The following is a 57,018-nucleotide window of genomic DNA, read 5'->3' on the forward strand; positions in this document are numbered from 1 at the left end:
CAAAAAAGACCGCGAGCCAGTCAGCCAAAGCTGCGCTGCCGCTACCAAGGAAGACCAATGATCAACGTAGGACTTGTCGATGACCACGCCATCGTTCGCTCCGGCCTGAAGCAATTTCTCGCGGATTTCGTAGATATCCGCGTCGTGGGAGAAGCATCCAATGGCCGTGAAGCCATTGACCTGGTGCGCAATGAATCCGTGGACGTGCTGGTGATGGATCTGTCCATGCCCGGCCAAAGCGGTATCGACGCGCTGACCATGCTGCGCGCCAAGGAGCCCGACATGGGCATCCTGATCCTGAGCGGCTACCCGGCTGAGCACTATGCGATCAACCTGATCCGCCAAGGGGTCAACGGCTACCTGAACAAGGAGTGCGACCCGAGTGAGATTGTCGAGGCGATTCGCACCATCTCGCTGGGCAAGCGCTACCTGACCCCGATGGTTGCCAATCTGCTGGCCCAGCAACTGGGCCGCAAGGACGATGCCCCGCCGCATGAGCACCTGTCCGAGCGCGAGTTCCAGGTCTTCCTCAAACTCGCCCAGGGCGAGACCGCGAGCAATGTGGCCGAGCAGCTGTCGCTGAGCGTCAAGACCGTGAGTACCTATCGCACCCGCTTGATGGAGAAGATGACCCTGAACTCCAACAGCGATCTGACCTACTACGCGTTAAAGAATGGTTTGATCAGCTGATCGCCTGTCCTTCGCGCGTCACAGCCGCCTCTGCACGCCACCTTCGGGTGGCGTTGGCTTTTGTGGGCGCGTATGCAGCGCGGGTACATCGTCTGCGCAGTAGCGGCAAGGCGCCAGCGGGCAGCGCAGCCTGGTGTGGCGCGCCCACCCTCCCGAGCCAGCAGTGCGGCCTGCTGCCTTTTTTCACCAGGTCGCCGCATCACCGCCTTGTCGCCCGCGCTCCGGGACTTTTGGTCAGCGTGCGCTGATTGCGCCCTACACTGAGGGCCTGCTACTGGGCCATTGCGGCCTGGTGGCATGACTTGCCCGCTGCACGCCGCGTACCAGCATCTCCATGGCCAGCCTGCGCCCAGGCCGTTGTGGGCGGCTTTGCCCCTTATCGCCTATCGCCGGTTCGCGGATCGGCACGACTGCAAAGTTCTGGCCACCAACAGCTGAGTTGCAGCGGCCGCGTGGCTCACCTTCATCGGCAGGCAGCCAGGCGGCACCGTTCAGAACACAAGGAAATACACCATGGCCATCCATATTGAAACCCCCGTTATCGCATCGCGGGCACTGTCGTTGCGCACAGGCAAAGACGTGCGCCTGAAACTGGAGACCTTGCAGCCCAGCGGCTCGTTCAAGACGCGTGGCATCGGCCACGCCTGCGAGATCTACCGATCGCGCGGTGCCAAGCGCTTCATATCCTCATCGGGCGGCAATGCCGGGTATGCCGTGGCCTATGCCGGCCGCATGCTGCAGACCCCGGTGACCGTGGTGGTACCTGCCTCCACATCGCCGCGCGCCCAGGACCTGATCCGCTCCGAAGGGGCCGAGGTCATCGTGCACGGCGCATCGTGGATGGAGGCCCATGCCCATGCCCAGCAGCTGATGACGGCCAGCGATGCCTTTTTGCACCCCTTTGATGACCCCTTTCTCTGGACCGGCCACGCTACGATGATCGACGAGCTGGCACGGCAAGGCGAGCGCCCGGACCTGGTGATCTGTTCGGTGGGCGGCGGCGGACTGCTATGCGGTGTGGTGGAGGGACTGCAGCGCAATGGCTGGGGCGCCGTGCCAGTCCTTGCCGCCGAGACAGCAGGCGCTGAGTCATTGGCCAAGGCGATGGAAGCCGGCGCGCCCACCTTGCTGCCCGGCATCACCTCCATTGCCACCTCGCTGGGCGCACGCCAGGTCTGCGACCGCGCATTGGCGCTGACCCGGGAGCACCGCATCGAGAGCGTGGTCGTACCAGATGCTGCCGCCGTAGCCGCCTGCGAAGAGGTGCTGCTGGAGCACCGCATGCTGGTCGAGCCCGCCTGCGGCGCATCGGTGGCGGCGCTGCACAGCGCGTCGCCCCTGCTGCAGCAAGCCCAGTCCGTGGTGGTCATTCTCTGCGGCGGCGTCGGCATTACCGCGCGCCAGCTCGCCCAGTGGAGCGCCGAGTTTGCGAGCTGATAGGCGGTGACTGAGGCCATGCTTGCTGGGCGCGGCTGACAAGCCATGGGATCAGCAGATCCACCGCTGGGGAAGGTCTGCAAAACCACGGCATTCAGATCGACCTGTCAGCTCGATGCCGATTTGCCTGCCATGACGCAGCTTTGTCGCCAGATTTCAAACCGCATTGACGGCTTTTAACCCGTGTGGAGCACCTGCAGGCGCACCCATGCCGGCACCCCCTTCAACTTCCTTCGCACAAACCACAGATTGGCCAGCGCCAACATCGTCTGCAGCTTGTTGTCGTTCTTGGCGATGACTGGGTAGCGCAGCTTGTTGAATCCAAACTGCTGCTTGATCACACGGAACGGGTACCCCATTTTGGCTCACATGCTGGGTTTGGTTTGCTCGTATTTCTCTTTCAACAATACCAGCGGGGTGCTTACATCGAGCTTCTTACGCAGGCCTTTGCCCACGGCAATGTACCACCTCACTTGCCGACTGGAAGCTTGCAGAGTTTCCCTAGCGCGACAATATGCTTAGACTTAGTATTCAACACTTCATTTTTTTCCTGAATCCAACCAAAATAGCTACACCAAAGATGAACGAAAGTGTAAAAATCATCCAATGATTCAATGCAGGCACGCGTTTTATAATAGGTTGTGTATTAATTGAAGCCTCATAAGAAATGGCATTATTTGCTGATTCCGGATCTGGAGTTGCGCTGCCTGCAGTGATCGTTGCTGTCATAGAGCCCGTAGCAGGAGCTACAAAGCTCACGTTGCAAGAGATCGCGCTGGATGCAGGTAGTGGAGTAGCAGTGGGGACGGCGGGTGTACAGCTAGTCGTTGCACCTGCTGGAAGTCCGGAAATTCCACATGTTGCAGAGTCCGCTGCACTGGGTCCTGCATTCAGGCAAGCAATGGTGCCAGCAACTGTTTGCCCAGCAGTGACATTCGCAGGCAGCGAAGAACTTGCCTGCATATCGGCAGCGGGCATGATCACTGCGTTATAGGAGACTGCATTGTTGGCAGGAAGTGGATCTGCAGTTGCACTTCCCGCAGTGATCGTAGCTGTCATAGAGCCCGTAGCAGGAGCTACAAAGCTCACGTCGCAAGAGATTGCGCCGGATACAGTGAGTGGCGTCGCAGTGGGGACGGCGGGTGTACAGCTCGTCGTTGCACCTGCTGGAAGTCCGGAAATTCCACATGTTGCAGAGTCCGCTGCACTGGGTCCTGCATTCAGGCAAGCAATGGTGCCAGCAACTGTTTGCCCAGCAGTGACATTCGCAGGCAGCAAAGAACTTGCCTGCATATCGGCAGCGGGCGTGATCACTGCGTTATAGGAGACTGCATTGTTGGCAGGAAGTGGATCTGCAGTTGCACTGCCCGCAGTGATCGTTGCTGTCATAGAGCCCGTAGCAGGAGCTACAAAGCTCACGTCGCAAGAGATCGCGCCGGATACAGTGAGTGGCGTCGCCGTGGGGACGGCGGGTGTACAGCTCGTCGTTGCACCTGCTGGAAGCCCAGAAATATCACATGTTGCAGAGTCCGCTGCACTGGGTCCGGCATTCAGGCAAGCAATGGTGCCAGTAACTGTTTGCCCGGCAGTGACATTAGCAGGCAGCAAAGAACTTGCCTGCATATCGGCAGCGGGCGTGATCACTGCGTTATAGGAGACTGCATTATTTGAGGTAAGTGGATCTGCAGTTGCGCTGCCCGCAGTGATCGTTGCTGTTATAGAGCCCGTAGCAGGAGCTACAAAGCTCACGCCGCAAGAGATCGCGCCGGATACAGTGAGTGGCGTCGCCGTGGGGACGGCGGGTGTACAGCTCGTCGTTGCACCCGCTGGAAGCCCAGAAATATCACATGTTGCAGAGTCCGCTGCACTGGGTCCTGCATTCAGGCAAGCAATGGTGCCAGCAACTGTTTGCCCAGCAATGACATTCGCAGGCAGCGAAGAACTTGCTTGCATGTCGGCAGCGGGCGTGACTTCTAGATGATTCGATGTATTTGGAAGTGGGGGGTTAATAAATTCGTGCAGGCTTATATTATTCTCGTTATTCTGATAAATGCCAGCAGTAGAGGCCATCACGGGCACTGTTATTGTGCATGATGCCATCCCATTAGACAAGCTGCTGGTAATCGAAATGGAATTAGCTCCTATTGGCGCTAAAACATCTGTCGAAGCTGTGGGGCAGGTAGTGATCGGAACTCCTGAAACAGTGAGACCTGGGGAGAGTGTATCCGTGAAACCCCAACCTTCCTTTGCCAGCAAATCACTGGTATTCGTGATCGTGAAGACTATGTTGGTCGAATTACCCATCGCTACCAACGGCGGATCGAATGCATTGTCAAGTTGAGGAGTGGCATCCAAAATTTTTGGATTATCGAATGCGAAATCATTGCCATTTCCAGACCCCTGGGCATTACGAATAATATATCCAACTGATCTTCCAGCAAATTTAAATGCTGCGGGAGAATTTAAAATTCCGGCGACTGCAGTACCGACAAGATTACCTTCTAGTGCACTCACTGGCACTCTAGAACCATTAGCACAGACATCCACAGCATCAGGTGAAATATTCTCCTCTATACCATCCTGATCAACAAATGAAAAGCGCAATAATGGACGCCCTGATTGACAGTTGAGTGCAGCCGCATCTATTGAAGTCAATAGAAATCGTTTACTCGCAACCAAGGGGATATTACCTTCTGTTCTGAGAATTATTAAGTCAGAACCGGGATCTCCAGTCGTAAATGCAGTTACTGCATAATTGTTGCGAGAAGTTGTATTTATGTCTTGACCTCTCAAAATCCCTAGTGCTTGACTCAGCTGCTGTGAGAAGTTCCAACTGCCTTTGTGACCTGTACAGGCAGCTATTCCTACTGTTGAGTTAGGATTTTGATTGTATGCAGCCAAAATTCCATTGCACATTTTCGACGGACTTGTCCAAGGCGGGTCAGCCGTGTAAGCCTGGTTGACAGGATTCAAGCCTGTATAGCCAAGCAAATCAGTGACATCCGACGTTAGAGTCGGGGTTGGTAAATTTTGAAAATCCTCGCTCCATACCACTAACGGATCAGCTGGTACGCCTGGTGCGGCCACAGCGGGAAGATTACAAATACAGCCAATCGACATAAAAAGAGGTGAGATAATAAATTTAATGTGATTTTTCATCATTTAATCCTCTCATATTTTCAAAAAATATAAAGCTCATTTAGCGCAGCCTATAGAACGCCTGCTAAAGCCCAAAGAAATATTCCTGGTGGAAGATGGCATTTTTAAATGAAGTAATCATATGAATTCATAGGCATTTATCCTCGCTACCTCAAATTTGAAGTGCAACACCTGAGCCCCCGCCGACTTGCACAGATAACCTCACGACACACGCGCTTGCAGCCTGAATATCGGCTGACTGCGCCTTCCCTTTTGGCAGCCCTCATAGGTGTTGCGGCTGCCAAGTGCACAATGAGAGCTCCAGTGGCCGCCATCAGGAGAAAATACTTTCAACCCACAGCTATCTATACGGTCGTCTCTACACTGCTGGTTCATCAACACGAAAGGCTAAGAGCTGCCAGCAAATACAAAGAATTGTTGACTATCGCCAGCCAGTGCCAAAATGGGATTATCTGCCACTGCCTGTGTATGTGTGTTTAACTAACGGCTTGTTCTTTTTTAAAACGCGATCAAAATCAATACTCCACCCGATGCCCGCACCGGATGATTAGTCGCAGGCTGCAGGTTTCAGCGACTCAATAGAAGAACCGTCGGCAGTCCTTCTCACCTGAAGATCAAAACCATCATTTCTGGGACGATGGAGCTCCCCGTATTGGCGTTGCAGAAATCCATTAAATGGATCAATATTTCGACTGCCGTTTTTATCGATATAATCACGACTGAGATACAGATCTGGGATCTTCGAACGAATCAAGCATGACTTCTTGAGAAAAGCCGGTGTGGGCGTATGCCACTATCAATGCAAACACGCTATGGCGATATCATTTTCCAGCCATCAAATCTCTTTTTTATCTATCCGCAGTTACTTTAAGCATTGCGTACCACATCCTTTGCTCATGTGCGCAACGGCTGCAAGTGGTGGCGCCCCAAGCCCAATGGGTTGTTTGACGTACATTCTGGCGAGAACTTTTCAAGGTTTTTTATCAACCCTCTGACCAAAAATTTAAACCTATTTTTAACCAACGTCAAACACTCAATAATTATTAACTATGAGTATTAGCCGATTAAAAACTTAAATACCGACATTGAATTCTCAATATGGATTTGTAAACAATTAATCAGGTGATCGACTCAAATGAATTCTGAGATAAATTTATGCTGTTGCACAAATTCTCATTGCCCTGATGCATACTGAGTCGCAGTGGGCATATACGCGCAAGATCAGCTACATCTAGTAATAATTAAGAGCGACTTTAGAATTGAAGATTTACTGATTCCAGCATTTACTAACACCACGAACTAGCCAAAAATCGCGATAGATACTCTCAAAACATAACTGCCATCTGGCTTCAGTTAGCTGAATTTGCAACTTCCCTGCTCGCACGCTTAGGTCATAGATAGAACGTCATCCCTTGTTAGCGTGGTATGCGTATCAAGCGGTGACGAGTTTTGATCTCTTGCCGGTGTACGGATGGCTGAAACGCGCGCCTTTTTGCCATTCGCCTGCCTCAGGAATGCAATCCCATCGGCCCACCTATTCGGGCTAGCTGGTGCATCCCGGACGCTCATAGGGCCGCCTATTGAACCGTTCAGGATGCGTTGGATGCCACTGCTTCATGGCCTGCATGGGCCTTTTGCTTGGACTGCCCTTGGCCAGGTAGCCGAAATCAGCCTATCTATGGACTGCCCCGTGGCTATAGGCAGTCCAGGCGGGTACTAGCCCCGGTCGCTGGATGACTATGCGCGGTATTTCTCGGAGCGCTTTCCAGATATGGCCAGCCAAGCCCATTTCTTTGTGCAGCAGGCCAAAGAACCTGTTCTAAGCGCCCAACGCATCTGCGGCAGGGTTCGATGCGCGCTTGGGGGCCTTTGTGGTGTGGATGCAAGGCAATCCCCAGGCATCGGCGCCCCGTTGATGGGGCCTGCGGTGGGCGGCGTTTGCGCCCTGCGCAACCGTGGCGCAAGGCAGATGGCCGCTGGGCAGCACCTTCTGCAGCATTTCGCCCAATTGTAAATTTTGTCAGTAAATGTTCCTTTTGTTCTACAATCCATCGCTTCGAATCTCCCTCGCGCTGCACAGCAGCGTCCGCTGACGGCAAGCCCAACCCAGGCCATGGATCTCCTCAACCGCCCCCTGCTCTCTGCCAGCTGGGCGTATCCACGGATCTAAAGCCCGAACCACCGCGACTCGCCTTTTGATGTGCGAGGGAAATGAATCGTCCCGAAAAAAGACAAAGGCGATTCATATCGAAGATTTTGTTTTCTAAATTATTCACAAGGTCTATGACAAAAACTTCTGCGGCTTTGGCCCTTGCCTGCCTGGCTGGAATGAGCGCCTGGAATGCCCAGGCCAGTGAGCTGACGCTTTATATCTCTGAACCCGTCCGCAATGCGGCTCTCAACGCAGCGGTGCCCGAAGGCGCTCTGCCTTGGTCCGACGCTTACAAGCAGTCGTACACCATCGAAACATTCAACGGCGAGACCCTGGGCACTAAAACATCCGGCAACTGGGCTATCGGAACGTACCAGGTGGGCGCCGGCGGCAATACCAATGTGGCCGCTGCCAATGTGTATGGCGGCGCAGGCACCGGCACGGTAATGGGCAGTGGTGGTTCCAACTTTCTCAATGCAGGGACAACCGGCACACCGGTAGGCGTCACGGTGACCTTGACCAACCCTGCGCGCTATGTCGGCTTCTGGTGGTCCGCAGGCTCCAACGGCAACAACGTGGAGTTGCTCGATGAGAACGACAACGTGCTGACGGCGATGACCACCGACGATCTGATGGCGTTTTTGAATTCGCCCTCCAACCTCACGATGAAGGCCTTGGACCAGAACATCACCTACAGCAGAGCGCAATACAACGGCAATCCCTTTATCGAGGGGAACAACGCTGAGCCCTATGTGTATCTGAACTATGTGCTCAAGGACACTACCGCTTTCGGCTCCACCACCATCAAGAAGATACGCTTTTGGGGCGCCGGCTTTGAGCTGGACAACATCGCAGTGCGCGAAGAGAAGCTGCCAGGACTGCCTGCAGAAACGGAGCTGCCCCAAACCTGGGTGCCCACCAAGATCACCAATACTTTTGAGGATCCGCCGGCTACGGTCAACGATTCGGGTACTACGCGGATCAACACGCCCTCGGGCTCATTGGATCTGACGGACAACGATCCCCATGTGCCGGAGGGCAGCTCGGTCACCGCGCAGACCACGTCGGCCAACGGCGGAACGATTGCGGCCGATCCGGCAAATCCTGGGAAGTTTATTTACACGCCTGCCATTGGTTTCGTGGGCGTCGATACCTTTAGCTACGACGTTTGCTTGCCAGCGCCCAACCAGACCAAGTGCGCAACGGCTGAGGTCACGATGACGGTCACGGCACCCGATCTGGCCATCGACCTGTCCGGACTGCCGGCCACCGCGACGGTCGGCGTGCCTTACCAAGGGCAATTGCGCTGCAGCAACCTGGGCGATGCCGATGCATTGTCTGCGACGGCTTGCACCACCGGCCCGCTGCCAGATGGGCTCAGCATCCAGGCTTGCACGGTAAGCCCCGACAGCGCAGCCTGGACCGCAGGGAACCTCATCGCGCAAGGCGCGGTCGTCACTTGTGAGGTAGGCGGCACACCCGCCAATGTGAAGAAAACGACGACAACGACGGGCACCACCGGCACGACGGGAGACCGCGACCTGAGCAACAACACGGCGACCCAGGACATCACCGTCGTGGGCGCTGCGGATGTCGTGGTCGATCTGAGCGGATTGCCGTCGACGGGAACGGTCGGCACTCCCTACCAAGGCAGCTACAGCTGCAGCAACCGGGGCAGTGCAGACCAGGCGGGGGCCAACTGCGCCGTCTCCGGCCTGCCTGCCGGCATCACCCAAGGGCCTGGCGCTTGCACCATCGTCACGCCCGCTGCCCCGGCTGCCACCGGCTGGACATCGCCCTCCACCATCCCAGAAGGGGCTGTGGTCACCTGTGTGGTCGAGGGCAAGCCAACGGAAGTGGGATCGTCTGCCGTCAGCGCTTCGGGCGTTGACAGCAAGCTGAGCCACGAGATCACGATTCGCGCGGTCCCCGTGCCCACTGCGGTTCCGTCGCTGTCCACCTGGGCACTGCTGGTACTTGCCACAGGCCTGGCCATGCTCGGCATGGGGCGTGCACGCAAGCACAGTGCCTGATCGCTGATCGGCCTTCAAACCGGTGCCAGTCAGTGACATGCTGACTGGCATTTTTTTGGTCGTGTCGGTAGTGCTTGTCCAGACTTTCGTATGCGGAGTCACGCGGCGAAGAGGGGCTCGGTGGAGTGCGGTGATCCGCATAGGTTTATCTCGCGATTCATCCGCAGATTGAGCACTTGAACGTCAAGACGTGCGGCACACCGGTTGCTACTCCGGTTTATCTTCTGACGGCTGGCTTGGCACCGGTGCCCCCTGCGCCTGGAATGCCATGCGGTACTGCTTGGGCGACCTTTTCCAGAACTTCTTGAACTCGGTGGAAAAGTTGCCGGAGTTGGCATAGCCGACTTCGGTCGCAATGTCGGCGACCCCCAGTGAGCCGGTCTCCAGCATCATTGCGGCCCTGGACATTCGCTCTTTGCGAATATATTCAAAGACCGTCATGCCCACGGTGGCCTCAAATACCATATTTAGGCGGTGGGTGGACAAACCCAGGCTGGCAGCCACATTACCGCCTTTTAGCGTCGAGTCACTGAGGTGATGGATTATGAATTCGGTCGCTACCTGCTTGATGCTCATATTGGCCGACAGGATTCCCGAAGGTATATGCCATGCCCTCACCGCATCCGCTGTATGCTGCTCCAATCCGGTTCTTTTACGCGCCAGCGCAATGTGAATGCGAACCCTCTCCAGCACCTCATCCACATAATAGGGCTTCAATATATAGTCGACAGCTCCAGCACGAAGCCCAAGCAGCCGGTCTTCTTTATCAGACAGCGCAGAGATAAATAGGATGGGTATATAGCGGGTGGATGCATTCTCTTGGAGCAATCTGGCCACCTTGATATTACTGCGGTCAGGCAAGCGCACATCCATCAATACCAGATCAGGAGGCTTTAAAAGAATGCGGGTGTAGACCTGGCTCTCATTCTCAATGACGCTGACGGTGTAAGAGCGGCTGCGCAGTGCGGTGACCAGAAGACGAAGTTGCTGTAGATCGCGATCGACGATCATTACATGTGGGACTTTAATCTCACTATTAATCATATATTGCGCACAAATCCCTTTCCATATCGGACGCCAGGTTTCCGTGGATTTTTCTGCGCTTGCAAATGCACGGGGATCTTGAAAGCGGCCTGGCGTGGCCAGCCCAGCCAGCAGCGCGCACCTGCGCCAATGGCAGCAAGGGTGGGCGGCAAGCAAGGTGGCGTGGATGCAGAAATTTACGGCAAATATAGTACGAGAGACACTCCAAACATTCTCTTTTAAAAATTACAATCAGCGACTTGTAATAATGAAATATATAAATGAAAAATGATATTCATTTCTGCATTAAGCAAAGAAGTTTGGATTAAAACAAATATCAAAATTTGATTTACCTGTTACGCAACAATGATTTGAAACCACCAGGTTTACATGTTGTTTACAGTTGGGCCTTTACGGGTAGGAGGGCGCTCAAGATAAGGCGCGGGCAGCACCCTCGCCGAAACGGGATCTCCCTTAAACTCATCCGCTGTTGGGGGCAGGTTTGCGCCCCGGAAAGGCCATGCATGAAGCACGACGGGCATGCCGTCGTCGGATCTCCGATCACCGACGTCATCTTTGAAGAAAAGCGCGTTTTGCTGCTGCTCGATGACGGCCGCCAGCTGGCCGCTCCGCTGTCCTGGGTGGGGCCCAAGGTGCTTGCGATGAACGCGCAAGAGCGATCGCAATGGGTGGCTACCGCGGACGGGCGCGGCGTCAACTGGCCCAGCGCCGGTCAGACCTCGGCTGACGGCGCACTCAATGTCTGGACACTGGAGCAAGATGCGCTGTTTGAAGCGGCACTGGCAGAGCTCAAGGCGGCGGACTGGAAGATCGAACAACTAGGCAGCCGCAGCCGGGCGCTGGTCGCACTGTGGCGCCTGGTGGCCGATGGCTACAACGGCGGCCTGCTGCAGTTCTTGGGCAACTGGGGGATCGCTGAAATGGACGCGGCCCTGGCCGCTCTTGCTGACATAAAAGCCAGCGCCACACGCGACGTCGTCTGCGCGTTCTGGCGCCTCGTCGGCCCGATTGCCCGGTCCGATGCGGTCAACACCATCGATGATGTCTACAAGGCCATTGACGGCGAACGCTCCGAGCGCATCGAGGAGCTGGACGAAGCGTTCTGGGAGGCCGCAGAGGAGCTGGTCAAGCGCGTGCCGGAATACTTTGGGCCGGCGCCCTCTGCTCGCGCCGGCGCCGATCAAGAGGCAGGCGAGTAGTCAGTCCTTACTGACGACTCCACAAATGTACTCTACTTGTCGCTGTTTGCGCTCAGGTTGTCCAGCAGATCATCGAGCGACTTGAATTCGATGGTCTCCACACCATCGTTCTCGTCAATGGAGATGTCTTCCAGCAGCAGCTCCTCGCACAGCTGGGCCCGCACCCAGCACTGCGGAAACTGCTTGGGTGCGACAAATGACAGCAGCACGGCATCGGCAAAAACGGCCACCGAATGCAGGCGCAGGTCATTGCGCAGATCGGTGGGCTCTTGCACCTCATCGTCTTCAACGGCTTCTTCTACCTCCAGCGCAATGTCGTGGACCAGCGCCGTCCACTGATCGGCTGGCATCGCCAAAAAGCGCTGGGTATTGGCGATAAGGGCATCGACATCCATGTCCGGGTTGTCGGCCAGCTCCGGGTCGACATTGACATGGATATCGGCCCCTGCGGCATGGAACCGCACGCTGCCCACCACAAAGCCGTCGTCGGCTTGCACGTCGTTCAAAAGCTGGCTCGCGGCTATCGCGTCACGAAGATGGGCAATCTGTGTCATGGGGGCCGTCCTTGCGTTGAAGTGAATGGCCATCATAAGCGGCGGCCGGCCACGCATCTACCCTGCCCGCGAATGACTGTCATTCGCTCAACTGGCACAAATTCGATATTTCTTGTCCTGCTTGCGCGATTGCGCCAGCGCATCTTCCCGTAGGCTTGCCGCTTGCCTGATTTTTTTGCCTGCCCAGGTTTGCCCGCCCGACGCCATGACCGCTGATACCGCCACCCTCAACCCCTCGCCTGCACTGGCTGCAGCACCTGCAGATACTCAGCAGCACGGCTTTTTATTGCCGATTGTGGGCGGCGCCGCGCTCGCCCACCTGCTCAACGACATGATCCAGGCGATGCTGCCGTCGATCTTTCCGATGCTCAAGGCGAGCTTTTCGCTCAGCTTTGGGCAGATTGGCGTGATTGCGCTGGTCTACCAGGTCACCGCATCGCTGTTGCAGCCATGGATTGGCATGTACACCGACAAGCACCCCAAGCCCTACCTGCTGCCCTCCGGCATGGGCATGACCTTGATCGGCATTGGCCTGTTGGCCACCGCGCAGAGCTACGAGATGCTGCTGGTGGCCGCCGCCGTGGTGGGCGTGGGCTCGGCCACCTTCCATCCCGAGGCCTCGCGCATTGCGCGCCTGGCATCGGGCGGCCGCTTTGGCACGGCGCAGTCCAGCTTCCAGGTGGGCGGCAATACTGGCTCTGCCATTGGGCCGCTGCTGACGGCGGCCATCGTCATCCCCCATGGCCAGCCAGCGGTGGCCTGGTTCATGGTGGTCGCCCTGGTCGCCATCTTTGTGCTGTACCGCCTGACCATCTGGGTGCGCCACAACGGCAGCGCCAAGGCCCAGAGCCTGGCCAAGAACCATGCGGGTGAAGGCCTCAACCGCGTGGGCGTCATCCGCGCCGTCATGGTGATCTGCATTTTGATGTTCGCCAAGTTTGTCTATATCGCATCGTTCACGAACTACTTCACCTTCTACCTGATCGAGCGCTTTAACCTGAGCGTGCAAAGCAGCCAGCTGTTTCTCTTCATGTTCCTGGCCGCTGTGGCAGCGGGCACCTTTGCCGGCGGCCCGGTCGGTGACCGCATCGGCCGCAAGGCCGTTATCTGGATCTCGTTTTTGGGCGTGGCGCCGTTTGCGCTGGCTCTGCCCTATGTGGGCCTGGTGTGGACCGCCGTGCTCGCCATCGCCATCGGCCTGGTGATGTCGTCCGCCTTTGCCGCACTGGTGGTGTATGCGCAAGAGGCCGTGCCCGGCCGCGTGGGCCTGGTCTCGGGTTTGATGTTTGGATTGATGTTCGGCATCGGCGGCGTCGGTGCCGCGGGCCTGGGAGAGCTGGCCGATGTGCATGGCATCGTCTGGGTGTATGGCCTGACCTCGTTCCTGCCGCTGCTGGGGCTGGCGACCGCGTTCTTGCCGGATACGCGGAAGAAGCGCCCCTAAGAATGGGATGTGCACCCGGCATCGGGCGCAGAGGGCTGGTTGCCCCATCCCCCATCGCTGGCATCACTCCAAGGGGACGGCGCCCAGACCCATCAGGTTGCCGTGGCGGTCGCGGACCTGCAGCACGGTTCCACTTCGGTTGCCAGGCTCTTGAAAGAGATAACCGGTAGAAGTCACACCATCACGGATCCAGGTACAGGTGGCCCTGCGCGGAACGGCGGGATCAGCGCGGGTGCATCGAATGGCGCCATCGTCACTCACCGCTTCTAGACCCTCCACACGCGACAAAGTCACGGCGACCGTGTCTTGCGGGGCAATCAAGGTGGAGAATTTGAGCCACCATTGCCCCAGCAAGCCTTGCGCGTCTGCGGCACCCGGCTCCAATGCCATCCGCACCATCTGCTTTTGAGGCTCGTTCGGCAGCGCTACCGTTCCGCGTACGCGACTGAGTGCCCTCGAGCTTGTACCGCCGTACAAGAACGCCAGCGACAAGTCTCCGGCAGCCTCCGCCAGTTCCGCACTTTGGAGTGGTCCCCCCAGTGCACGGCCTCCTTGGTAGCGATTCAGCGCTAACTGGGTCTGGGCTTTCTGGAAACTTCCGCTTCCCATGTGAAAGGTCGGCCGCCCGCTTGGCAGATAGTTAAATACCTGCGCCAAGGCCATGCCATTTTGAACATCGATGGCCATTCCACGCCCTGGCTTGAAGGTCCATTCATCCTCCACCAACCAAGTGCCACTGCTGGGGGTGATTGAAAGGTTGCAGTTGATTTGATCGCCAATGTACAGATCCAGCCAGAAGGCGCACCCAGTGATGGTGGAGCCGGAGCCCCCTCCTATAGCTGTACCCATGACTGGATAAGTAAGCACTGCTCCTTGTTCCAGTACGACAAGCTCAGCAACAAGATCCACATTCACAATACGCAGCGCAATGGACTGCACATAGGGCTCATTGCCATCGGCGGGCTGAGGTTCACTGTTGGTGCAACGGAAAATGTCTTGGTCTGCGGCCTTTGTGCAGATGAACGTATTCCATGGAACGCCATGAAAACCACGCATCCATACCCGCCACTGCAAATCTTGGGCCGGCTTGCCGATGTTGATATGGACTTGCCGGTGTGCAAGCGCATTGGAGTCCAGCGTCGTCCCAAGAAAACTCCGCGTTTCACCTGCGCTCCAATAGCGGGCCACATAGTCATCACTTCTCATCTCAAAGCGTTGAATCGCGCGCCCGGGCTCGCCAGGAAACTGCACCGTCCCCTGTAGCCCGTTGGCAAAACTCACCGTCACTTTCCCCGGCGATTCCAACGCGACCGCATCCCTTGCATCACTGCCAAAGCTGCGCCCCCCTTGGTACTGCATCAGCGGTGCAGTAACGGTGTCGCCATCCATCTGCCCGGTAGCCGTGTAGAAAGTGGCGTCGCCATTCGTCTCATAGCCAAATACCTGCATAAAGAAGGTATTGCCTTGCACATCAATCGCCAGGCCCCGGCCCGGTTTTCCATCCAATTCTTCGGTAATGGCCCAGGTGCCGGCCTGGGGGGTAAAACTGCGAGCAGCCCAACCCATGCTGCTTGCGAGCGCCAGCACGCTAGCAACAACGGTAGAACGGATACCCATGGCTTTATTCAAATTTATCTCCTGATATTCATATCAGTATATGGACCTTTCCTCGCCCCGTGCTTACAGCGGAACCTGAGTCTCCAGACGCAGGGCTCGCACCAAATTCAGCGGCGGGTGATCCCATAAATACAACAAAAAGTTGCAAACATGACATCTGATGAATACGATTGAGAATGATTCTTGTTCATTAAAGTCATAGCAACGTCATTCTCATGTCACATACAACCCAACTCAGACACCAACCCAACCTGATCGTCCTGGCCTTGATGGCCGCTGCCGCCAGCGCTGGGGCATCGGCCCAGCAGGCCCAGCCAGCGCAATCAGCAGCACCCGCGCAGGAGGCGGGCGCCAGCACAGAGGCCAGCGCACCCGTCAACCTGCCCCAGGTCACCGTGCGCGACCGCTATGAGCGTGAAGACCTCCCTGCGCTCGCGCCCGGGCGCAAGGCAGCCAAGGGGGCACGGCTGGGCATTCTGGGGGCGACCTCGATCATGGAGGCGCCCGTGCACGTCAATGCCTACACACGCGAGCTGGCCGAGGACTGGTCGGCGCTGTCGCTGCAGGATGTGCTGGAAAACGATGCGGCGGTGGTCTTTACCACCAACAAGGGCCATTTGCTGCAGAACTTCAACCTGCGCGGGCTCGATGTGACGGCGATGGACATAGCGACCAATGGCCTCTACGGCATTGCGCCGGCCAACTCGGTGCCGATCGAGATGTTCGAGCGGGTCGAGGTGATGCGCGGCCCCAATGTGCTGCTCTCGGGCATGCCGCCGCTCGCCAGCGTGGCCGGCTCGGTCAATATGGTGACCAAGCGCGCGCTGGCCCAGCCGATTGCCGACCTGACCGCCACCTATGTGTCGGACTCGTACTACCAGCTGCATGCCGACGTGGGCAAGCGCTTTGGGCCCGAGCAGCGCCTGGGCCTGCGCTTCAATGGCGTCTATGGATCGGGCGATATGGGCGCCGAGGACGAAAAGCAAAAGCGCAATGTGGGCGCGCTGGGCCTCGATTACCTGGGCGACAACTTCCGCCTCTACCTGGATCTGTACAACAGCGTCAACAAGATCGATGGCGGCAGCCCCGGCATGTTCAGCTTTTTGGGCAGCGCAGCCATCCCCGGTGTGGGCACCCTGCTCTCACCGCCAGATGGGGATGTGAACCTGTTCAAGGGTACGCATGGCAAGTACGACAACAGCGGCTTGCTGGCCCGGGCCGAGTTTGACTTCAGCAAAAACTGGCAGGGCTATGTGGCAGCGGGCGGGTCGGAGGCCGAAGGCCAGGGCCTGCTGTTTGGCACGCGCGCCATTGTGACCGGCGCAGACGGCACCACGCGCGGCGCGATCTACAACGTGCACACCAAGTCCGAGCGCCGCACGGCCGAGGCGGGCGTCATCGGCAAGTTCGACACCGGCAGCGTGCAGCACCGCCTGCAGCTGTCGTTCAACATCCTCAAGCACAAGGAAGGCACGGTCAACACGGCCTGCAACTACTGCTACACGACCAATATGTACCGGCCGACGGAGCCCGCCTTCCCCGCAGCACCCACCTTCAAGGACTACACGACGGAGAACGAATTCCGCTCGGTGGCGATTGCCAACACCATGGGCTTTTGGGATGAAAAGCTGTTGCTGACCCTGGGCCTGCGCCACCAGACGGTGAAGACCCCGCTGGTCAATGGCGTGGCCTCCAACTACAGCGAAAGCCGCACCTCGCCAATGGTTGCCGGCGTGCTACGCCCCTGGGGTGAGAACATCGCGCTGTTTGCCAACTACACCGAAGGCCTGGAGCCCGGCCGCACCGTGGGCACCGGCTTTGCCAACCAGGGCGACACGCTCGCGCCGATGCAGACCAAGCAAGGCGAAGTGGGTGTGAAACTGCAGGCCGGTCAGACCACGCACACCATCAGCGCCTTCCAGATCAAGAAGCCCTCCATCGTCACCAACAGCGCGAACTTCCAGGTGCTCGATGGCGAGCAGCGCCTGCGCGGGCTGGAGTGGAGCGCGTTTGGCAAGCTGAGCGAGAGCGCGGCGCTGCTGGGCGGTGTGGAGTACATCCAATCCAAGCAGACCAACACCGGCCTGGAGAACTATGGCGTGCCCAAGCTGCGCACCCGCATTGGCCTCGATTGGGACACCCCCGTGCAAGGCCTGTCGGTGGGCGGGCGCCTGTTCCATACCGGCTCGCAATGGGCGGACTCGGGCAACCGCCTGAAGGTGCCTTCGTGGAACCGCATCGACGCGATGGCCCGCTATGCCACCAAGTTCGGCGCTACGCCCGTGCGCTTTAACGCCAGCGTGGAGAACCTGACCAACAAGAACTACTGGATCGGCATGTTCAACGATGGCTTTGTGATGCCGGGCGCGCCGCGCACCTACCGCTTGTCGGCCACCGTGTCGTTCTGATCACCACAAAGGCTCTGGCCATTGCCAGAGCCCACAAACACCACAGCCCGCTGGCCATTGCATGCCAGCGGGCTGTGTTTTATCAGCGGTGTGGAGCGCTTTACTTCGTCAGGATCAGCTTGCCCAGCTTGGTGGCCTGCAAGGTGTAGACGGAGCCGTTATGGGCGATCTGCACGGTCTTGTGGCCGGCCAGCAGGCTGGCGCTGTCCACGCTGCGCACCTGCAGGTTGGCATCGTTCAGCGGCCGGGGCTGCAGCGCAATGGTGAGTGGCTCGCCAGCATGGGACTCGGCCTCGCAGGCAGCGGGCGTATCGGCTGCGTCCTGCGGCTGTGGCACAGCTGGGCGGCGGAGTTGCAAGGTACGGCGGGCGCTGGTCGCGGCATGCAAAGTGGTCATGGTGGCGCTCATGGCGGGTTGGTGGATGGTCAGGCAGATGCAGACAGCTGCACCCGAAGGAGGGAAGAAAAGCAGCAGAAGCACGCGGCACCGCTGCCCGTTGGCCCCCACAACGCCAGGGCGTTGGCAGCGCCGCAAACGGCGCGCATGGCGGGATGACGTTCATCACAAGAGGGGCAAATCACAGGAACCGAGTTTATCATTAAATGAGATTGATTATCATTTAAAGACCATGTTATTGAAGGAGTCTGATGCCCGTCCCGTCTACCTCGGCGAGCCCCGCCCGCCCATCCGATGCGGCCCCGTCCACGGCGCCCGTGCGCAGCTTCAGCATGCGGCCGCTGATGTTCGAGAACTTTGTCTGCACCTTGTCGATGATGTCCTTTGTGGCGCTGATCGGCCCCATCGCCAGGCTGCTGGGGCTGGCGCCCTGGCAGGCCGGCATGGCGGTGACCGTGGGGGGCCTGGCCTGGGTACTGCTGGCACGGCGCTGGGGGGCGGCCAGTGACCGCTGGGGCCGGCGCCCCATCCTGCTGCGGGGCCTGGGCGGCTTTGTGGTCTGCTATGCATTGCTGTGCAGCTTTATCGTGTTTGCCTTGCGCAGCCGGCCGCCCGTGTGGCTGGCCTTTGCCGGGCTGGTGCTGCTGCGCGGCATGGCCGGGGGCTTTTATGCCGCCGTGCCCGCCACCGGTGCAGCGCTAGTGGCCGACCATGTGCCCGGCCCGCAGCGTGCGGCGGCCATGGCCACCTTGGGCGCCGCCAGCGGCATCGGCATGGTGGCGGGCCCCGGCGTCACCGGCCTGTTGGTCGCGCACAGCCTGGAGCTGCCGCTGCTGATCACCGCCGTGCTGCCCGCCCTGGCCTTGTTGGTACTGTGGCGCTGGCTGCCGCGCAGCGAGCAGCACGCCAACCCGCCCACCGGCCCCCTCAAGATCAGCGACCCGCGCCTGCGCCGCCCGATGGCCGTGGCCTTTTGCGCGATGTTCAGCGTGACCATTGCCCAGGTAGTTGTGGGTTTTTTTGCGCTGGACCGGCTGCAGCTGGACGCCAGCGCCGCTGCCCGCGCCGCCGGCATAGCGCTGGCCGTTGTCGGTGTGGGCCTGATCCTCGCCCAGCTGGCCGTGCGCAAACTGGGCTGGACCCCGCAGCGCCTGATCCGCGCCGGCTGCGCCCTGTCTGCGCTGGGCTTTGCGTCGCTGCTGCTGGCCAGCACGCCCTGGGCGCTGTGGGCCGGCTACCTTTTAGGCGCCGCCGGCATGGGCTGGGTCTTCCCCTCCGTCATGGCACTGGCCGCCAATGCCGTGGGCGCGCATGAGCAAGGCGCCACTGCCGGTACCGTTGCCGCAGCCCATGGCCTGGGCATGATCCTGGGGCCCCTGGTGGGCACCCTGGTCTATGACCTGCACCCGGGCGCGCCTTATCTGCTGGTGGCGGTGCTGCTGGTGCTGGTCGCGCTGTGGCCTGCGCGTGCGCCGGTATCAGCGCTGGAGGTAAGGCGGGTGGGTTGAGATCCAGCTGTCTGACATTGAGAGGTTCATTTGCGCTGCCTGGCTGCGGCCAGCTTGGCCTCCAGGCGGGCAATCACGACCTGTGCAGGGATGCCAGCAGCAGCACTGTTGTGCCGCGTGGCGGCCAATCCCCGCTGCAGCAATCCCGCCTGTGCTTGCCGCTGCTGGATCTCGCGGCGGACAGCGGTCTCGACAAAAGACGCCAGGCTTTCGTTCTGCGCCAAGGCACGCGCCACCTCGTCCATGAAAGCGGGCTCGACGCAGATGGATGGGATGGTGGCAGTCTTCATAGGTAGATCCTGGAGTGCAAGTGAATGGATCCTCGGCCATTAAACCTCTGAGTGCGTATGGTTGGCAGGGGGCGACTACCGCCCGCCAAAGCTGGCTCAAATACCATCCCAATCCCACTGCACCGCCCCGCAGCACCAGCATGGACTACGATAGCGGCACTTTCAGCCGCCATCATCCCTGCCCGTGCAACCCACTGACCGACCGTCCAAGATCCAAGATGTAGCCCGCGCTGCGGGCGTGTCTGCGATGACGGTGTCGCGGGCCATCAACCACCCCGAACGGCTCAATCCCGAAACCTTGCAGCGCGTGCGCGATGCCATCGCCAGCATGCGCTATGTGCCCAATGCGCTGGCCAGTGGCCTGCGGCTGTCGCGGGCGCGGCTGGTGGCGGCCTTGCTGCCGACCTTGGTGGGGCCCGTGTTCCAAGAGCTGATCCAGTCGCTCGACCATGCGCTCAACCAGCACGGCTACCAGCTGATGATTGGCCGCACCGGCTATGACGCCGCGCAAGAGGCGGACTTGATCCGCGCCATCATCCAGCGCCGGCCCGATGGCATTGTGATGATCGGTATGGCCGCCTCCGAAGAAGGGCGGGCGCTGCTGCAGGCCTCGCGCATTCCGGTGGTCGAGACCTGGGACCTGAGCGACACGGCGATCGACATGCTGGTGGGCTTTTCGCACAGTGCCATTGGCCAGGCGGTAGCGGCGCATTTCATCGCCAAGGGCCACCGGCAACTGGGCATGGTCAGCGGCGATGATGCGCGTGCCCGGGTGCGCGTGGCGGCCTATGCACAAGCGGCGCAAGCGGCAGGCCTGCCCGAAGTGAAGGTGGCCTATACGCCCGCGCCCAGCACCTTGGGTGGCGGCCGGCGTGGCCTGGTGGAGATACTGGCCCAGCGGCCCGAGGTGACCGCCGTTTTCTGCAGCTCTGATACCTTGGCATTAGGTGCCTTGGTCGAGGCGCAGCACCAGGGCCTGCGCGTGCCCGAGGACCTGGCTGTTGTCGGTCTGGGCGACCAGGAGTTTGCCAAAGACACCGCCCCGCCCCTCACCACCGTGCGGCTGGATGGCACCCGCATTGGCCAGTTGGCCGCCGACATGATTGTGGCCCGCACCCTGGACCAGCCCGTCGATGCGCAGCGTGTCGATATCGGCTTTTCCATTACCCAGCGCAGCAGCGGCTAAACAGCGCTGTCTCGGTAGAAATTCACACCCCCGCCATCCTGGCAATGTCGGGTAATTACTGATTTCTCAGCCAAAGTTAACGTTAACAATACGACAAATTGCAATGTTAACGTTAACTATTCGAAGCGAAGCATCGCTCAGCCAGATTTCAGCAACGTCTTAAATGCAGGAGACAAGCATGACCACCACCCCAAAACCAGGATGGAAAAAGATAGCGGCCCTCGTCTGCGCCAGCGCTGCGGCCTTGGCCGCCAGCCCCAGTGCCTGGGCTTGGCCGGACAAGCCAGTCACGATCATCGTGCCCTTCCCTGCGGGCGGCGCGACCGACACGGTGGCGCGCGCAATTGGCAACAACCTGGGCCAGCAGTGGGGCCAGTCGATGGTGGTGGAAAACAAGGCCGGCGCCACCGGCAGCATTGGCGCCGCCCAGGTGGCGCGCGCCCCGGCCGATGGCTATACCTTGCTGGTCTCGTCGCTGGCACCGCTCGTGGTGGCGCCCCATCTGATCAAGGGCCTGCCCTATGACCCGACGCGGGACTTCAGCTACATCACGGTGGCGGTACAAACAGCCAATGTGCTGGTGGTCAATCCCCAGCTCGCCCCCAAGGTCAACAACGTGCAGGATGTCATCGTGATGCTCAAGGCCAAGCCCGACACGGTCAGCTTTGCGACCTCGGGCGCGGGATCGTCGGACCACCTGACTGCCGAGCTGTTCTGGCAGAAGACGGGCACCAAGGGCCTGCACGTGCCCTACAAGGGCGGCGCGCCGGCCACCGCTGATTTGCTGGGCAGCCAGGTGGACATGTCCTTCCAGAACGTCAACAGCGTCTTCCCCCATATCAAGTCGGGCAAGCTCAAGGCCATTGCGGTCACGGGCAACAAGCGCTCTGCCGTGCTGCCCGATGTGCCGACGATGGCAGAAGCCGGCATCGATGGCATGGACGTCTATGCCTGGCAAGCCTTTGCCGCACCGAAGAACCTGCCCGCCGATGTCCGAACCAAGCTGCACGACGGCATTGTCAAAGCGCTGCACGACCCAGCTGTGAGCAAGCAGTTCACCGACATGGGGCTGGAGATTGTCGGCAACAGCCCCGAGGCCTTTACCGAGTTCCAGCGCAAGGAGTTTGCGCGTTGGAAGCAGGTCATCACCACCGGCAACATCACCGCACAATAAGAGCCACTAACACAACCCTTGATACGTCGTTGCCTGGCCGGCCGCGCCAAGCCTTGCCGTACTACCGTACTGTCTGCGACTTGGCGCCTCGTCTCAACCGCAAACCTGCGGTTTGCTGGGCCGTGTTAGCGGCTCAAAGCAACAGCCCCCCGAGCCCAACACGCCCGCTGCACAACCTCCAACATTGACCCTTAGCCCACCATGCAAGCCACCACATCCGCGTCGCCCTCTTCCACCCCCCGCATCACCGGCTACCGCGTGGTGCCCGTGGCCGGGCATGACAGCATGCTGCTCAACCTGAGCGGCGCCCATGCGCCGTTCTTCACCCGCAACCTGCTGATCCTGACCGACAGCGCAGGCCGCACAGGGGTGGGCGAGGTGCCGGGTGGCGAGAGCATTCGCAATACCCTGGAAGACGCGCGCGAGCTGATCCTCGGCCAGCCGGTGGGCAACTACAACGCCATGCTCAACGCGATGCGCAGCAACTTTGCGGGCCGCGACAGCGCAGGCCGTGGGCTGCAGACCTTTGACCTGCGCACCACCATCCATGCGGTGACGGCAGCAGAATCGGCACTGCTCGATCTGCTGGGCCAGCACCTGGGCGTGCCAGTCGCTGCGCTGCTGGGCGAAGGCGTGCAGCGCACCTCGGTGCAGATGCTGGGCTATCTCTTCTATGTGGGCGACCGCGAACTGACCGACCTGCCCTACCAAAGCTTTCCCGACGAGGCCGATGACTGGAAGCGCCTGCGCCATGAAAAAGCCATGGACCCGCAGGCCATCGTGCGCCTGGCCGAGGCCGCCCATGCGCGCTATGGCTTTGAGGATTTCAAGCTCAAGGGTGGCGTGCTGCGCGGTGAGGACGAGGTCGAAGCCATCCGCGCACTGCATGAGCGCTTTCCGAAAGCCCGCATCACCCTGGACCCCAATGGCGGCTGGTTACTCAAGGATGCGGTGCGCATCACCCGCGATCTGCACGGCATCCTTGCCTATGCCGAAGACCCTTGCGGCGCCGAAGAAGGCTTCTCCGGCCGCGAAGTGATGGCCGAGTTCCGCCGCGCGACCGGACTGCCCACGGCGACCAATATGGTCGCCACCGACTGGCGCCAGATGGCCCATTCGCTGTCGCTGCAATCGGTCGATATTCCGCTGGCCGATCCGCACTTCTGGACGCTGTCAGGCTCGGTGCGCGTGGCCCAGCTCTGCCAGGCCTTTGGCCTGACCTGGGGCTCGCACTCGAACAACCATTTCGATGTGTCGCTGGCCATGTTCACCCATGTGGGCGCTGCCGCGCCCGGCAAGGTCACCGCCATCGACACGCACTGGATCTGGCAAGACGGCCAGGGCCTCACCAAGCAGCCGCTGCAGATCAAGGGCGGCTATATCGAGCTGCCGCAACAAGGCGGCCTGGGCATCGAGCTGGACATGGACGCCGTCGAGCGCGCGCACCAGCTCTACCTGCAGCACGGCCTGGGCGCCCGCGATGATGCGATTGCCATGCAGTACCTGGTTCCGGGCTGGCGCTTTGACAACAAGCGCCCTTGCATGGTGCGCTAAGCCGCTGCAGCAGTCCCCCGTTCGACGTGCCGCGCGAGGGACGCCGCAGCCACATCCGCGCAGGACTCAGGGGTGCCAGTGGCTGGCCCGCACCAGGGTCGCAGACGGCCCCGTATTGCCCGCCAACGCATAGGACAGCTGGTTGGCAGCTGCGATGACCGTCGTGGACATCTCTTCGAGCTTTTGCTGTGGCAGGCGCGAGGCGGGGCCGGAGACGCAGACGGAGCCCAGAAGCCGCCAGTGCTTGCCAAACACCGGCGCGGAGATGGTGGCCACGCCCTGCTCGCGCTCGCCAATCGACCAGTGAAAACCGCGCTGGCGGATGGCTTCGTACAAGTCGCCCGGCTCGCCCGAAAACGCCAGAATCACCCGCCCTGGCGAGCCCTTGTCCAGCGGCAGCCCCTCGCCCATGCGCGCATGGTGGCGCAAGGCCTGCGGGCCTTCCACCCGCACCAGGCAGGTGCGCACATGGCCTTCGCGCACATAAAAGGCGGCGCTCTCGCCGCTGGCCACCGTCAGCGCGCGCAGCGCCGGCTCCAGCACGTTTTGCACATCAAAGCCGGCTTGGTAACGCGCGCCCAGCCAGCCCGCTGCCGGGCCCAGGCGCCAATCGCCATCTTCCCGCTGCACCAGGTAGCCCGACTGCGCCAGGGTGCGCGCAATGCGCAGCGCCGTGGTCTTGTGCAGGCCGCAGCGCCGGCTCAGCTCGGCCAGCGGCAGATGCGATTCGCCCAACGCAAAGGCATCGATCAATTGCATGGCACGCAACACCGCAGTGACGGTGCTGGTCGACGATGCGCCCTCCTCTTGCCCCGCATTTGCAACGGCCTCGGCACCGACTAGGTCGTCCTCCACCAGCTGCGTGACAACGGGGCCGGGTTTCGCCTTGGATCGGGCTGCGGGTTTGCGCTGATACGGGTTGCCCATGGTGCAATGTGTTTCATTGGTTGAAACGGCATTGTACCCCTTGAAACTTTTTTTTAAAGTAGCGCACCGATTGGCAGCAGACCAAAAGGCCACACCAACACAACGATACGGAGACAACGTATGACGATCACGACACGAGCGATTTCGATCTCGGCGCGCCTGTGCCGCCTGGCGCTGGGCACAGCGGTACTCGCCGCAGCAGCCACCGGCGCCTACGCCCAAAGCAATTACCCGGCCAAGCCCATCCGTTTGTTGGTGCCCTTTCCGCCCGGCGGCGGCACCGACATGATTGCCCGCGCCGTGGCGCAAAAGGTTACCGAGAAGAATGGCTGGAATATCGTCGTGGACAACCGCCCCGGCGCCGGTGGCAACCTGGGGGTGGACGCGGCCGCCAAGGCCGCGCCCGATGGCTACACACTGGTGATGGGCCAAACCAGCAACCTGGCCATCAACCCGGCGCTGTACAAAAATCTGCCCTACGACCCGCTCAAGAACCTGACCCCGGTCGCGCTCGTCTCCTCGTCGCCAATCCTGATGGTGAGTGGCGCAGGCACCCCGCTGCACTCGATCGCCGAAGTCTTGAAGTCTGCGAAAGCCAAGCCCGATACCGTCACCGTGGGCTATGCCGGCAATGGCACCGTCGCCCACCTGGCCGTCACCCAGATCGAGCAAGCCACTGGCGTCAAGCTGCGCCATGTGCCCTACAAAGGCATTGCGCAAGCGATCACCGACCTGTCCGGCGGCCAGATCGACCTCTTTGTTGGATCGATCCCCTCCCTGATCGGCCAGGTGCGCAATGACAAGCTCCAGCCGCTGGTGGTGACCTCCAAGCAGCGCTCGGGCGAGTTGCCCTCCACGCCAACGATGGCCGAGTCCGGCAGCAAGGGCTTTGAGGCCATTACCTGGTTTGGCATCCTGGCCCCGGCCGGCACGCCAGATGCGATCGTGCAAAAGCTCAACAAAGCCATCAATGCCGCGCTGGCCGAGCCTGATGTGGTCGAGAAACTGCGCTCCGAAGGCGGCGATATCCTGGGCGGCAGCGCGCAAGATTTTGGCAAGCTGATGCATGCCGAAGTGCCCCGCTGGGCCAAGATCGTCAAGGACTCAGGCGCCAGCCTGAACTAAGGCCGCAAGCACACCGGCCCGCGCCCAGCCCCCCTCCCCCAACACCACCCCGTTCACCCAGAGCCCGCGCCATGCACCGCGATAGCTTGGCTGTGCCCGTCCGTTTCTCGGCAGGTACCGCCGTACCCTCCACCCCGCTGCCCGACGGCGCCTGCGACTGCCATATCCATGTGTATGACAGCCGTTATCCCAGCGCAGAGGGCGCCAGGCTGCTGCCACCCGACGCCTCGGCGCAGGACTACCGCGCGCTGCAGCAGCGCATCGGCACCACGCGTGCCGTGCTGGTCACCCCCTCCACCTATGGCACGGACAACCGCTGCATGCTCGAAGGCCTGGCAGCGCTGGGCAGCCAGGCCCGGGGTGTGGCGGTGATCGACGGCACGGAGAGCGATGCCCAGCTGCAGCGCCTGCACCGCCTGGGCGTGCGCGGCGTGCGGCTCAACCTGTCGCTGGGCGTGGCGGGCACGGTGGCGGCGCTCAGGCCGCTGGCCCAGCGCATTGCTCCGCTGGGCTGGCACCTGCAGCTGTTGATGGCGCCCGATCTGCTGCTGGGCCAGGCGGCCGTGCTGCGCGAGCTGCCGGTGCCGTTAGTGTTTGACCACTTTGGCCGCATCGCGCCGGCCATGGCGGGCAGCGCTGCGCACGGTCTGCTGCTGGAGCTGCTGCAGCGCGGCCAGGCCTGGATCAAGCTGTCGGGCGGCTACATCGTCAGCGACCAGCACAGCGTGGAAGACCCGGCGCTGGATGCGCTGGCCGCCAGCTACCTGCGCGCAGCGCCCCAGCGTGTGCTATGGGGCAGTGACTGGCCCCATGCCACCGCGTCGGCCGGTGTGCAAGCCATGCCCGATGACGCGCGCCAGATCGACCGCCTGGCCGACTGGGCGCAGCACAGCGCAGGCAGCGGCACCCTGCAGCGCGTGCTGGTCGACAACCCGGCCGCGCTCTACGGCTTTGGCCCCTTGGCCGATTCATAAAACACTTCGGAGACTGACATGACCACATTCCTAGCAACTACCCCCTCCCTACAGCGCGCACGCCGCGGCCTGCTTGCCGCTGCAGGCGCAGCGCTGCTGGCCAGCCTGGGCGCCACGCCCGCGTTGGCCCAAGGCGACTGGCCTGCCGGCAAGGTCATCACCTGGGTCGTGCCCTACCCGCCCGGTGGCAGCACCGATGTGCTGGGCCGCAATGTGGCGCAGCGCATTGGCACGGCGCTGGGCACCAACGTGATTGTGGAAAACAAGGCGGGCGCCACCGGCACCATCGGTGCGGCCTGGGTCGCCAAGGCCGCGCCCGATGGCTACACCTTGCTGGGCACCTCGATCGGCCCGCAGGCGATTGCGCCGCACCTGATGGGCAAGCTACCCTATGACCACATTGCGGCCTTCGAGCCCGTGGCCATCCTCGGCACCATCCCGCACATGCTGGTCGTGGGCGCCAAGCAGCCCTTCAAAACGGTGGCCGATCTGGTCGCTGCCGGCAAGGCCCAGCCCGGCAAGCTGGCCTATGCCTCGGGCGGCAACGGCACCATCTTGCAGATGCAGGGCGAGCTGCTGCAGCAGCAGACCGGCGCCCGCTTTATCCACATCCCCTACAAGGGCGACACCCCGGCCTTGCAGGACACCCTGGGCGAGCAGGTGCAGTTCATGTTCGCGCCCGTAGCCGCTGCACTGCCCCATGTGCAGGCCGGCAAGCTGCGTGCGCTGGCCGTTACCTCTGCCAAGCGCCTGCCTGCGCTACCTGATGTGCCGACGATGGGCGAAGTGGGCATGAAGGACTTTGTCGTCGAGCAATGGCAGGCCGTGTTTGCGCCGGCCAAGACGCCCCAGGCCGTTGTGCAGCGCCTGAACCAGGACATCAACCAGGCATTGAAAGACCCCGCCGTCGTGGCACTGGCCGACAAGCTGGGCATCAGCCTGGTGGGTGGCACACCCCAGCAGCTGGGCGCGCTGCAAAAGGCCGATTCGGCCAAGTGGGCCCAGGTCATCAAAGACGGAAACATCAAGGCCGAGTAACCAAAGCCGATAAGGCGCCAGCCATTCCCGACACCCCATTTTTTTTATCCCTCCCAACGGACCAACACCATGAGCCAACTTCCCGACATCATCCGTGACATCGAGCGCGTCAGCGCCGACGTCGTTGCCAAGGCCAGCAGCTTCCAGGCCGCCATTCTGGCCGACGTGGCCGGCCGCCGCGGCACCATGCATGCACGGGTGGCACCCGTCCACCAAAACATGCAGGTCGCAGGCCCGGCCTTCACGGTCGAGGTGCGCCCCGGCGACAACCTGATGATCCATGCCGCCATCGCGCTGGCCAAGCCCGGCGATGTGCTGGTGATCGATGGCAAGGGCGACCAGACGGCCGCGCTGATGGGCACCTTGATGCTCAGCGCCTGCAAGAAGCGGGGCCTGGCAGGGGTGATCGTCGACGGCGCGATCCGCGACAAGCTCGAAATCCTGGAGCTGGACTTCCCCGTGTTCAGCGCCGGCTTCAACCCCGCTGGCCCCACCAAGTTTGTGCCCGGCCGCATCAACCACCCGATCTCGGCCGGTGGCACCACGGTCAACCCGGGTGACCTGGTCGTGGGCGACGCCGATGGCGTGGTCGTGATCGAGCGCGCCAAGGCGCCTGCGTTGATGGCCCTGGCCGACAAGAAGGTGGCCGATGAAGCCGCCCGTATCGACGCCATTGCCCGTGGCGACACGGCATCGAAATGGCTGCCTGCTGCACTGCGTGCGGCCGGCGTGCTCCAGGAAGGAGAATCGCTGTGAAACCCGCCATCATCGTCACCGGCGCCGATCTGGCGCAGCAAGCACTGAACCTGCTTGGCGGCTACGAAGTCATCTACGCCGGCAAGACACCGACCGAAGACGACCTGGTCGCGCTGGCGAGGCAATATGACCCGGTGGCCATCATCGTGCGCTACGGCAAGGTCGGCGCAACGGTCATGGATGCGGCCCCGTCGCTCAAGGTCATCTCCAAGCACGGCAGCGGTACCGACACCATCGACAAGGTGGCCGCCAAGGCACGTGGCATCGAGGTCGTGGCCGCCGTGGGCGCCAATGCTGCGGCCGTGGCCGAGCAGGCCTTGGCGCTGCTGCTGGCCTGCGCCAAGTCCGTCGTGGCGCTCGATGCACGCATGCATGCCGGCCACTGGGACAAGGCCACGCACAAGAGCCTGGAGCTGGGCGGCCGCACCATTGGCCTGGTAGGGCTGGGCGCCATCGGCCTGCGCTTTGCCAAGATGGCCGATGCGCTGGGCATGCGCGTGATCGGCTTTGACCCCTTTGCCAAGAACCTGCCAGCCTATGTGCAGAGCGTGGACCTGGACACCCTCTGGCGCGAGGCCGATGCGATCTCGCTGCACTGCCCGCTGACGGAAGAGAACCGGGGCATGCTCAATGCCAGCAGCCTGGCGCAGTGCAAGCGTGGCGTCATCGTTGTCAACACCGCGCGCGGCGGGTTGATCGACGAGGCTGCCTTGCTGGACGCCGTGCGCGCAGGCCAGGTGATGGCTGCGGGCCTGGACAGCTTTGCGGTGGAGCCGATGGCTGCCGGCCACCCTTTCCAAGGCGAGCCGCGCTTTGTCCTCAGCCCCCACATCGGCGGCGTGACGAGCGACGCCTACGTGAACATGGGCGTGGGCGCGGCGGAAAACCTGCTGGCGGTGCTGGCCAAGGCGCCGGCAACCGCATAACCATGGCCAGCGAGGCCCGCAGCTGCGGCATCCGCTGGCATTGAGGAGACAAGAACATGATGAAGAAACATCGCCCAGCACAGCGCGCCGTACAAGTGTTGATCGCGGGCCTGGCGCTGACGGGGACTGCCTGCTTTGCGCAGGCCCCCACCTACCCCGCCAAGCCGGTCCGGCTCATCGTAGGCTTTGCCGCAGGCGGCCCCACCGATGTGGTGGCACGCGCCTTTGCCGACTACGCAGGCCGCACCCTGGGCCAGCCTTTTGTGGTCGACAACAAGCCCGGCGCCAACACCATCCTGGCTGCGCAAGCGGTGGCCAGTGCACCGGCCGATGGCTATACCTTGCTGTTTGCCGCCACCAACCACACGATGATTCCGGGCCTCTACAGCGGCCGGGTCAAGTTTGATGCGCTCAAGTCCTTCCAGCCGCTGTGCACGGTCGCGACCAGCCCCACGGTACTGGTGGTGCAGCCGGGCCTGCCGGTCAAGAGCCTGGCCGATTACATGGCGCGTGCCCGCAAGGAGCCCGGGCGCACAACGGCCGGCACCGCCGGCATGGGCAGCTCCGGCCACTTTGCGACCGAGATGTTTGCGCGCGCCAATGGCCTGCAGCTGAACCATGTGCCCTACAAGGGCGCGGCCCCGGTGGTCACTGATCTGATGGGCGGTCAGCTCGACAGCTCGTTCGCCACCTTGGGCTCGGTGCTGCCGCAGATCAAGAGCGGCAAGCTCACGGCCCTGGCTGTCGCCTCGCCCAAGCGCTCGTCGCTGCTGCCCGAGGTGCCCACCTTTGCCGAGGCTGGTGGCGGCAAGTACTCGGCCGATGCCTGGTATGGCGTGATGGCGCCCGCCGGCCTGCCCGCCGCAATTGCGCAGCAGCTGGAGAAAGCCGCCCGCGACTTTGCCGGCAACGCCGCTACCGTGGACAAGCTGCACAGCCTGGGGCTGGACGCCGACTCGACCTGCGGCCCGGCCTTTGGCAGCCAGGTGGCGCGCGAGGTGATGACCTATACCCAGATTGCGCGCGAGCTGGATCTCAAAGCCGATTGATCCGGACACTGCATCCAACCCCATACCTATACCTATCTTCAGGAGACACCATGCCCCGCTTTATCCAACCCCTGATCGCCGCTTGCGCGCTGGCCGCCAGCATCGCGCATGCCGCCTTCCCCGAGCGCCCCATCACCATCGTCGTGCCCTACGCCCCGGGCGGCGCGGCCGATGCGGTGGCCCGTGTGCTGGCCACGCGCATGGGCAGCAAGCTGGGCACCAGCGTGATCGTGGAGAACAAGGCTGGCGCCAGCGGCACCATTGGCGCAAGCTTTGTGGCCAAGGCCAAGGCCGATGGCTACACCATGCTCTACGACGCGACACCCTACTCGATCAACCCGCATCTGTTTGCCAAGATGCCCTATGCAGCCAATGCGCTGCAACCGCTGTCGCTGGTGCTGCTGGCCCCCAATGCGCTGGTGGTCAAGGCCGAGTCGCCGCTGAAGAATGTGAACGACCTGATCGCCAAGGCCAAGGCCGAACCGGGCAAGATCAACTTCGCCTCGGGCGGCAGCGGCACCGTGCAGCGCCTGGCGGCCGAGCTGTTCCGCCAGAAGCTGGGCCTGGACATGGTGCATGTGCCCTACAAGAGCGGTGGCCCGGCGATTGCCGATGTGATGGGCGGGCAGGTGGACTTCATGTTCGCCACCGTGGCTGCTTCCTACCCGCTGGTGAGCGGCGGCAAACTGCGTGCGCTGGCCGTGTCTTCGCCCCAGCGCTCGGCGCGCCTGCCGGAGGTGCCCACGGTGGCCGAGACCGTCATCCCCGGCTACGAAGCCTATGAATGGAATGGCGTGCTGTTGCCCGCTGGTACGCCAGATGCTATCTCCCAGCAACTGTACCAGGCGATTGCCGAGGTGCTGAAGGAGCCTGAAGTGCAGCAACGCCTGTCGGACCTGGGCGCGCAGCCCGTGGGCTCGACACCGGCAGAGTTCAGCGCCTTTCTGAAAAAGGAAGATGCCAAATGGGGCGAGGTGGTGAAAAAAGGCAATATCAAACTGGACTGATTCCTTCCCGCTGGCCGCCGCTGCTGCAGCGGCCAGCCCCGCACCATAAAACGCCCCCACCGAGATGACCTTGCCTGATCTCACGACCCCTGTCCCGCATTCGGTTGGCCTGGACCGACCCACGCGCACCTTGCCTGCGCTGGCCTGCGACAGCCATATGCATGTCTTCGACAAGCGCTTTGCGCCGTCGGCACACTGGCCGCGTACGCCACCCCATGCGCCGGTGGCGGCCTACCGGCAGCTGCAGCAGCGCCTGGGCACCTCACGCACGGTGGTGGTTACGCCATCGACCTATGGCACCGACAATGCTTGCACCCTGGATGCGCTTGACCAACTGGGCAACAGCGCACGCGGCGTGGCGGTGGTGGATGCGGCGGTGAGCGATGCCGAGCTGGCGCGCCTGGCGGCGCGGCGCGTGTGCGGGCTGCGGGTGAACTTTGTCTCGCCCCAGTCCTGGGGCACGACCACGCCCGAGATGCTGCAGACCCTGGCGCAGAAGCTGGCACGCCACCCGGACTGCGCTGGCTGGCATATCCAGGTGTTTGCCGAGCCCGCGCAGATCATCGCACTGCAGCCAGTGCTGCAGCAGTTGCCGGTGCCCTTGGTGATCGACCATCTGGGCCGCATGGACCCGGCCGAAGGCGCATCGGCCAAGGCCTATGGCGTGCTGCGCCGTCTGCTCGATGGCGGCCATTGCTGGGTCAAGCTCTCGGGCGCCTATATGCGCTCCCAGGTGCATGGCCCCAGCTATGCCGATACCGTGCCGCTGGGCCGCGCGCTTGTGCAGGCCGCGCCCGAGCGTCTGGTGTGGGGCTCTGACTGGCCGCACACCACCGAGCGGCCGGGCACCGTCAACGATACCGACCTGGTCCATCTGCTGCAGGCCTGGTCGGTGAGCGATGCGGTGATGGACCGCATTCTGGTGGACAACCCCGCCCAGCTTTATGGCTTTCGGTCTTGCTAAACCCTGGCAAGATCCTGCACACCCCTACCGTTTTTGATGCCAAAAAGGCCGCCCCATGTTTTTGCTGCAATCCCCTGAAGTCCGCACCCTGGACACCTTCAGCGCCATGCCCGAGTCCTTTCGCCGCCGTGAGCGCAGCGCCTGGGCTGATGCCAACCGGGGCGGCGCGATAACAGATTCGTTTTTGGAAGGCCCGGTGTTTGACGAGGCCGGTAACCTCTATGTCAGCGATATCCCCTGGGGCCGCATTTTCCGCATTGATGCGCAGGGCCAGTGGAGCCTGGTCGCAGAGTACGACGGCGAGCCCAATGGCCTGAAGTTTCTGGCCCCCGGCAAGCTCTTGGTCACCGACTACAAGAACGGCCTGATGCAGCTGGATACGGCCAGCGGCGCGGTAAGCCCTTACCTGGAGCGCCGCAACAGCGAGAGCTTCAAGGGCGTGAACGACCTGATTTTTGATGCGGAAGGCAACCTGTACTTTACCGACCAGGGCCAAAGCGGCCTGCATGACCCGAGCGGGCGCCTCTACCGCCTGCGGCCCCATGGCCAGCTTGATCTGCTGCTCAGCAATGTGCCCAGCCCCAATGGCGTGGCGCTGTCACCCGATGGCCGCGTGCTGTATTTGGCAGTGACGCGTGGCAACTGCGTCTGGCGCGTGCCCCTGCTGCCCGATGGCAGCGTCGCCAAGGTGAGCCAGTTCTTCACCTCGTACGGGCCCAGCGGCCCCGATGGCCTGGCTGTCGATGCCCAGGGCCATGTGCTGGTGGCCAACCCGGGCTTGGGCTATGTCTGGGTGCTGAACCACCTGGCCGAGCCGGTGCAGGTGCTGTGCGGCATCAAGGGCAGCTCCACCACCAACCTGGCCTTTGGCGGCGCAGAGCGAAAGCAGCTGTTTGTCACCGATTCGACCTATGGCCGCATTTTGACGACCAGCATGGCCACGCCAGGCATGCCAATTCACCAAGGGGTCTGAACGCGGTCTCGGGCGATCCGCTGTGTTGTCTTTCTTGTCCATAGCTTGCTATGGACTGCAAAAGACGCCTTGCGTCTCATCCCGATCCGCGCCCATCCCATTAGGCACAGCTTTGGCAAAGCGTACCTAGCGCAGCGTAAACGCAAAGCGCAGCGTGTCATTGGCCGCCTGCGCCGGCACGCTGGCATGCACCTCATTCGGGTAGCGCTGCAGCCGCACGCGCAGGCCCCAGCCGGAGAGCGCTTCCAGCCGCTCGGCCAGCATGCGGGCCGATTCCGGATCGCCATCGGCATCGCGGTCGCCCACGACTACCATCAGGCGGCTGGTGGCGCCGACCTTGCCGGCCTGCACCTTGTCGCGGAACACGCACTCCTCCTCCAGAATATGCTGGCCGTTCCACTCCATCGAGGGGCTGGCGGCCACAATCGCCTCAAAGGCCTGGGGGCGCTCGTACAGCGCGTAGAGCGCAAACAGCCCGCCAAAGGAATGGCCAAACAGCGACTGCCGCTCCAGGTTGACGGGGTAGCGCTGGGCGATCTCGCCGCGCAGCTTGCCGGTCAGAAAATCCAGAAACGGCGCGCGCGCACCGCTCTTGTACTTGGCAAAGGCCCGCACCTCGGGCGACAGCGGCTCGCGCAGCTGGGCCGTGTAGTCGGCCATGCGGCGCACATCCCAGGGCTTGTCACCCGGGTAGCCGACGCCCACAATGATCGCCTTGCCCACGGGCAGGTAGTCCTGCACCCAGCGCGCCTGCGCGAAGGAGCCAAAGTAGGCATTGCCATCGAGCACATAGAGCACCGGGTAGCCGCCCTTGGGCGGCTCGCCCTTGTCGGGTGCCGAAACAAAGATGCGGTAGACCTCACCGTTGTCCGATGCCATGTCCCAGACCTGGGTGGCGGGCATTACATAGGGGCTGGCGGGAGTTGCTGTGCTGCTGGGCGTGGCCGCAGCGGGCGCGGTGCTCTCCTGGGCGGTTGGCTGCGCCCGGGCCTGCGGTGCCGTGGCCAGCAAGCCGGCCAGCAGCGCCGCGCAGGCGCTTGGGTAGAGGGTGGGCAAGCGCATGGGTGGCTTAGAAATCATGGCGCAGGTTAGCACTGAACTTGCGCGGCTCGCCAAACGGCGCATACTCGCGGCCATACAGGTGGCGGTAGCTGCGGTCGGTCAGGTTGCTGACGACCAGGTTCAGCTGGGTCTTGGGGGTAATACGGTATTTGGCGTTCAGGCCCACCAGCACCAGCGCGCCCTGCTCGATGGTCCAGGCATTGGCACCCGAGCCGCCGTTTTTATAGGCCTTGCTGGTGGCAGCCACATTGCCACCCAGCGACCACTGCGTGCCCGGCAGCTGGTAGTTTGCGGCCAGGCGCATGCTGTGGCGCGGCTGCTCGGTGCGGAAGCGCTGGTCCTTTTGCGGGCCGGCCACATACTCGGCACTGGTATAGGTGTAGCCCGCAGCCAGGTTCAGCTCGCGGCTCACCTGGCCGTTTACGCCCAGGTCAAAGCCCTGGCTGACGACCTTGCCCGCTGCCGTGTAGCAGGCGCCGCCGCAGGCATTGCTGGGGTTGTTGGGCACGGAGGAATCGAGCACCGCCAGGTTGGACTGCGCCAGGCGGAACACGGCGGCCGAGACATTGAGGCGCTTGTTCAGCAGCTCGCCCTTGATACCCACTTCGTAGTTGGCGCCCACCACTGGGTCGAGCACATTGCCATCCTGGCTGCGGTTGGTCTGGGGGTTGAAGATGTCCGAGTAGCTGGCATAGGCCGAGTACTGGGCGTTGATGTCATACACCAGCCCGGCATACGGCGTGACCACGCCCTTCTCCTTGGGCGCCACAACACCGGTCAAGCTGTTCTTGCGCTCGTAGTTGCTGATGCGGGTGCCGGTGATCAGCTTGAGCGCGTCGGTCAGGCTCCAGCGCGCGACGCCATAGACACCCATATTGCTGGTCTTGGTCTTGCTGGTCGATGCGCGCAGGCCATCGGGGATGGGGCCCAGGCCTTCGGGATCAAAGGTGTAGACATTGATCGGCGTGGTGGACGAGTAGCCGGTGCCGGCATTCTCATCACGGTAGCTGGTGCCGTTGACGCCCAAGGTCAGCTCATGGCGGCGGCCCAGAAAATCAAACGGCCCCGTCGCATAGACATCGACCACATTGGCGTGCATCACCGAGGTGTAGTTGCGCTGGCGGCTGCCGATGAAGAGGCCATCGCCGGTCACAGGGTTCAGGTTGCCCGAGAGACTGCTGAAGTTCTCGATATCGTTGTTGGTCTTTTGCCAGGCGTAGTTGGCCTTCAGGCTCCAGGCGCCGGCCAGCTGCTGGGCCAGGCCCACGGTGTAGATGTTGTAGTCGCGCACCGAGCGGTGGTCGGCATCGCCCCAGAAGGACGAGCGGGGCAGCCCGGCATCGCTGCCATCGGCCGCCAGCGGCACGCCAAAATGGCCCCGGCTCGTGTCCTTTTGCAGCTGCACGCTGGCGCTCAAGGTGGTCGTGGGGCCCAGGTCGGCCTCGACAATGCCGTAGCCCGCATAGCGGTCGCGGTAGACATAGTCGGTAAACGACTCGCTGTTATCGGCCACGGCCACCAGGCGGCCCCGGATCACGCCCGAGTCGATCAGCGGGCCCGACACATCGCCCACCAGGCGCCGCTCTTTCCAGGAGCCCAGCTGCACCTCGCCCTGGGCCTGGAAAGTGTCGGTCGGGCGCTTGAGCACCATGTTGACCGTGCCGCCCGGGCTGCCAGCACCGGCCATCAGGCCGGCCGCGCCTTGCAGCACCTCGACCCGGTCGACAAAGGCGCTGTCGAACTTGGGCGAGCGGTTGCCGCTGTCGATGCCCGAAGGCGTGGCCATGCCATCGACCTGGGCCTGCATGCTAAAGCCCCGGCTGTAGTAGTTGGCGCCAATGCTGCCGCCATCGACCGCAAACACGCCACTCACTGCGCGCAGCGCATCATCGACCGAGGTCATGCCGGCGTCGTCCATCTGCTGGCGGGTGATGACCGTCAAGGTCTGCGGTGTTTCGCGCTGGCTCAGGTTCAGCTTGGAGCTGGTGCTCGAATGCGCCGCCGCATAGCTGCCACTGCCCTCGGTGGTGCCACTGCGCTGGACCGCGGCCGTCACGGTGACCGTGTTCAAGGTCATGTCCGATGCCCCAGCCGCACTGCCCGCTGCCGCAGGGTTGGCCGCCGGCAGCTTGCGCAGCACATAGGTGGCGCCCCCTTGCTTGACCACCTCAAAGCCGCTGCCGCGCAGCAGCTGGGCAAAGCCCTCCGCCTCGCCATAGCTGCCTTGCAAGCCACCGCTGCGCAGCCCCGCCAAGGTGGACTGCTCAAACACCAGCTGCACTCCTGCCGTTGCCGCGTACTGCGCCAGCACATCCGACAGCGGGCCCGCTGCAATCGCATAGCTTTTGGCGCCGGCGGCCGGCTCTGCCGCCAGGGCCCAAGGTGCTGCCAGCGCCAGGCCTGCGGCACTGCCGCCAACCAAGGTGGCACGGATGGCGCCATGCAGCAAAGCCAGGGCAAAGCGCTCGCGGTGCCGGCTGCGGCGATGGGAAGAGAGAGTCATGGTTCGTCGTCCTGGTGATCTGGAAAGAAAAGAGCGGCACTGCATAGCGCCATTGCCCTGTACACCGAACGAGATCCAAAAAGTGATCACCTGAAGCGAAAAATAGTGGGGAAAATTTTCGCGGTGGCAAAATCCGGCTGCAGCGGGCTGCAAAACAAGCAGCGGTGGCCGCAAGACAAGCAGCGGTGGCTGCAGAACCTGCGGCTGTGGTGGCCAGCCATGCACACCCCAGCAACGCCCCTGTCGCTCTGGTGATGCCCCCAATACGCCCGTCAGCAAAGCGTAAGATCACGCAGATACATTTTGTAATACAAAGCAGCAAACGGTCTGTGCGTGGCGCTTCCAGCAGCACTGCGCCGCCATCAGCCAGCCGCACAAAGACAGGCATCCATCAGCAAACCAGGACAGGGGGAGACCATGGCAAGACGCAAGAAAAGCAGTGGATTGGAAGACATGCTGGACCTCTTGGCGCTGCTCCCCTGGTGGATCTGTGTGGCACTGGCGGGAGCGAGCTATGTGTTCCTGCACCGGCTGGCGGTCGTGCCGCCAACGGCTGACCTGGCAGGCCGCCCCGCCGAAATGATGGCAGCCGTGGTCCAGAAGGGGCTCATCTTTGGGCTGGCGTCCATCGGCCAATACCTGCTGCCCTTGATGTGCTTGGTGGCCGCTGCCATGTCGGCCTGGCGCCGAAAGCAGCGCCAGGCCCTCGTCAAAGGCGTGGTGCAGGCGCAGGATGTGGCTGTGCTGGGCGACATCAGCTGGCGCGAGTTTGAACTTCTGGTGGGCGAGGCCTACCGGCTGCAGGGCTTTCGCATCATCGAGCTGGGCGGCAACGGGCCCGATGGCGGCGTGGACCTGGTGCTGCTCAAGGGCAGCGAAAAATTCCTCGTGCAGTGCAAGCAGTGGAAGGCCCAGCGTGTGGGCGTTGCCACTGTGCGTGAACTCTATGGCGTGATGGCCGCCAGGGGCGCGACGGGCGGCTTTGTGGTCACCTCCGGCCGCTTCAGCAACGACGCCCAGGCCTTTGCACGGGGTCGCAATATCACCTTGGTCGATGGCCCCCAGCTGTTGGCGATGGTGCAGCGGGCGCGGCAATCGCTGGTGAATGGCCCCAAGGCTACGCAAGCCAGCGGCACCTCGGCTGCATCAACCGCGCGCACCAACGTTGCGACGGCCTCGGCTGCCGCCCCCGTTGCAGCCAGCCCTGCCCCTGCCCAACCCAGCTGCCCGCGCTGCAGCGCCGCGATGGAGCTGCGCACCGCACGCCAGGGCGCCCATGCCGGCAAGTCCTTCTGGGGCTGCTCGACCTTCCCGGGTTGCCGTGGCACGCTTGCGGCGGCGTAATGGCTGCATGAAGGTTTTTCCATGCGCTTGTTGTCCACCTCTCGCAATGCAGGCGGTCGCAACCTGCAGCGCTCGCTGATACTGCTGGCCCTGGTCTGCTGCGCCGCGCCTGCCTTTGCGCAAAAGTCCGTGTACCGCTGCGAAACGGCTGGGCGCGTGAGCTACTCGGATGCGCCTTGTGTGGGCGCTACGGAAATCGACACCACGCCTACCCAGGGCATGGACAAGATGACGGGCAAGAGCCGCAAAGGCAATGACGTGCAGCGTGCCGAACGCAACGCTGCCTTTGCAGAAGCCATCCAGCCCCTGTCAGGGATGAACGCCGATGAGTACCGGGTGTACCAGCACCGTTTCAAGCTCAGCCCCGCCGACAAGCTTGAATGCGCACGGCTGGACAACCGCCTGCCAGCGCTCAAGCAAGCGGTGCAAGCAGCAGCGGCGAGTGACCTGGCCCAGGCCGAGGTCGATCTGTACAAGGCGCGCAACCGCTTCAATGATCTGAACTGCTAAGCGCCCGCTGCGGCAGACACGGCCAACTGCTACTTTGCACGGCGGTCTCTCAAAGATTCAACGCCAACTCCGGCCCCTCTGCCCAGGAGACACAGGTACACATCGCATGGCCGCGCAAGGCAGGCGCAATGCTGTCGCGGTGGATGGGGGTGCCACTGACCACCTCGGTCAAACAAGCGCCGCAGACACCGCGCCGGCACTCATAGCCCGTCCAGGCACCTGAGGCCAGCAAGGCATCGAGCAGCGATTGGCCGGGCGCCACATCGATGCGCTGGCCCGACTGCACCAGCGTGACCCGCAATGGACCGTCGCTGGCATCGGCAGCCGCACCAAAGCTCTCGCTGTGGATGCGCTCGGGCGCCCAGCCCAGTTGCGCTGCAGCGGCGCGCACGGCGCCCACCAAACCGGCAGGACCGCAGACATAGACCTGGCTGCCGGGCACTTGCGCGGCCAGCAAGCCGGGCAGGTCCAGGCTGCTGCGGCCGATATGGGTCTGGCCAGGCAGGCCGGGTGCCAGCGGATACTGCCGGGTGGCGTCGTGCACGATCTGGTGCAAGGCAAAGCGCTGCCCTGCTTGCTGCAGATGCTCGGCCATGCTGAGCAACGGCGTGATGCCGATGCCGCCGCCGATCAAAAGCGTGTACGGTGCATCGGGCTGCAGCGCGAATTCATGGGCCAGCTCCAGCACACGCACCGGGTCCCCTACGGCCAGCTGGTCGTGGATGAACTGCGATCCGCCCTGGCTCTGCGCGGTGCGCAGCACGGCGATGCTGTAGTGGTCCAGTGCCGGGCCGGTGTGCAGCAAGGAGTAGCGCCGCACGCGGCCGTCCATATCCAGGGCGATATGCGCGCCGGGTTCTGCACCGGGCAGCATCTGGCCTGCGGCGTGGCGCAGCACCAGACGCACGATGTCGGTGGCGATGGCTTGCTTGTCAGCAACCACCAGGTCCAGGCTTGTCAGGGGTTCCATGGGCATTCTCAAGGGTTGTAGGGCGAGGCTTCCAGCAGGCGCCAGCGCTGGGGCAGGTTCAGCGGCGTGCTGCGCCAGCTGTCCACCTGGAACTCGATCCAGCGCCCGGTTCCTCCTGTCTGGTCGATGTCGGCATCGACCCCAAAATGGGCGCGCGCATGGCCGGTCAGCTGCAACTGGCGCGCGCCTTCAAAATCTGGAAAGACCAGGCCGCAGCGCGACTCCAGCTCCAGATTGCCCAAGGTGTTGAACATGCTGTTGCCGTTGAAATCGGGGATGCGCAGCACCCGGCCCTGTTGTTGCACAAAGCCGGGCCGGCCTCCCCGGTGCGATACATCGGCCTCGCCGCTGGGGCCCAGGCTGGCGATGAACAAGGTGTCGGCGCCCGCGATCCAGGCCGAGGTGGCCTCGTCCAGCAGCGTGCCCGAGGTGACAGCGGTACTGGTGCGGTGCTCGGCTGCCGCTTCTGCCTCCAGTGGCAGCAGCTCGCGCTTTTGGATATAGCGGGGGCAGACCGGAAAGGCCTGGCCCACCGCCACCGCCAGTGCCTGCGCCGATGCCTGCGCTGTTACCTGGCTGACATGGCCATTGATGCGCAGGCGCCTGCGGGTCTGCAGCTCGATCAGCAGCACGGCGATGGATTGCGCGGGCTGCAGATCGGCGATGGGGGCCATGCGGGCCAGCACGCTCTGCGGGTCGCTGCTGGCCACCTGCAGGCTGCGCAGGTCATCGCTGGCCTGCACAAAGCCGGGCTCGCCACTCAGCATGCAAGCCCACATGGCGCCTTCCGCATCGGCTGCGCCCAGCACGCACCAGCGCTGCTGGCCGACAAAGTTGCGCGCTGCCGCCGGAATGCCGGGGCTGATATTGCGGCTGTTGATGAGCGCAGTGCCGCGCTCGCCCGTGCGCTGCTGCACCAGGCGTTCGCCAGTGTGAAAGATGTGGTCATCCATAACGGCTCCTTGGTGGCGGCAGGGTCGCAAAAGCTGTCAGCCAGGCGGCTTAAAAGGTCACCAAGGTGTGGCCCGCGTCCAGGTGGCGCGACAGATCCAGCACGCCGGTGGTGCCAGGGATGGTCTTGTCGCGCACCAGCGCAATGCCGGTGGGTGCCAGGCCTGCGCCCGCACCAAACACGTCGGCGCAACCGCCGCAGGCAACGATGTGGTCCAGCACCGCTTCATACAGTGCATGGCCGGGGTGTTCTGGCTTGACCAGTTCGGCAGGCCAGCGCACGCCCGTGCCTTGGAACACCAGGTCAAAGTCCCGGTTCTTTTCCTTGAGCTCATAGGCCAGGAACAGCGCGTTCACGACACGGCCCAGCGCTTCTTGCGTGCCGGATTGGGGATCGGAAAAAACAACGATGACGGTTTTCATAAATAGTCCTTTCGAGGACGGCGTAGTGACAAAACTGGAGTTGCCGTCTCGGAAGCAAATTTATCTATTTACTCAAACTTGATAAATGCCAGAGAATTGATTTGATTCTTCCACTTTTTGCAGCAATTACCCCCACCATGGACCGCCTCCACGCCATTGATGTCTTTTTGGCAATTGCCGAGCAGGGCAGCCTGACCCGCGCTGCCGAGGCGCTGGAGCTGTCCCTGCCCAGCGTGGTGCGCACGCTGGCTGCGCTGGAGAAGCACCTGGGCGTGCGCCTGTTCAACCGCAACACGCGGCGCCTGGCCATCACCGACGAAGGCCGCGCCTACCGGGTGCATGCGCTGGCCATCCGCGCCGCAGTCGCCGAGTCGGAGCAGGCCATGAGCCGGGCGCAGGCCGAGCCCTCGGGCAGCATCAGCCTGACGGCCTCCGTCAAATTTGGCGAGCTGCATGTGGCCCCGCTGGTGGCCAGCTACCTGCAGCGCTACCCGCAGGTGGAGGTGCAGCTCTTGCTGCTCGACCGCGTGGTCAACCTGGTGGAAGAAGGTCTGGACCTGGCCGTGCGCATTGCGCCGCTGCCCGATTCCAGCCTGGTGGCGCGCCATGTTGTGGACATCCACCAGGTGATTGCCGCCAGCCCTGCGTTGGTTGCCGCCTGCGGCATGCCCCAGCAGCCGCAAGACCTGGCTGCGCTGCCCTGCATCGAGTTTGGCGGTGTGGGCGACGCCAACCTCTGGGAGTTTGTCAGCCAGGGCCGGCCCGAGCGCGTCAAGGTAAAGGGCCGCATGCGCTGCAATACCGTTGGCGGCAATATCGCCGGCTGCATTGCCGGCCAGGGCTTTGGCCGCTTTCTGCACTACCAGGTGATGGATGCGATTGCGCGCGGCGAGCTGGTCCGCATCTTGCCAGGCCACGCCCCCGCGCCTCGCCCGCTGTCCCTGGTCTACCCGAGCAAGCACCATGGCACGGTGCGGGTGTCGACCCTGGTTGAGCATTTGGCTGAGCAGCTGCGCGCGCGGCTGGGGGAGTTTGCGCCTTCTGCAGAAAAGCGCTGAAAGGCTGGGCTGCAGCAGCGCCGCTAGTTGGCCGTCGCGCTATCGGCCAGCTCGCCTTTGAAGCGCCCCGCCAGGTGCTCGATAAACGCCCGCACCACCGGTGGCAAGCCCCGCCTGGTGGTGAACACGATATGCACAATGCCTGTCTCCGTGCGCCATTGCGGAAACACATGGACGAGGCTGCCGCGCTCGAGCTCCTTGCTGCAAAAGTGCTCGGGCAACAGCGCAATGCCCAGGCCAGCCAAGGCCGCTGAGCGCAACGCGCCAAAATCGGCGCAGGTCATGCGGGGCGTGTGGCTGATGACGCTGGGCTGGCCATCGCCATCCCAGAACTCCCAGCTGATGGTGCCGGTCTGCTCGGTGCTGGCCAAGGTGGGTAGCTCGCCCAGCAGCTGCAGATCGCCTTTTTGGCACTGCTTGGCCAGGCTGGGCGCAGCCACCAGAATGCGGTTTGAATAGCCCAGCGTGCGCATCACCAGGGCGGCGTCGGTCGTCAAGCTGGTGCGCACGCGGATGGCCACATCGATGCGCTCGTCGATCAGGTTGACGGGCCGATCGGCGGCCACCATCTGCAGCTGTGCCTTGGGGTAGGTCTGCAAAAAATCGGTCAGGGTGGGCGAGAGGATTTCCATCAGCCCCAAGGGGCAGCTGCAGCGCACGACACCATGGGGTTCGCCCAGCGCATCGGACACGACGGCATCGGCCTGCTGCACATCGAGCACGATGGTGCGGCAGCGCTCGTAAAACGCCTGGCCCACCTCGGTCACCCGAAAGCGCCGGGTGGAGCGCTCGATCAGCCGCACACCCAAGCGCGACTCCAACGCCGCAATGCGCCGGCTCAAGGTGGACTTGGGCATGCCCAGCGCGCGGCCTGCTGCGGCAAAGCCGCTGTGCAGCACCACCTCGGCAAACAGCGCGTAGTCGTTGATATCTCGCATGGGCCTTATCCCCGCTTTGTCTCAATATTGGAACAATGATATCCACTTTACCCGTCTACCGAAAACTTTGTTCCACCTGCATCATTACATCACTGCGACGAACGGTTCGGCGCACACCTCAAGGAGTAGGAAAAATGGAACGCAAGTTTGACAACAAGGTCGTCGTAGTCACCGGTGGCACCAGCGGTATTGGCCTGGCCACCGCCAAGAAATTTGCCAGCGAAGGCGCCTATGTGTTTGTCACCGGCCGCCGCCAGCAAGAGCTGGACAAGGCCGTCCAGGCGATTGGCCCCCGCGCCACCGGTGTGCGGGCCGACATGTCCCAACTGGCCGACATTGACCGCCTCTACGACGCCGTGCAGCAAAGCCATGCGCAAATCGATGTGCTCTACGCCAATGCCGGCGGTGGCTCGATGCTGCCCCTGGGCGCCATCACCGAGGAGCACTTTGATGCCACCTTTGGCACGAATGTGAAGGGCCTCGTGTTTACCGTGCAAAAGGCTTTGCCGCTGCTGCGCGATGGCGCCTCCGTCGTGCTGACCGGCTCGGTCGTCGGCTCCACCGGCACCGCCGCCTTCAGCATCTACAGCGCCTCCAAGGCCGCCGTGCGCAATCTCGCCCGCAGCTGGACCTTGGATCTGAAGGAGCGCGGCATCCGCGTCAATGTCGTCAGCCCCGGCCCCATCCGCACCCCTGGCCTGGTCGAGCTGGCTGGCAACGATGCCGCGCAGCAACAAGGCCTGCTGGACTATATGGCCAGCCAGGTGCCGATCGGCCGCGTCGGCGAAGTCGATGAAATCGCGGATGCGGTGCTGTTCCTGTCTTCGCCACAGGCCAAGTTCATCGCCGGCACCGAGCTGTTTGTCGATGGGGGGATGGCGCAGGTTTGAGGCAAGCTGACGAATCCACGCCCAGACAAAAAAATGCCAGCTCGGTTGGCGGAGCTGGCTGAAGGCCGGTAAGCGAGAGAGCGCTTGGTCCACCGGCGAGGAGACAGGCAAGCGGGCACGGGGCTCGCTTGCGTATGGATCAAAGGTCAGGGCATCAGAAGGCAGCAGGGCGCCATTTGAGCAGGCGTTTTTCCAGGCGGGTCAGCAAGAAGTCGGCGCCCAGGGCCACCACCGCCAGCACGATCATTGCGGCGAACACGCCACTGGCGTTGAACGCGCCCTGCGCGGTGGAGATCAGCAGGCCGATGCCTTCCTTGGCGCCAAGGAACTCGCCCACCACGGCGCCGACCAGCGCAAAGCCAAAGCTCACATGCAGGCTGGCCAGAATCCAGGACATAGCCGATGGAATCACCACCGACAGGGTGACCTGGCGCGGCGATGCACCCAGAATCTGCGCATTGGCGATCATGTACTTGTCGGCTTCACGCACGCCCTGGAAGGCATTGGCAAACACCACAAAGAAGACCATCACGACGGCCAGCGCCACCTTGGACGCCATGCCCAGGCCCAGCGCAATCACGAACACCGAGCCCAGCACCACGCGGGGGATGGAGTTGGCGATCTGGATGTAGAGGGAGAACACATCGGACAGCAGCTTGTTGCGGCCCAGCACAATGCCGCAGATCACACCGGCAATCGAGCCGATCAGAAAGCCGATGACCGTTTCTTCCAAGGTGACCAGCACCTGCTGCCACAGCGGGCCTTGCGATGTGCCATCGCGCATCCATTCGACAATCTGGTTCCAGATCATCGAAGGCATCGAGTAGAAGAAGGGGTCGATCCACTGCATACGGGCCGAGACTTCCCAGCCGCCGAGGACCAGCACCAGCACCAAGAGGCGCAGGCCGATGATGACGGCCTTGCGGCGCTTGATGGCCGCCTGCGCGGCGACTGATTCCTGCGCGAGCGCAGCATCGCTTACGGCAGCGGGGGTGTGGTCTGCTGCGGCCGATGCGGGTACCGAACTGCGCGCGGCGTTGGGGTTCAGGGTGAGTTCAGACATGGTGTGTTCCTTGCCTTGGTTTACTGGATATGGACTTCTTCGCGCAGGTCATCCCAGATGCGCTTGGACAGGTCGATGAACTGCGGGTCGTAGCGCACCTCGCTCATCACGCGGGGGCGCGGCAGGTCGATCTCGTAGACGCGCTTCAAGGTGGCAGGGCGGGCTGTCAGCACAAACACGCGGTCGGCCAGCGCAATGGCTTCCTCCAAATCATGGGTCACAAACACCACCGAGCCGCCGGACGCCGACCACAGGCGCAGCAGCTCGTCCTGCATCAGGGTGCGGGTCTGCATGTCCAACGCCGAGAAGGGCTCGTCCATCAGCAGGATTTCTGGCTGGTTGATAAAGGTCTGCGCCAGCGCCACGCGCTTGCGCATGCCGCCCGAGAGCTGGTGCGGGTAGTGGTTGCCAAAGTTGGCCAGGCCCACGCGGTGGATCCACTCATCGGCGAGCTTGAGCGCCTGCGCACGCGGCGTGCCGCGAAAGATGGGGCCGGCGGCCACGTTGTCGCGCACCGATTTCCAGGGGAAGACGGCATCGGCCTGGAACACAAAGCCGATGCGCGGATCGATCTGCTCTACCTTCTTGCCCATCACGCGCACCTCACCCACTGTCGGCTGCAGCAGGCTGGTGATCAGGTTCAAGGTGGTGGATTTGCCGCTGCCGGTGGGGCCGACGATGGCGATGAATTCGCCCCTGGCCACCGACATCGAAAAATTGCGCAGCGCGAGGGTCGCTGTGCCATCTGGCGCAATAAAGCGCAGCGACACCTTGTCGAATTCAATGGCCGCATCGGCTGGGGGTGCAGAGGTTGCAGCATTTTTGGGCTGCAGAGAACTGGACGGCGCCTGGCTGGCAACCGCCTGGGTGGCATAGGACATGGTGGTCTTCCCTGTGGGTGTGAATTGCGGGCAGCACGGCCTGGCCGCGCTGCTGGGCGGCTTGCGCCGCTTTTTACTTGGCGCTCAAGTAGGCGTTGGAATAGGTCTTGGCCAGGTCAATGTGCGCGCTCTTCACATTGGGCTTGTAGGCCGACAAAACCTTGAGCACGGTCTCTGGGCCGCCTTCGGGCATCTTGCCGTCCTTGGTGTACATCGGCAGCGAGGCCTTCAGCGCCGCCACATACAGCTCCTTGTCATTGCCGTAGTAGTCCTTGGGCATCTTGTCGGCAATCTCTTCGGCGCTATGGCTGCTGATGTACTGCATGGTCTTGCCAAAGGCGCGCGCCAGCTTGGCGGCCTGGTCCTTGTGGCTGGCGGCCCATTCGTTGCGCACATACAGGCTGGCGGCAGGGTAGAGGCCGCCCAGTGCGGCCTGGGTGCCCTCTTCGCTGCGCATATCCACCAGCACCTTGGCGTCGCCGGTCTTGAGCATTTGCGACACGGTCGGCTCGGTGGTCATGCCGGCCTGGATGCGGTCCTGCTTCATGCCGGCGATAAAGGAGTTGCCAGCGCCCACGGGCAGCAGCGAGTAGTCCTTGCTGGCCACGCCTTCCTTGTCGACCAGGTAGCGGGTGAGGAACTCGGTGGAAGAGCCCAGGCCGGTGACGCCCAGGGTCTTGCCCTTGGCATCGGCCATTGATTTGAAGCCGCCTGCCGCTGCCTTGGTGGACACCAGTTCCACCTCACCGGGCACCTTGCAGAACACCGCAATGGCCTGGATCTCCTTGCCCTTGGCCTGCAGGTCGATGGTGTGGTCGTAGAAACCCACCACGCCTTGCACGGCACCGGCGATCAGCTGGTTTTCTGCATCCACGCCGGCAGGCTGCGATTGCAGCTCGACCTTCAGGCCCTCTTCCTTGAAGTAGCCCAGCGACTCGGCCAGCTTGGCGGGCAGGTAGATGATCTTGTTGATGCCGCCCACCATGATGGTGACGGTGTCGTCTGCCGCCTGGGCAGCCGTGCTGGCCATGCAGCAGACAGCAGCAGCGGCGATGGCTGCCAGGGCATGGCGGCGGGTAGCGTGGAACTTGGTCATGCAGTGTCTCCTTGAAGTTGTGGTCCTGGCATCTGCAGTGGTGGCTCCCCGAGCTGGGCGACCGCATAATGCACCGGATAGGAACAGAGTCTAGAAACTGCACCCTTTCAGTGCGCTTTCGCTGCACTGCAGCATTTTTAGTGGTTATCCCTGATCTATTTGCGGGCGCCCGGCGTCCCACCTCCTCCGATGAAGATCCTTCTGGTCGAAGACAACCTGGAACTGGCCCAGTCCCTGGCCGAGCTGCTGCGCCAGCATGCTTTTGTGGTGGACCATGTGGACCGTGGCGATGCGGCTGACCAGCTGCTGAGCCAATCGCACTACGACTTGCTGCTGCTGGACCTGAACCTGCCCCAACTGAGCGGCAAGGCCTTGCTGCGCCGCCTGCGTGAGCGGGGGGACAGCCTGCCGGTGATTGTGCTGACGGCCAGCGATTCGCTCGACCAGAAGGTGCTGTGCCTGGAAATTGGCGCCGATGACTACCTGGTCAAACCGGTGGAGGTGCGCGAGTTGCTGGCCCGCATGCAGGCCATTGCGCGGCGCCAGATGCCCGGGCGCGAAAACCAGGTGCGCTGCGGCAACCTGCAGTTGGACTTGCGCACGCGCCTGTTCAGCGTGGCGGGCGAAGAGCTGGCCCTGCCCCCGCGCGAGCGCAGTGTGCTCGAAGCGCTGATGCTGCAAAACGGCAGCGCCCTGCCCAAGCAGCGGCTGATGGATGTGATCTACGGCATGGACGAAGAGGCCAGCGCCGATGCGGTGGACCTGTATGTGCACCGCCTGCGCAAGAAGCTGCAGGCCAGCGACACCACCATCATGACCTTGCGCGGCGTGGGCTACCTGCTCAAGCAAAAACTGGCCGGCGGGGACTGAATGCTGCACAGCCTGCGCGCACGCCTGGCCCTGTGGCTGCTGCTGCCGCTGGCGGTGCTGGTGGGCCTGTGCGGCTGGTTTGCCCATGAGCACGCCGAGGACGCGGCCGACTATGTGCAGGACCATGACCTGCTGTCCTCGGCCAAGATCCTGGCTGACCGCCTGATCTGGGAAGACGGCGATGTGCGCGCCAGCGTGCCGCCGTCGGCGCTCAGCCTGTTCATGTCACCGGCGCGCGACCATGTCTACCTGAGCGTGATGGATGCGCAAGGCCAGTTGCTGGCGGGCCAGCAGAATTTTCCGCAGCCGCCAAAGCTGCAGCTGAGCGGCAGCGACAACGCCCAGTGGTATGACGCCGTCTGGCAAGGCCAGCCGATCCGCGCCGTCATCACGCGCCGGGCTATGTACGACGTGGCGGGCGCGCGCGAGATCACCATCCTGGTTGGCAAAACCACGCACAGCCGCGACAACATGGTGCAGACCTTGTGGTGGCCGACGATGGAATACCTGCTCTGGGCACTGGCCGTGGCCGTGCTGGTGAGCGCCACCGCCTTGACCCTGGAGCTGCGCGCGCTGCTGCGCATGGCGCGCCAGCTGGCCGAGCGCCCGGCCCGGGATCTGGATTTTCACCTCGACTCGCGCCAGATTCACCAGGAGCTGCGGCCGCTGACCGAGACCGTCAACCAGTTCGCCCGCACCATCCGCGCCCAGGTCGCGCGCCAGCGCCAGTTCATCTCGGATGCAGCGCACCAGCTGCGCACGCCGCTGGCCATCCAGGCCCATACCTTGGAGCAGGCGCTGGGCCAGACGCCTGCCGAGCTGGCCGCCCTCTCGGTCGCGCAGCGCCTGGCCGTGCTGCAGCGGCTGCAGCGCAGCAACCAGCAGTTGCTCAATGTGGCCAACCAGCTGCTCACCCTGGCGCAGGCCGAGGCTGGCAGCGCCGCGCATGCCGCCCAAGCGCCGCAGTGGCTGGACCTGCGCGCACTGTGCCTGCAGTGCCTGGAAGCCTTGGCGCCAGCGGCCGACCTCAAGCAGATCGACCTGGGCTGGGAGGAAAGCGAAGCGCCTGCTGTTGCAGCAGCAGATGCTGGCAAGCCCTCAGCCGATGCACATGCGTTTTCGCTGTATACCAGCAGCCGTCTGTTGCCCGAGCTGATTGCCAACCTGGTGGACAACGCGATCCGCTACACGCCGCCGCAAGGCCAGGTGACCTTGGGCCTGGAGGCCAGCGCCGACAGCCTGCTGTTGTGGGTGCAAGACAATGGCCCGGGCATACCCGCGCAAAGCCGCGATCGGGTGCTGGAGCGTTTTTACCGCCTGACCAACGACACGCCTGGCACCGGCCTGGGGCTGGCGATTGTGCAGGAGGTGGCACGCGCAACGGGCGCCCACCTGCAACTGGCCGATGCCCAGCAGCGCTGTACGCCACCCTTTGGCCCGGGCCTGCGCATCAGCGTGCGTTTTGCGCGAACGGCAGGCCAGGACTAAGCCAGGAGAGGTGTCGTGGCGAGTGTGGCGGCCGGTGTGGCAGCACCAGGCTGGCGCGCCAGCGCGATAAAGGCGCGCACATAGTCGATGGCCGTATCCGATTCGCGCGCCCCCAGAAAGATCTGCTTGGCAATGCCGCGCGGGCCCAGCCGCACGGGCACCACGTCCATCTTGGCAGCGTACTCCTCCACCAGCCAGCGCGGCAGCGCCGCCACGCCCCGGCCGCTGGCGACCATCTGCACCATGATGTCGGTGGTCTCGATGGTCTTGTGGCGCCGGGGCGTGATGCCGGCGGGCAGCAGGAACTGGTTGTAGATGTCGAGCCGCTCGATATCGACCGGGTAGCTGACCAGCACCTCTTGCGCGAGCTGCTGGGGCTTCACATAGGCGGCAGATGCCAGCGCATGGCCCCGGGGCACGACCAGCACCTGCTCGTAGTCAAACACCGGCTCAAACTGCAGCCCGGGTTTGAACAGCGGGTCGGGCGTGACCAGCAGGTCGATCTCATAGCCAAACAGCGCGCCGATACCGCCGAACTGGAATTTCTGCTTCACATCCACCTCCACATCGGGCCAGGCGGCCAGGTAGGGCGAGACGACCTTGAGCAGCCACTGGTAGCAGGGGTGGCATTCCATGCCGATGCGCAGCGCGCCGCGCTCGCCCTGGGCAAACTGGCCCAGGCGCTCTTCGGCCAGGTCCAGCTGCGGCAGCACGCGGTTGGCCACCGCCAGCAGGTACTGGCCGGCCTGCGTCAGCCGCAGGCTGCGGCCTTCGCGCAGCCATACCTCCGTGCCCAGCTGGTGCTCCAGCTTTTTCATGCTGTGGCTCAGCGCCGATTGGCTGAGATGGAGCACGCTGGCAGCGGCGGTGAGCGAGCCCTGCTTTTCGACCTGCTGGACGATGCTGAGGTGGATACGTTCCAACATTCAAATGAACCACATTCATGGATTTATGAGATAAAACCATTTTACTTCATGAATAACCCGCTCTAACATCCGGCCCATCGACCTGAGCAGCGTGCTATGCCCAAGGCAGCTCAGGTCCCCTGCATTCAATGATCGGACCCCCATGAGCAGCGACATCAGCTTCACCCTCCAGCGCCTGCGCTTTGACGAGCACTACCAGCCCTCCGGCAGCACACGCATCACCACCAACTTTGCCAACCTGGCCCGGGGCCAGAGCCGGCAGCAGAACCTGCGCAACACCTTGCGGATGATCGACAACCGCTTCAACGAGCTGGCCCATTGGGACAACCCCAGCGCTGACCGCTATGCGGTGGAGCTGGACATCGTCACGGTAGCGATGCAACTGGGCGCGCAGCGCAACCAGGAGGCCTTTCCACTGATCGAGATGCTGCAGACGCATATCCTCGACAAGCAGACGGGCCAGCGCAGTGCCGGCATTGTGGGCAACAACTTCTCGTCCTATGTGCGCGACTACGACTTCAGCGTGCTGCTGCCGGCGCACAACCTGGACCGGGCCGGCTTCAGCACCCCGGCGCATTTTGGCGAGCTGCATGGCAAGCTGTTCAAGGCTTTTGCGGGCTCCAGCACCTACCGCGACAACTTCAGCAAGCCGCCGGTGATCTGCATCAGCGCATCGACCAGCAAGGTCTACCAGCGCAGCGGCAACCAGCACCCGGTGCTGGGCATCGAGTACCAGCAAAACGAGCTGTCGTCGACCGACCAGTACTTTGCCAAGATGGGGATGCAGGTGCGCTTTTTCATGCCCGCCAACAGCGTTGCGCCGCTGGCCTTTTACTTTGATGGCGACCTGCTGGGCGACTACAGCAGCCTGGAGCTGATTGCCACCATCAGCACGATGGAGACCTTCCAGAAGATCTACCGCCCGGAGATCTACAACGCCAATGCCGCCGCCGGCGCGCGTTACCAGCCGAGCCTGAAGCACGAGGATTACTCGCTGACGCAGATCGTCTATGACCGCGAAGAGCGCAGCCAGCTGGCCATCCAACAAGGCCGGTTTGCCGAGGAGCATTTCATCAAGCCCTACCAGGGTGTTCTGCAAGCCTGGGCGGCCCAGGCCAGCGTTTGACCACTTCCAGACTGGCATTGCTGCTTGCGCGCATGTCACCTACGCAACCCCCTTGTGCAGCGGCGTGCGCACAATGCCTTGCACGCCAACCTGCCCCCCATATTTGAAAAAGGAAATCTCTGATGTTTGAAACCTCCATTGCCGGCAGTCTGCCCAAACCCGCCTGGCTGGCCGAAACCAACAAGCTCTGGCCCCAGTGGATGGCAGAAGGCGATGCACTGCGCCAAGCCAAGGCCGATGCGACCTTGCTGTGGATCAAGGCCCAGGAGGACGCCGGTCTGGACATCGTGGGCGACGGCGAGCAGGCGCGCCAGCACTTTGTGCATGGCTTTCTGGAGCAGGTCGAAGGCATCGACTTCGACAACAAGGTGAAGATGGGCATCCGCGACAACCGCTACGACGCGATGGTGCCGCAGGTGGTAGCCGCCCTGCGCCTCAAGGGCCGTGTGCATGCGTTTGAAGCGCAGCTGACGCGCGCCCACACGAAGAAAAAGCTCAAGTTCACCCTGCCCGGCCCGATGACGATTGTGGACACCGTGGCGGACCGCTTCTATGGCGACAAGGTAAAGATGGCCATGGCCTTTGCCGAGCTGCTGAACCAGGAAGCGCTGGCCCTGCAGGCCGATGGCGTGGACATCATCCAGTTCGATGAACCGGCCTTTAACGTCTACATGAAGGACGCAGCGGACTGGGGCGTGCAGGCGCTCGAGCGCGCAGCGCAGGGCCTCAGCTGCACCACCGCCGTGCACATCTGCTACGGCTACGGCATCAAGGCCAATACCGACTGGAAGAGCACGCTGGGCGACGAATGGCGCCAGTACGAGACGGTGTTCCCGGCGCTCGCGCGCAGCAGCATCGACCAGGTGAGCCTGGAGTGCATCCACTCCCATGTGCCGCCCGACCTGATGAAGCTGCTGGCCGGCAAGGATGTCATGGTGGGGGTGATCGATGTGGCGAGCGACACCATCGAGACGCCCGAGGAAGTGGCCGACACCATTGCCCGCGCGCTGGAGTTTGTGCCCGCAGACCGCCTCTTCCCCTGCACCAACTGCGGCCTGGCACCGATGTCGCGCGATGTGGCCTGGGGCAAGCTCAAGGCACTGGCAGCGGGCACCCAGCTGGCCAAGGAGCGGCTGGCTGCTGCTTGATACGCCTGCTTGATACGCCAGGCTTATGCACCAACCTAACCCGGTCCAAACAACCGGGTCGCCCTGACTGGGTCAGCTACTTTCAGCTACTGCACAAAGCCGCTCACCCGCCCCCAGGCCTGGTTCATCTCGGCCACCAGCAGGGTCATCTGCGCGGCGACCGTCGTGGGCGCCTTGATGCCAAACACACTCTGCCCGGCTGCTTCGTAGATCAGCTGGGCATTGTTGTGCTCGTGGATGGAGGCGAACACATCACCGGTCAGCGCCTGCTGCTGGGGCATTCCGAGCGGCGCGGGGGCATCGGCCTCGTCCCAGGCATCGATCCAGGCACTGCGCACCACGCGGCAAGGCTTGCCGCTGTGGGCGCGCGAGATGACGGTGTCTTCGCTGCTGCTGGCGATCAGCCGGTCCAGCAACGCAGCGGGCGTGTGGTTCTCTTGCGCGGCCATCCACAAGGTGCCCAGCCAGGCGCCCTGCGCGCCGCTGCAGATGCTGCCCAGCACCTGCGCACCGGTGGCGATGCCGCCAGCGGCCAGCACGGGCGTGTTCTGGGCCAGCTCCACTACCTGCGGCAGCAGCGACATGGTGCCCACGGTGCCGGTGTGGCCCCCCGCGTCATAGCCCTGGGCGACGAGCACATCCACGCCCATGTCCAGCGCCTTGCGCGCATGGCGCAGCGAGCCGATCAGCGAGAACGTCAGCTTGCCTCTGCGCTTGGCCTCGGCAATCAGCTCGGCGCGCAGGCCGATGGCCGTTGCCACCGCGCATGCCTGGGAGTTCAGCACCGCATCGATCTGCGCCTGAAACAGTGCCTCCGAGCGCGCATGGGCGGTAAAAAAGCTGGGCTGGCTGGGCGGCTGGATGGCAAAACGCTCGCGCAGCCCGGCCACAAAGGCCACATGCGCGGGTGGCAGCGCTGCCTGCAGGCTTTGCGGATCGGCCTGCTCTGGCACATGGGCGGGCAGCATCAGGTCAATGCCATAGGGCAGACCCGCCAGACGCTGCTCCACATCGCGCACGATGGCCGGAATATCCTGCGGCGCATCACGCGCCAGCCCCAGCACGGGAAAGCCGCCGGCCTGGGCAATGGCGACCACGACATCGGGCTCATGCGAGAAGCCAAAGATGGGATGCTGGATGCCCAGGCGCTGGCAAAGAGGTGTTTGAAACTGCGGCATGTTCAGTTGGGCTCAATGCCGGCCTGCTTGATGACGTTGCCCCACTTCTCGCTCTCCTGCGCGATAAAGCTATCGAACTGCTCGGCGCTCTGTGGTGCCAGCTCCATGCCCAGCGATTCCAGCTTGGTCCTGACATCGGGCTGCGCGAGGATCTGCGCAATATCGGCCGACAGCTTGTGCAGCACAGGCGCCGGCGTCTTGGCCGGCGCCACCAAGCCAAACCAGGTGCCCACGTTGTAGTGGGGCAGTTGCGCCGCTTCGGCCACGGTCGGCAGATCGGGCGAAGCGCTGGAGCGCTTGGCGGTGGTGACGGCCAGCGCGCGCAGCTTGCCGCTTTTGACATGGGGGATTGCGAGCGCCGAGGTCAGCGGCATCATGTTGACCCTGCCGGAGAGCAGGTCGTTCAAGGCCTCGGACTGGCCTTTGTAGGGCACATGCGCGAGCGCGATATGGGCCTCTTGCGCCAGCAGCTCGCCCGACAGGTGGTTGGAGGTGCCCAGGCCGGCAGTGGCATAGGTCAAAGGCGGATCGCTCTTCTTGGCCAGCGCGACGAACTCGGCCATGGTCTTGGCCGGCAGGCTGGGGTGCACGACGATGATATTGGGCACATAGCCAAAGCCGGCAATCGCCTTGAAGTCGCGCACGGGGCTCCAGCTGATGCTCTTTTGCAGCGCGGGTGCCACCGCATGGCTGGGGCTGACCGCCAGCAGGGTGTAGCCATCAGGCGCCGATTTGGCGACATAGTCGGTGCCAATGGAGCCGCCCGCGCCCGTCTTGTTCTCGACGATAAAGGGCTTGCCATACTGGGTTGAGAGCTTGTCGCTGATGATGCGCGCAACCGAATCGACCACCCCGCCCGCCGAGAACGGCACGATGACCTTGACCGGCTTGCTGGGATAGCCTTCTGCCTGGGGCTGCGCCTGCGCAAGCGCAGTTACGGCCAGACTGCACGCCAGCAAGGCGCGCGCCGCATGGGCAAGGGATGGGATGGTCTGCATGGCTTTGTCTCCTGAGAAGGGTGGATTGCGCTTTTGTTGGTCTGCGCTTGTTCTTATCTCGATACGCGTCGCGGTAATGGGCGGCTAGGTGTTCAGTGCCGCCATCGTGCGTTTGGCGATATTGGTGATGTGGACCTGGCTCGTGCCTTCATAGAGCCGGAACAGGCGCACATCGCGGTAGAAGCGCTCGGCCACATTGCCGGCCACATAGCCGCTGCCGCCAAAGATCTGCACGGCCCGGTCGGCCACACGGCCGCAGGTCTCGGAGGCAAAGAGCTTGCACATGGAGGCTTCCATGGTCACGTCCTGGCCATCGTCGCGCTTGCGGGCGGTCTCCAGCACCAGTGCGCGGGCGGCATGTACCTCGGTATTGCTTTCGGCAATCAGCTGCTGCACCAACTGGAACTCGCTGATCGGCTGGCCAAACTGCTGGCGGCGCTGCGCTTGCAGGGCCATCTCCTGCACCAGGCGGATGGCGGGGCCCACGCAGAGACCGGCCAGGTTGATCCGCTGCTTGTTGAGGGCGCGCATCGCTGTGCGAAAGCCCTTGCCCTCCAGACCACCAACGATGGCGCTTTCATGCACGCGCACCTGGTCCAGCACCACCTCACCGACGGGCGAGCCATGCTGGCCCATCTTGCGCATCGCAGGTGGTGTGGACAGCCCGGGCGTGCCGCGTTCGATCAGAAAGGCGCTGATGCCGTTGGCGCCCTTGCTGCCGGGCTCGGACCGGGCAAACACGGTGAACAGGTTGGCAATCGGCGCATTGGTGATAAAGCACTTGCGCCCGCTGATCACAAAATGCGCACCATCGCGCACAGCGGTGGTCCGCAGCGCGGTGGCGTCCGAGCCAGCTTCGGGCTCGGTCAGCGCAAAGCAGCCGGTCACTTCGCCGCTGGCCAGCAGCGGCAGGTATTGGCGTTTCTGCGCTTCGGTGCCATCGACCACCAGCGACTCCGACGCAATGCCGGTGTTGCCGCCAAAGCGCGCCCGGAAAGCGGTCGCTACCTGCGAGACCTCGATATTGACCAGCGCCAGCTCCTCGGTCGTCAGGCCCGCGCCGCCATAGGCCTCGGGGATGCTGTGGCCAAACAGGCCCAGCTCGCGCATGCGCTGCACCACCGGCTCGGGGATCAGGTCCTGCGCATCGACCTGCACCTCGATCGGCTGGCATTCGTTGCGCAAAAAAACACGCAGCTCGGCCAGCATGGCTTCAAACGTCTGGGGGTCTCGGATCATCACGCTTCTTTCTTGGGGGTGGTGGCCTGGCGCCGGCGGCAGGGCTTGGCTAGCGCATGCCCAGCGCCAGCTCCAGTTGAAAAACGGCATCTTTCAGCAACGGTGCCACCTCGCGGCTGAGCTGGTTCCTGGATGCCCGGTGGGTGGACAAGGTGCAGTTCAGCGCGACGGGCAAGCCGCCCAGGTGGGTGCGCACCGGCACGGCAATCGCATGGATCTCCTTGCGCCAGTCGCCCTTGGAGTGGCAGTAGCCCTCTTCTTGGAAGCGCACTACATCGGCCTGCCAGTGGGGCAGTTGGGCCTCGTACTCGGTACGGTCCTTGACCCGGAGGTAATTGAGGATGGCGCGCTGCTCGGCCGCCGGGCAGGCCAGGATCAGCGCCCGGCCGATGGCGCTGGACAGCAGCGGGCGGGTGGAGCCGATATCGGGCAGGTGCTGGTTGGTGGAATCGGCCCGCACCGAGTCGATATAGACCACCTGGTCGCGGTCGCGCACCCCCATGTTGACGGTGCAGCCAGTGCTGCGCGCCAGCGACTCCATCAGCGGCTTGGCCGCCTGGCGCACGGCCATGCTGGCCAGCAGCGGGTGGCCCAGCGACAGCACGCCCGGGCCCAGCCGGTACTTTTGCAGCTGGCCATCTCGGCTCAGATAGCCCAGCAAGGTGAGCGTATAGGTCAGCCGTGAGACGGTGGGCTTGGGCAGGCCGGTGCGGTCGGCAATCTCCCGGTTGCCCAGCACCGGGCTGGCCGGCGTGAACGCGCGCAGCACCT

General features: G+C 62.9%; 49 protein-coding genes (1 of these 49 only partly in view). 27 read left to right on the forward strand and 22 right to left on the reverse strand.

Features of this window, described 5'->3' with window-relative positions:
- Positions 1-57 precede the first annotated feature (57 nt).
- Both F0Q04_RS16950 and F0Q04_RS16955 read left to right on the forward strand, forming a co-directional pair.
- The gene (locus tag F0Q04_RS16950) at positions 58-690 is read left to right on the forward strand and encodes a response regulator transcription factor (protein ID WP_116924272.1); all 633 of its coding nucleotides are present in this window, start codon (positions 58-60) and stop codon (positions 688-690) included.
- Between the two features lie 513 nt (positions 691-1,203).
- A complete protein-coding gene (locus F0Q04_RS16955; protein ID WP_182342304.1) occupies positions 1,204-2,127 on the forward strand; it encodes a pyridoxal-phosphate dependent enzyme in 924 nt (307 codons plus the stop codon).
- A 176-nt stretch (positions 2,128-2,303) separates the two neighbouring features.
- On the opposite strand, the gene F0Q04_RS16960 is transcribed toward F0Q04_RS16955, so the two are convergent.
- Positions 2,304-2,486 (reverse strand): hypothetical protein, encoded by a 183-nt coding sequence (locus tag F0Q04_RS16960; RefSeq protein ID WP_182342307.1) that lies wholly within the window; start codon positions 2,484-2,486, stop codon positions 2,304-2,306.
- A gap of 172 nt (positions 2,487-2,658) precedes the next feature.
- A complete protein-coding gene (locus tag F0Q04_RS16965) occupies positions 2,659-5,286 on the reverse strand; it encodes a hypothetical protein (RefSeq protein WP_182342309.1) in 2,628 nt (875 codons plus the stop codon).
- A 2,328-nt stretch (positions 5,287-7,614) separates the two neighbouring features.
- Between F0Q04_RS16965 and F0Q04_RS16970 the strand changes: the two genes are divergently transcribed.
- Positions 7,615-9,471 (forward strand): Ig-like domain-containing protein, encoded by a 1,857-nt coding sequence (locus F0Q04_RS16970; protein WP_182342312.1) that lies wholly within the window; start codon positions 7,615-7,617, stop codon positions 9,469-9,471.
- A 207-nt stretch (positions 9,472-9,678) separates the two neighbouring features.
- Here the strand turns inward: F0Q04_RS16970 and F0Q04_RS16975 are convergent, their stop codons facing one another.
- A complete protein-coding gene (locus F0Q04_RS16975; protein ID WP_182342315.1) occupies positions 9,679-10,671 on the reverse strand; it encodes a helix-turn-helix domain-containing protein in 993 nt (330 codons plus the stop codon).
- A 347-nt stretch (positions 10,672-11,018) separates the two neighbouring features.
- Between F0Q04_RS16975 and F0Q04_RS16980 the strand changes: the two genes are divergently transcribed.
- Complete coding sequence (locus F0Q04_RS16980) at positions 11,019-11,714, forward strand: DMP19 family protein (RefSeq protein ID WP_182342318.1); 696 nt, start codon at positions 11,019-11,021, stop codon at positions 11,712-11,714.
- Positions 11,715-11,746: 32 nt separating this feature from the next.
- On the opposite strand, the gene F0Q04_RS16985 is transcribed toward F0Q04_RS16980, so the two are convergent.
- The gene (locus F0Q04_RS16985) at positions 11,747-12,268 is read right to left on the reverse strand and encodes a cytochrome C5 (protein ID WP_182342321.1); all 522 of its coding nucleotides are present in this window, start codon (positions 12,266-12,268) and stop codon (positions 11,747-11,749) included.
- 205 nt (positions 12,269-12,473) lie between these two features.
- Between F0Q04_RS16985 and F0Q04_RS16990 the strand changes: the two genes are divergently transcribed.
- Complete coding sequence (locus F0Q04_RS16990; protein ID WP_182342324.1) at positions 12,474-13,712, forward strand: MFS transporter; 1,239 nt, start codon at positions 12,474-12,476, stop codon at positions 13,710-13,712.
- 63 nt (positions 13,713-13,775) lie between these two features.
- Here the strand turns inward: F0Q04_RS16990 and F0Q04_RS16995 are convergent, their stop codons facing one another.
- A complete protein-coding gene (locus tag F0Q04_RS16995) occupies positions 13,776-15,341 on the reverse strand; it encodes a hypothetical protein (RefSeq protein WP_182342327.1) in 1,566 nt (521 codons plus the stop codon).
- Positions 15,342-15,544: 203 nt separating this feature from the next.
- Here F0Q04_RS16995 and F0Q04_RS17000 point away from each other — a divergent pair, with 203 nt between their 5' ends.
- Positions 15,545-17,737 carry a TonB-dependent receptor gene (locus F0Q04_RS17000; protein ID WP_182342330.1) on the forward strand — a complete coding sequence of 731 codons (2,193 nt, stop codon included), beginning with the start codon at positions 15,545-15,547 and terminating at the stop codon, positions 17,735-17,737.
- A gap of 100 nt (positions 17,738-17,837) precedes the next feature.
- Here F0Q04_RS17000 and F0Q04_RS24075 read toward each other — a convergent pair whose 3' ends face one another.
- Entirely contained in the window at positions 17,838-18,134 is a 297-nt protein-coding gene (locus F0Q04_RS24075) for a hemin uptake protein HemP (protein ID WP_232539382.1), read from the reverse strand.
- A gap of 251 nt (positions 18,135-18,385) precedes the next feature.
- Between F0Q04_RS24075 and F0Q04_RS17010 the strand changes: the two genes are divergently transcribed.
- A complete protein-coding gene (locus F0Q04_RS17010; protein WP_182342333.1) occupies positions 18,386-19,642 on the forward strand; it encodes an MFS transporter in 1,257 nt (418 codons plus the stop codon).
- Between the two features lie 26 nt (positions 19,643-19,668).
- Here the strand turns inward: F0Q04_RS17010 and F0Q04_RS17015 are convergent, their stop codons facing one another.
- Entirely contained in the window at positions 19,669-19,932 is a 264-nt protein-coding gene (locus tag F0Q04_RS17015) for a YlcI/YnfO family protein (RefSeq protein ID WP_182342337.1), read from the reverse strand.
- Positions 19,933-20,116: 184 nt separating this feature from the next.
- Here F0Q04_RS17015 and F0Q04_RS17020 point away from each other — a divergent pair, with 184 nt between their 5' ends.
- From F0Q04_RS17020 to gudD, 3 genes are all read left to right on the forward strand, one after another.
- Entirely contained in the window at positions 20,117-21,118 is a 1,002-nt protein-coding gene (locus F0Q04_RS17020) for a LacI family DNA-binding transcriptional regulator (RefSeq protein ID WP_232539383.1), read from the forward strand.
- Between the two features lie 178 nt (positions 21,119-21,296).
- Positions 21,297-22,292, forward strand: coding sequence for a Bug family tripartite tricarboxylate transporter substrate binding protein (locus F0Q04_RS17025; protein ID WP_182342340.1), 996 nt, complete (start codon positions 21,297-21,299; stop codon positions 22,290-22,292).
- Positions 22,293-22,493: 201 nt separating this feature from the next.
- Entirely contained in the window at positions 22,494-23,846 is a 1,353-nt protein-coding gene (gene gudD, locus F0Q04_RS17030; RefSeq protein ID WP_182342342.1) for a glucarate dehydratase, read from the forward strand.
- Between the two features lie 66 nt (positions 23,847-23,912).
- On the opposite strand, the gene F0Q04_RS17035 is transcribed toward gudD, so the two are convergent.
- Positions 23,913-24,773, reverse strand: coding sequence for an IclR family transcriptional regulator (locus F0Q04_RS17035; protein ID WP_260719781.1), 861 nt, complete (start codon positions 24,771-24,773; stop codon positions 23,913-23,915).
- A 120-nt stretch (positions 24,774-24,893) separates the two neighbouring features.
- On the opposite strand from F0Q04_RS17035, the gene F0Q04_RS17040 reads away from it, so the two are divergent.
- The 9 genes from F0Q04_RS17040 to F0Q04_RS17080 all read left to right on the forward strand — a co-directional run bounded on the left by F0Q04_RS17040 (position 24,894) and on the right by F0Q04_RS17080 (position 33,585).
- Entirely contained in the window at positions 24,894-25,898 is a 1,005-nt protein-coding gene (locus F0Q04_RS17040; protein ID WP_182342345.1) for a tripartite tricarboxylate transporter substrate binding protein, read from the forward strand.
- A 71-nt stretch (positions 25,899-25,969) separates the two neighbouring features.
- The gene (locus tag F0Q04_RS17045) at positions 25,970-26,872 is read left to right on the forward strand and encodes an amidohydrolase family protein (RefSeq protein WP_182342348.1); all 903 of its coding nucleotides are present in this window, start codon (positions 25,970-25,972) and stop codon (positions 26,870-26,872) included.
- Between the two features lie 18 nt (positions 26,873-26,890).
- Positions 26,891-27,910 (forward strand): Bug family tripartite tricarboxylate transporter substrate binding protein, encoded by a 1,020-nt coding sequence (locus F0Q04_RS17050; RefSeq protein ID WP_182342351.1) that lies wholly within the window; start codon positions 26,891-26,893, stop codon positions 27,908-27,910.
- A gap of 69 nt (positions 27,911-27,979) precedes the next feature.
- Positions 27,980-28,666, forward strand: coding sequence for an RraA family protein (locus F0Q04_RS17055; RefSeq protein ID WP_182342354.1), 687 nt, complete (start codon positions 27,980-27,982; stop codon positions 28,664-28,666).
- A complete protein-coding gene (locus F0Q04_RS17060) occupies positions 28,663-29,592 on the forward strand; it encodes an NAD(P)-dependent oxidoreductase (protein WP_182342357.1) in 930 nt (309 codons plus the stop codon). Before F0Q04_RS17055 ends, F0Q04_RS17060 begins: the two co-directional genes overlap by 4 nt.
- Before the next feature lie 56 nt (positions 29,593-29,648).
- A complete protein-coding gene (locus tag F0Q04_RS17065) occupies positions 29,649-30,641 on the forward strand; it encodes a Bug family tripartite tricarboxylate transporter substrate binding protein (RefSeq protein ID WP_182342360.1) in 993 nt (330 codons plus the stop codon).
- A gap of 50 nt (positions 30,642-30,691) precedes the next feature.
- Positions 30,692-31,648 (forward strand): tripartite tricarboxylate transporter substrate binding protein, encoded by a 957-nt coding sequence (locus F0Q04_RS17070; RefSeq protein WP_182342363.1) that lies wholly within the window; start codon positions 30,692-30,694, stop codon positions 31,646-31,648.
- A 64-nt stretch (positions 31,649-31,712) separates the two neighbouring features.
- Entirely contained in the window at positions 31,713-32,612 is a 900-nt protein-coding gene (locus tag F0Q04_RS17075; RefSeq protein ID WP_182342366.1) for an amidohydrolase family protein, read from the forward strand.
- Between the two features lie 55 nt (positions 32,613-32,667).
- Complete coding sequence (locus F0Q04_RS17080; protein WP_116924295.1) at positions 32,668-33,585, forward strand: SMP-30/gluconolactonase/LRE family protein; 918 nt, start codon at positions 32,668-32,670, stop codon at positions 33,583-33,585.
- A gap of 126 nt (positions 33,586-33,711) precedes the next feature.
- On the opposite strand, the gene F0Q04_RS17085 is transcribed toward F0Q04_RS17080, so the two are convergent.
- Both F0Q04_RS17085 and F0Q04_RS17090 read right to left on the reverse strand, forming a co-directional pair.
- Positions 33,712-34,647 (reverse strand): alpha/beta hydrolase, encoded by a 936-nt coding sequence (locus tag F0Q04_RS17085; RefSeq protein WP_182342369.1) that lies wholly within the window; start codon positions 34,645-34,647, stop codon positions 33,712-33,714.
- A 7-nt stretch (positions 34,648-34,654) separates the two neighbouring features.
- On the reverse strand, positions 34,655-37,150 hold the full coding sequence (locus F0Q04_RS17090; RefSeq protein ID WP_182342372.1) for a TonB-dependent siderophore receptor: 2,496 nt from the start codon (positions 37,148-37,150) through the stop codon (positions 34,655-34,657).
- A 417-nt stretch (positions 37,151-37,567) separates the two neighbouring features.
- Between F0Q04_RS17090 and F0Q04_RS17095 the strand changes: the two genes are divergently transcribed.
- Both F0Q04_RS17095 and F0Q04_RS17100 read left to right on the forward strand, forming a co-directional pair.
- Positions 37,568-38,494, forward strand: a complete 927-nt coding sequence (locus F0Q04_RS17095) for a restriction endonuclease (RefSeq protein ID WP_182342374.1) — start codon at positions 37,568-37,570, stop codon at positions 38,492-38,494.
- A gap of 21 nt (positions 38,495-38,515) precedes the next feature.
- Entirely contained in the window at positions 38,516-39,004 is a 489-nt protein-coding gene (locus tag F0Q04_RS17100) for a DUF4124 domain-containing protein (RefSeq protein WP_182342377.1), read from the forward strand.
- A gap of 49 nt (positions 39,005-39,053) precedes the next feature.
- Here F0Q04_RS17100 and F0Q04_RS17105 read toward each other — a convergent pair whose 3' ends face one another.
- Genes F0Q04_RS17105 through F0Q04_RS17115 form a run of 3 tightly spaced genes read right to left on the reverse strand, consistent with a single transcriptional unit; the run spans position 39,054 to position 41,348 of the window.
- Positions 39,054-39,974, reverse strand: coding sequence for a PDR/VanB family oxidoreductase (locus F0Q04_RS17105; RefSeq protein WP_182342380.1), 921 nt, complete (start codon positions 39,972-39,974; stop codon positions 39,054-39,056).
- A gap of 8 nt (positions 39,975-39,982) precedes the next feature.
- Positions 39,983-40,927 (reverse strand): pyridoxamine 5'-phosphate oxidase family protein, encoded by a 945-nt coding sequence (locus F0Q04_RS17110; protein ID WP_182342383.1) that lies wholly within the window; start codon positions 40,925-40,927, stop codon positions 39,983-39,985.
- A 49-nt stretch (positions 40,928-40,976) separates the two neighbouring features.
- Entirely contained in the window at positions 40,977-41,348 is a 372-nt protein-coding gene (locus F0Q04_RS17115) for a DsrE family protein (RefSeq protein ID WP_021026377.1), read from the reverse strand.
- 137 nt (positions 41,349-41,485) lie between these two features.
- On the opposite strand from F0Q04_RS17115, the gene F0Q04_RS17120 reads away from it, so the two are divergent.
- Positions 41,486-42,406, forward strand: a complete 921-nt coding sequence (locus tag F0Q04_RS17120) for a LysR family transcriptional regulator (RefSeq protein WP_182342386.1) — start codon at positions 41,486-41,488, stop codon at positions 42,404-42,406.
- Positions 42,407-42,429: 23 nt separating this feature from the next.
- Here the strand turns inward: F0Q04_RS17120 and F0Q04_RS17125 are convergent, their stop codons facing one another.
- Complete coding sequence (locus tag F0Q04_RS17125) at positions 42,430-43,344, reverse strand: LysR family transcriptional regulator (RefSeq protein ID WP_182342389.1); 915 nt, start codon at positions 43,342-43,344, stop codon at positions 42,430-42,432.
- 134 nt (positions 43,345-43,478) lie between these two features.
- Here F0Q04_RS17125 and F0Q04_RS17130 point away from each other — a divergent pair, with 134 nt between their 5' ends.
- Entirely contained in the window at positions 43,479-44,234 is a 756-nt protein-coding gene (locus F0Q04_RS17130; protein WP_021026374.1) for an SDR family oxidoreductase, read from the forward strand.
- 154 nt (positions 44,235-44,388) lie between these two features.
- On the opposite strand, the gene F0Q04_RS17135 is transcribed toward F0Q04_RS17130, so the two are convergent.
- From F0Q04_RS17135 to F0Q04_RS17145, 3 genes are all read right to left on the reverse strand, one after another.
- Positions 44,389-45,297, reverse strand: coding sequence for an ABC transporter permease (locus F0Q04_RS17135; RefSeq protein ID WP_116924306.1), 909 nt, complete (start codon positions 45,295-45,297; stop codon positions 44,389-44,391).
- 20 nt (positions 45,298-45,317) lie between these two features.
- Positions 45,318-46,178, reverse strand: a complete 861-nt coding sequence (locus F0Q04_RS17140; RefSeq protein ID WP_116924307.1) for an ABC transporter ATP-binding protein — start codon at positions 46,176-46,178, stop codon at positions 45,318-45,320.
- Positions 46,179-46,251: 73 nt separating this feature from the next.
- On the reverse strand, positions 46,252-47,208 hold the full coding sequence (locus F0Q04_RS17145; protein WP_182345754.1) for an ABC transporter substrate-binding protein: 957 nt from the start codon (positions 47,206-47,208) through the stop codon (positions 46,252-46,254).
- Between the two features lie 255 nt (positions 47,209-47,463).
- Here F0Q04_RS17145 and F0Q04_RS17150 point away from each other — a divergent pair, with 255 nt between their 5' ends.
- Both F0Q04_RS17150 and F0Q04_RS17155 read left to right on the forward strand, forming a co-directional pair.
- Positions 47,464-48,144, forward strand: a complete 681-nt coding sequence (locus F0Q04_RS17150) for a response regulator transcription factor (protein WP_021026369.1) — start codon at positions 47,464-47,466, stop codon at positions 48,142-48,144.
- Positions 48,145-49,632 (forward strand): sensor histidine kinase, encoded by a 1,488-nt coding sequence (locus tag F0Q04_RS17155; protein ID WP_182342391.1) that lies wholly within the window; start codon positions 48,145-48,147, stop codon positions 49,630-49,632. It begins immediately after the preceding gene.
- On the opposite strand, the gene F0Q04_RS17160 is transcribed toward F0Q04_RS17155, so the two are convergent.
- A complete protein-coding gene (locus tag F0Q04_RS17160; RefSeq protein WP_182342394.1) occupies positions 49,629-50,558 on the reverse strand; it encodes a LysR family transcriptional regulator in 930 nt (309 codons plus the stop codon). The genes F0Q04_RS17155 and F0Q04_RS17160 overlap by 4 nt on opposite strands.
- Positions 50,559-50,700: 142 nt before the next feature.
- On the opposite strand from F0Q04_RS17160, the gene F0Q04_RS17165 reads away from it, so the two are divergent.
- Together F0Q04_RS17165 and F0Q04_RS17170 are read left to right on the forward strand one after the other, a co-directional pair.
- On the forward strand, positions 50,701-51,684 hold the full coding sequence (locus tag F0Q04_RS17165; RefSeq protein ID WP_182342397.1) for a DUF1852 domain-containing protein: 984 nt from the start codon (positions 50,701-50,703) through the stop codon (positions 51,682-51,684).
- A gap of 122 nt (positions 51,685-51,806) precedes the next feature.
- Positions 51,807-52,832 (forward strand): methionine synthase, encoded by a 1,026-nt coding sequence (locus F0Q04_RS17170; protein WP_182342400.1) that lies wholly within the window; start codon positions 51,807-51,809, stop codon positions 52,830-52,832.
- Positions 52,833-52,918: 86 nt separating this feature from the next.
- On the opposite strand, the gene F0Q04_RS17175 is transcribed toward F0Q04_RS17170, so the two are convergent.
- From F0Q04_RS17175 to F0Q04_RS17190, 4 genes are all read right to left on the reverse strand, one after another.
- Positions 52,919-54,010, reverse strand: coding sequence for an NAD(P)H-dependent flavin oxidoreductase (locus F0Q04_RS17175; RefSeq protein ID WP_116924313.1), 1,092 nt, complete (start codon positions 54,008-54,010; stop codon positions 52,919-52,921).
- Positions 54,011-54,012: 2 nt separating this feature from the next.
- Positions 54,013-55,008 carry a tripartite tricarboxylate transporter substrate binding protein gene (locus F0Q04_RS17180; RefSeq protein WP_182342403.1) on the reverse strand — a complete coding sequence of 332 codons (996 nt, stop codon included), beginning with the start codon at positions 55,006-55,008 and terminating at the stop codon, positions 54,013-54,015.
- Positions 55,009-55,092: 84 nt separating this feature from the next.
- The gene (locus F0Q04_RS17185) at positions 55,093-56,247 is read right to left on the reverse strand and encodes an acyl-CoA dehydrogenase family protein (protein WP_182342406.1); all 1,155 of its coding nucleotides are present in this window, start codon (positions 56,245-56,247) and stop codon (positions 55,093-55,095) included.
- 49 nt (positions 56,248-56,296) lie between these two features.
- Positions 56,297-57,018, reverse strand: partial view of an IclR family transcriptional regulator gene (locus tag F0Q04_RS17190; protein ID WP_232539384.1) — the 3' portion only. 118 nt of this gene lie beyond the right edge of the window; 722 of the gene's 840 nt are visible here — the last part of the coding sequence; its start codon lies off the right edge, out of view; it ends in the stop codon at positions 56,297-56,299.

The sequence above is a fragment of the Comamonas koreensis genome (genome assembly GCF_014076495.1).
GTDB classification, from domain to species: Bacteria; Pseudomonadota; Gammaproteobacteria; order Burkholderiales; family Burkholderiaceae_C; genus Comamonas; species Comamonas squillarum.

Excerpts from the sequence above, each read along its gene's own strand:
- F0Q04_RS16950 (WP_116924272.1), top strand. The coding sequence starts at position 58 with ATGATCAACGTAGGACTTGTCGATGACCACGCCATCGTTCGCTCCGGC.
- F0Q04_RS16955 (WP_182342304.1), top strand. The coding sequence starts at position 1,204 with ATGGCCATCCATATTGAAACCCCCGTTATCGCATCGCGGGCACTGTCG.
- F0Q04_RS16960 (WP_182342307.1), bottom strand. The coding sequence starts at position 2,486 with ATGGGGTACCCGTTCCGTGTGATCAAGCAGCAGTTTGGATTCAACAAG.
- F0Q04_RS16965 (WP_182342309.1), bottom strand. The coding sequence starts at position 5,286 with ATGAAAAATCACATTAAATTTATTATCTCACCTCTTTTTATGTCGATT.
- F0Q04_RS16970 (WP_182342312.1), top strand. The coding sequence starts at position 7,615 with ATGAGCGCCTGGAATGCCCAGGCCAGTGAGCTGACGCTTTATATCTCT.
- F0Q04_RS16980 (WP_182342318.1), top strand. The coding sequence starts at position 11,019 with ATGAAGCACGACGGGCATGCCGTCGTCGGATCTCCGATCACCGACGTC.
- F0Q04_RS16985 (WP_182342321.1), bottom strand. The coding sequence starts at position 12,268 with ATGACACAGATTGCCCATCTTCGTGACGCGATAGCCGCGAGCCAGCTT.
- F0Q04_RS16990 (WP_182342324.1), top strand. The coding sequence starts at position 12,474 with ATGACCGCTGATACCGCCACCCTCAACCCCTCGCCTGCACTGGCTGCA.
- F0Q04_RS17000 (WP_182342330.1), top strand. The coding sequence starts at position 15,545 with ATGTCACATACAACCCAACTCAGACACCAACCCAACCTGATCGTCCTG.
- F0Q04_RS24075 (WP_232539382.1), bottom strand. The coding sequence starts at position 18,134 with ATGACCACTTTGCATGCCGCGACCAGCGCCCGCCGTACCTTGCAACTC.
- F0Q04_RS17010 (WP_182342333.1), top strand. The coding sequence starts at position 18,386 with ATGCCCGTCCCGTCTACCTCGGCGAGCCCCGCCCGCCCATCCGATGCG.
- F0Q04_RS17015 (WP_182342337.1), bottom strand. The coding sequence starts at position 19,932 with ATGAAGACTGCCACCATCCCATCCATCTGCGTCGAGCCCGCTTTCATG.
- F0Q04_RS17025 (WP_182342340.1), top strand. The coding sequence starts at position 21,297 with ATGACCACCACCCCAAAACCAGGATGGAAAAAGATAGCGGCCCTCGTC.
- gudD (WP_182342342.1), top strand. The coding sequence starts at position 22,494 with ATGCAAGCCACCACATCCGCGTCGCCCTCTTCCACCCCCCGCATCACC.
- F0Q04_RS17035 (WP_260719781.1), bottom strand. The coding sequence starts at position 24,773 with ATGGGCAACCCGTATCAGCGCAAACCCGCAGCCCGATCCAAGGCGAAA.
- F0Q04_RS17040 (WP_182342345.1), top strand. The coding sequence starts at position 24,894 with ATGACGATCACGACACGAGCGATTTCGATCTCGGCGCGCCTGTGCCGC.
- F0Q04_RS17045 (WP_182342348.1), top strand. The coding sequence starts at position 25,970 with ATGCACCGCGATAGCTTGGCTGTGCCCGTCCGTTTCTCGGCAGGTACC.
- F0Q04_RS17050 (WP_182342351.1), top strand. The coding sequence starts at position 26,891 with ATGACCACATTCCTAGCAACTACCCCCTCCCTACAGCGCGCACGCCGC.
- F0Q04_RS17055 (WP_182342354.1), top strand. The coding sequence starts at position 27,980 with ATGAGCCAACTTCCCGACATCATCCGTGACATCGAGCGCGTCAGCGCC.
- F0Q04_RS17065 (WP_182342360.1), top strand. The coding sequence starts at position 29,649 with ATGATGAAGAAACATCGCCCAGCACAGCGCGCCGTACAAGTGTTGATC.
- F0Q04_RS17070 (WP_182342363.1), top strand. The coding sequence starts at position 30,692 with ATGCCCCGCTTTATCCAACCCCTGATCGCCGCTTGCGCGCTGGCCGCC.
- F0Q04_RS17075 (WP_182342366.1), top strand. The coding sequence starts at position 31,713 with ATGACCTTGCCTGATCTCACGACCCCTGTCCCGCATTCGGTTGGCCTG.
- F0Q04_RS17080 (WP_116924295.1), top strand. The coding sequence starts at position 32,668 with ATGTTTTTGCTGCAATCCCCTGAAGTCCGCACCCTGGACACCTTCAGC.
- F0Q04_RS17085 (WP_182342369.1), bottom strand. The coding sequence starts at position 34,647 with ATGCGCTTGCCCACCCTCTACCCAAGCGCCTGCGCGGCGCTGCTGGCC.
- F0Q04_RS17090 (WP_182342372.1), bottom strand. The coding sequence starts at position 37,150 with ATGACTCTCTCTTCCCATCGCCGCAGCCGGCACCGCGAGCGCTTTGCC.
- F0Q04_RS17095 (WP_182342374.1), top strand. The coding sequence starts at position 37,568 with ATGGCAAGACGCAAGAAAAGCAGTGGATTGGAAGACATGCTGGACCTC.
- F0Q04_RS17100 (WP_182342377.1), top strand. The coding sequence starts at position 38,516 with ATGCGCTTGTTGTCCACCTCTCGCAATGCAGGCGGTCGCAACCTGCAG.
- F0Q04_RS17105 (WP_182342380.1), bottom strand. The coding sequence starts at position 39,974 with ATGGAACCCCTGACAAGCCTGGACCTGGTGGTTGCTGACAAGCAAGCC.
- F0Q04_RS17110 (WP_182342383.1), bottom strand. The coding sequence starts at position 40,927 with ATGGATGACCACATCTTTCACACTGGCGAACGCCTGGTGCAGCAGCGC.
- F0Q04_RS17115 (WP_021026377.1), bottom strand. The coding sequence starts at position 41,348 with ATGAAAACCGTCATCGTTGTTTTTTCCGATCCCCAATCCGGCACGCAA.
- F0Q04_RS17120 (WP_182342386.1), top strand. The coding sequence starts at position 41,486 with ATGGACCGCCTCCACGCCATTGATGTCTTTTTGGCAATTGCCGAGCAG.
- F0Q04_RS17125 (WP_182342389.1), bottom strand. The coding sequence starts at position 43,344 with ATGCGAGATATCAACGACTACGCGCTGTTTGCCGAGGTGGTGCTGCAC.
- F0Q04_RS17130 (WP_021026374.1), top strand. The coding sequence starts at position 43,479 with ATGGAACGCAAGTTTGACAACAAGGTCGTCGTAGTCACCGGTGGCACC.
- F0Q04_RS17135 (WP_116924306.1), bottom strand. The coding sequence starts at position 45,297 with ATGTCTGAACTCACCCTGAACCCCAACGCCGCGCGCAGTTCGGTACCC.
- F0Q04_RS17140 (WP_116924307.1), bottom strand. The coding sequence starts at position 46,178 with ATGTCCTATGCCACCCAGGCGGTTGCCAGCCAGGCGCCGTCCAGTTCT.
- F0Q04_RS17145 (WP_182345754.1), bottom strand. The coding sequence starts at position 47,208 with ATGGCCAGCACGGCTGCCCAGGCGGCAGACGACACCGTCACCATCATG.
- F0Q04_RS17150 (WP_021026369.1), top strand. The coding sequence starts at position 47,464 with ATGAAGATCCTTCTGGTCGAAGACAACCTGGAACTGGCCCAGTCCCTG.
- F0Q04_RS17155 (WP_182342391.1), top strand. The coding sequence starts at position 48,145 with ATGCTGCACAGCCTGCGCGCACGCCTGGCCCTGTGGCTGCTGCTGCCG.
- F0Q04_RS17160 (WP_182342394.1), bottom strand. The coding sequence starts at position 50,558 with ATGTTGGAACGTATCCACCTCAGCATCGTCCAGCAGGTCGAAAAGCAG.
- F0Q04_RS17165 (WP_182342397.1), top strand. The coding sequence starts at position 50,701 with ATGAGCAGCGACATCAGCTTCACCCTCCAGCGCCTGCGCTTTGACGAG.
- F0Q04_RS17170 (WP_182342400.1), top strand. The coding sequence starts at position 51,807 with ATGTTTGAAACCTCCATTGCCGGCAGTCTGCCCAAACCCGCCTGGCTG.
- F0Q04_RS17175 (WP_116924313.1), bottom strand. The coding sequence starts at position 54,010 with ATGCCGCAGTTTCAAACACCTCTTTGCCAGCGCCTGGGCATCCAGCAT.
- F0Q04_RS17180 (WP_182342403.1), bottom strand. The coding sequence starts at position 55,008 with ATGCAGACCATCCCATCCCTTGCCCATGCGGCGCGCGCCTTGCTGGCG.
- F0Q04_RS17185 (WP_182342406.1), bottom strand. The coding sequence starts at position 56,247 with ATGATCCGAGACCCCCAGACGTTTGAAGCCATGCTGGCCGAGCTGCGT.